Source organism: Bacillus sp. CH30_1T (assembly GCF_008364765.1).
Classification (GTDB): Bacteria; Bacillota; Bacilli; order Bacillales; family Bacillaceae_B; genus Rossellomorea.
Genome location: NZ_VTUY01000007.1, coordinates 1 through 57671 on the forward strand (window position 1 = coordinate 1; position 57671 = coordinate 57671).

60 protein-coding genes, 1 pseudogene and 1 riboswitch (1 of these 62 running past the window's edge) are annotated in these 57671 nt (G+C 39.2%); of the genes and pseudogenes, 18 read left to right on the top strand and 43 right to left on the bottom strand.

The genetic code is table 11. From position 1 onward, the window contains the following. Positions 1 to 242, top strand: a 242-nt coding sequence (locus F0342_RS14975; protein ID WP_149156683.1) for an integrase core domain-containing protein, incomplete at its 5' end; no start/stop codon positions are given. 64 nt (positions 243 to 306) lie between these two features. Here F0342_RS14975 and F0342_RS14980 read toward each other — a convergent pair. The 14 genes from F0342_RS14980 to F0342_RS15045 all read right to left on the bottom strand — a co-directional run bounded on the left by F0342_RS14980 (position 307) and on the right by F0342_RS15045 (position 12917). Continuing rightward, a complete protein-coding gene (locus F0342_RS14980; RefSeq protein ID WP_149156704.1) occupies positions 307 to 1569 on the bottom strand; it encodes a glutamate-5-semialdehyde dehydrogenase in 1263 nt (420 codons plus the stop codon). Between the two features lie 72 nt (positions 1570 to 1641). Beyond that, on the bottom strand, positions 1642 to 2757 hold the full coding sequence (gene proB / locus F0342_RS14985) for a glutamate 5-kinase (RefSeq protein ID WP_149156705.1): 1116 nt from the start codon (positions 2755 to 2757) through the stop codon (positions 1642 to 1644). Positions 2758 to 2875: 118 nt separating this feature from the next. Beyond that, positions 2876 to 3721 carry a pyrroline-5-carboxylate reductase gene (proC, locus tag F0342_RS14990; RefSeq protein WP_149156706.1) on the bottom strand — a complete coding sequence of 282 codons (846 nt, stop codon included), beginning with the start codon at positions 3719 to 3721 and terminating at the stop codon, positions 2876 to 2878. A gap of 459 nt (positions 3722 to 4180) precedes the next feature. Next, a complete protein-coding gene (locus F0342_RS14995) occupies positions 4181 to 5134 on the bottom strand; it encodes an LCP family protein (protein WP_149156993.1) in 954 nt (317 codons plus the stop codon). A 170-nt stretch (positions 5135 to 5304) separates the two neighbouring features. Beyond that, positions 5305 to 6021, bottom strand: a complete 717-nt coding sequence (locus F0342_RS15000; RefSeq protein WP_149156707.1) for an ATP-binding protein — start codon at positions 6019 to 6021, stop codon at positions 5305 to 5307. Further along, complete coding sequence (locus tag F0342_RS15005) at positions 6018 to 6461, bottom strand: ECF transporter S component (RefSeq protein WP_262481755.1); 444 nt, start codon at positions 6459 to 6461, stop codon at positions 6018 to 6020. The genes F0342_RS15000 and F0342_RS15005 overlap by 4 nt, the downstream gene beginning before the upstream one ends. 31 nt (positions 6462 to 6492) lie before the next feature. Further along, positions 6493 to 7080 carry a cob(I)yrinic acid a,c-diamide adenosyltransferase gene (locus F0342_RS15010; RefSeq protein ID WP_149156709.1) on the bottom strand — a complete coding sequence of 196 codons (588 nt, stop codon included), beginning with the start codon at positions 7078 to 7080 and terminating at the stop codon, positions 6493 to 6495. Positions 7081 to 7094: 14 nt separating this feature from the next. Beyond that, entirely contained in the window at positions 7095 to 7532 is a 438-nt protein-coding gene (locus F0342_RS15015; RefSeq protein ID WP_149156710.1) for a bifunctional adenosylcobinamide kinase/adenosylcobinamide-phosphate guanylyltransferase, read from the bottom strand. Further along, positions 7484 to 8113, bottom strand: coding sequence for a histidine phosphatase family protein (locus F0342_RS15020; RefSeq protein ID WP_149156711.1), 630 nt, complete (start codon positions 8111 to 8113; stop codon positions 7484 to 7486). The genes F0342_RS15015 and F0342_RS15020 overlap by 49 nt, the downstream gene beginning before the upstream one ends. Continuing rightward, the gene (locus F0342_RS15025; protein WP_149156712.1) at positions 8071 to 8862 is read right to left on the bottom strand and encodes an adenosylcobinamide-GDP ribazoletransferase; all 792 of its coding nucleotides are present in this window, start codon (positions 8860 to 8862) and stop codon (positions 8071 to 8073) included. The genes F0342_RS15020 and F0342_RS15025 overlap by 43 nt, the downstream gene beginning before the upstream one ends. Beyond that, complete coding sequence (locus F0342_RS15030) at positions 8849 to 9430, bottom strand: bifunctional adenosylcobinamide kinase/adenosylcobinamide-phosphate guanylyltransferase (protein WP_188048569.1); 582 nt, start codon at positions 9428 to 9430, stop codon at positions 8849 to 8851. The genes F0342_RS15025 and F0342_RS15030 overlap by 14 nt, the downstream gene beginning before the upstream one ends. Positions 9431 to 9473: 43 nt before the next feature. After that, positions 9474 to 10934, bottom strand: coding sequence for an adenosylcobinamide amidohydrolase (locus F0342_RS15035; RefSeq protein ID WP_149156714.1), 1461 nt, complete (start codon positions 10932 to 10934; stop codon positions 9474 to 9476). Beyond that, the gene (locus F0342_RS15040; RefSeq protein WP_149156715.1) at positions 10931 to 11989 is read right to left on the bottom strand and encodes a FecCD family ABC transporter permease; all 1059 of its coding nucleotides are present in this window, start codon (positions 11987 to 11989) and stop codon (positions 10931 to 10933) included. The genes F0342_RS15035 and F0342_RS15040 overlap by 4 nt, the downstream gene beginning before the upstream one ends. Beyond that, the gene (locus F0342_RS15045; RefSeq protein ID WP_149156716.1) at positions 11952 to 12917 is read right to left on the bottom strand and encodes an ABC transporter substrate-binding protein; all 966 of its coding nucleotides are present in this window, start codon (positions 12915 to 12917) and stop codon (positions 11952 to 11954) included. The genes F0342_RS15040 and F0342_RS15045 overlap by 38 nt, the downstream gene beginning before the upstream one ends. A 134-nt stretch (positions 12918 to 13051) precedes the next feature. Next, a riboswitch (cobalamin riboswitch) is annotated at positions 13052 to 13249 on the bottom strand. A gap of 219 nt (positions 13250 to 13468) precedes the next feature. Here F0342_RS15045 and msrA point away from each other — a divergent pair. The 4 genes from msrA (at position 13469) to F0342_RS15060 (ending at position 15873) form a co-directional block, all read left to right on the top strand. Then, positions 13469 to 13999 carry a peptide-methionine (S)-S-oxide reductase MsrA gene (gene msrA, locus F0342_RS15050; RefSeq protein WP_149156717.1) on the top strand — a complete coding sequence of 177 codons (531 nt, stop codon included), beginning with the start codon at positions 13469 to 13471 and terminating at the stop codon, positions 13997 to 13999. 56 nt (positions 14000 to 14055) lie between these two features. Continuing rightward, positions 14056 to 14214, top strand: a complete 159-nt coding sequence (locus F0342_RS24935; RefSeq protein ID WP_188048570.1) for a hypothetical protein — start codon at positions 14056 to 14058, stop codon at positions 14212 to 14214. Positions 14215 to 14416: 202 nt separating this feature from the next. Then, positions 14417 to 15532: a glycosyltransferase family 2 protein gene (locus F0342_RS15055; protein WP_149156718.1), complete on the top strand. Its 1116-nt coding sequence runs from the start codon at positions 14417 to 14419 to the stop codon at positions 15530 to 15532. Positions 15533 to 15678: 146 nt separating this feature from the next. Continuing rightward, positions 15679 to 15873 carry a hypothetical protein gene (locus tag F0342_RS15060; RefSeq protein WP_149156719.1) on the top strand — a complete coding sequence of 65 codons (195 nt, stop codon included), beginning with the start codon at positions 15679 to 15681 and terminating at the stop codon, positions 15871 to 15873. Between the two features lie 471 nt (positions 15874 to 16344). Here F0342_RS15060 and F0342_RS15065 read toward each other — a convergent pair whose 3' ends face one another. The 3 genes from F0342_RS15065 to F0342_RS15075 all read right to left on the bottom strand — a co-directional run bounded on the left by F0342_RS15065 (position 16345) and on the right by F0342_RS15075 (position 19220). Beyond that, a complete protein-coding gene (locus tag F0342_RS15065; protein ID WP_149156720.1) occupies positions 16345 to 17202 on the bottom strand; it encodes a CvfB family protein in 858 nt (285 codons plus the stop codon). 152 nt (positions 17203 to 17354) lie between these two features. After that, on the bottom strand, positions 17355 to 18572 hold the full coding sequence (locus tag F0342_RS15070) for an MFS transporter (RefSeq protein WP_149156721.1): 1218 nt from the start codon (positions 18570 to 18572) through the stop codon (positions 17355 to 17357). A gap of 114 nt (positions 18573 to 18686) precedes the next feature. Further along, the gene (locus F0342_RS15075) at positions 18687 to 19220 is read right to left on the bottom strand and encodes a YhcN/YlaJ family sporulation lipoprotein (RefSeq protein WP_149156722.1); all 534 of its coding nucleotides are present in this window, start codon (positions 19218 to 19220) and stop codon (positions 18687 to 18689) included. A gap of 109 nt (positions 19221 to 19329) precedes the next feature. Here F0342_RS15075 and F0342_RS15080 point away from each other — a divergent pair, with 109 nt between their 5' ends. Beyond that, complete coding sequence (locus F0342_RS15080) at positions 19330 to 20085, top strand: ZIP family metal transporter (RefSeq protein ID WP_262481756.1); 756 nt, start codon at positions 19330 to 19332, stop codon at positions 20083 to 20085. Between the two features lie 73 nt (positions 20086 to 20158). On the opposite strand, the gene F0342_RS15085 is transcribed toward F0342_RS15080, so the two are convergent. The 3 genes and pseudogenes from F0342_RS15085 to F0342_RS15095 form a co-directional block, all read right to left on the bottom strand. Further along, the gene (locus tag F0342_RS15085; RefSeq protein ID WP_149156723.1) at positions 20159 to 22093 is read right to left on the bottom strand and encodes an endonuclease MutS2; all 1935 of its coding nucleotides are present in this window, start codon (positions 22091 to 22093) and stop codon (positions 20159 to 20161) included. A gap of 433 nt (positions 22094 to 22526) precedes the next feature. After that, positions 22527 to 22658: pseudogene (locus F0342_RS15090) on the bottom strand (DUF4395 family protein); the annotation flags it as partial. 117 nt (positions 22659 to 22775) lie between these two features. Further along, a complete protein-coding gene (locus F0342_RS15095; protein ID WP_316252617.1) occupies positions 22776 to 23051 on the bottom strand; it encodes a YkvA family protein in 276 nt (91 codons plus the stop codon). 273 nt (positions 23052 to 23324) lie between these two features. On the opposite strand from F0342_RS15095, the gene F0342_RS15100 reads away from it, so the two are divergent. After that, positions 23325 to 24926 (top strand): ABC-F family ATP-binding cassette domain-containing protein, encoded by a 1602-nt coding sequence (locus tag F0342_RS15100; protein WP_149156726.1) that lies wholly within the window; start codon positions 23325 to 23327, stop codon positions 24924 to 24926. Positions 24927 to 24990: 64 nt separating this feature from the next. On the opposite strand, the gene recQ is transcribed toward F0342_RS15100, so the two are convergent. From recQ to F0342_RS15115, 4 genes are all read right to left on the bottom strand, one after another. After that, the gene (gene recQ / locus F0342_RS15105; RefSeq protein ID WP_149156727.1) at positions 24991 to 27120 is read right to left on the bottom strand and encodes a DNA helicase RecQ; all 2130 of its coding nucleotides are present in this window, start codon (positions 27118 to 27120) and stop codon (positions 24991 to 24993) included. 139 nt (positions 27121 to 27259) lie between these two features. After that, positions 27260 to 27391 carry a hypothetical protein gene (locus tag F0342_RS25465; protein ID WP_262481757.1) on the bottom strand — a complete coding sequence of 44 codons (132 nt, stop codon included), beginning with the start codon at positions 27389 to 27391 and terminating at the stop codon, positions 27260 to 27262. 155 nt (positions 27392 to 27546) lie between these two features. Beyond that, the gene (locus F0342_RS15110; protein WP_034758928.1) at positions 27547 to 27762 is read right to left on the bottom strand and encodes a cold-inducible protein YdjO-related protein; all 216 of its coding nucleotides are present in this window, start codon (positions 27760 to 27762) and stop codon (positions 27547 to 27549) included. 238 nt (positions 27763 to 28000) lie between these two features. Continuing rightward, positions 28001 to 28132: a YuzL family protein gene (locus tag F0342_RS15115; RefSeq protein WP_149156728.1), complete on the bottom strand. Its 132-nt coding sequence runs from the start codon at positions 28130 to 28132 to the stop codon at positions 28001 to 28003. 154 nt (positions 28133 to 28286) lie between these two features. On the opposite strand from F0342_RS15115, the gene F0342_RS15120 reads away from it, so the two are divergent. The 3 genes from F0342_RS15120 to F0342_RS15130 are packed head-to-tail and all read left to right on the top strand — an operon-like array spanning position 28287 to position 32062. After that, positions 28287 to 29801: a spore germination protein gene (locus tag F0342_RS15120; protein WP_149156729.1), complete on the top strand. Its 1515-nt coding sequence runs from the start codon at positions 28287 to 28289 to the stop codon at positions 29799 to 29801. Positions 29802 to 29813: 12 nt separating this feature from the next. Continuing rightward, entirely contained in the window at positions 29814 to 30926 is a 1113-nt protein-coding gene (locus F0342_RS15125; protein ID WP_149156730.1) for a GerAB/ArcD/ProY family transporter, read from the top strand. Beyond that, positions 30923 to 32062: a Ger(x)C family spore germination protein gene (locus F0342_RS15130; RefSeq protein ID WP_149156731.1), complete on the top strand. Its 1140-nt coding sequence runs from the start codon at positions 30923 to 30925 to the stop codon at positions 32060 to 32062. Before F0342_RS15125 ends, F0342_RS15130 begins: the two co-directional genes overlap by 4 nt. A 35-nt stretch (positions 32063 to 32097) precedes the next feature. Here the strand turns inward: F0342_RS15130 and F0342_RS15135 are convergent, their stop codons facing one another. After that, complete coding sequence (locus F0342_RS15135; RefSeq protein ID WP_149156732.1) at positions 32098 to 32448, bottom strand: DUF1033 family protein; 351 nt, start codon at positions 32446 to 32448, stop codon at positions 32098 to 32100. A gap of 170 nt (positions 32449 to 32618) precedes the next feature. Between F0342_RS15135 and F0342_RS15140 the strand changes: the two genes are divergently transcribed. Then, entirely contained in the window at positions 32619 to 33074 is a 456-nt protein-coding gene (locus F0342_RS15140; protein WP_149156733.1) for a cupredoxin domain-containing protein, read from the top strand. Positions 33075 to 33143: 69 nt separating this feature from the next. Here F0342_RS15140 and F0342_RS15145 read toward each other — a convergent pair whose 3' ends face one another. Both F0342_RS15145 and F0342_RS15150 read right to left on the bottom strand, forming a co-directional pair. Continuing rightward, positions 33144 to 33503 carry a fluoride efflux transporter FluC gene (locus F0342_RS15145; RefSeq protein ID WP_149156734.1) on the bottom strand — a complete coding sequence of 120 codons (360 nt, stop codon included), beginning with the start codon at positions 33501 to 33503 and terminating at the stop codon, positions 33144 to 33146. Beyond that, a complete protein-coding gene (locus F0342_RS15150) occupies positions 33493 to 33870 on the bottom strand; it encodes a fluoride efflux transporter FluC (protein ID WP_149156735.1) in 378 nt (125 codons plus the stop codon). The genes F0342_RS15145 and F0342_RS15150 overlap by 11 nt, the downstream gene beginning before the upstream one ends. Before the next feature lie 487 nt (positions 33871 to 34357). On the opposite strand from F0342_RS15150, the gene yidC reads away from it, so the two are divergent. Then, positions 34358 to 35119 carry a membrane protein insertase YidC gene (gene yidC / locus F0342_RS15155; protein WP_262481758.1) on the top strand — a complete coding sequence of 254 codons (762 nt, stop codon included), beginning with the start codon at positions 34358 to 34360 and terminating at the stop codon, positions 35117 to 35119. 33 nt (positions 35120 to 35152) lie between these two features. Here yidC and F0342_RS15160 read toward each other — a convergent pair whose 3' ends face one another. Then, the gene (locus tag F0342_RS15160) at positions 35153 to 36349 is read right to left on the bottom strand and encodes a D-alanyl-D-alanine carboxypeptidase family protein (RefSeq protein ID WP_149156996.1); all 1197 of its coding nucleotides are present in this window, start codon (positions 36347 to 36349) and stop codon (positions 35153 to 35155) included. A 254-nt stretch (positions 36350 to 36603) separates the two neighbouring features. On the opposite strand from F0342_RS15160, the gene F0342_RS15165 reads away from it, so the two are divergent. Together F0342_RS15165 and F0342_RS15170 are read left to right on the top strand one after the other, a co-directional pair. Then, positions 36604 to 37233 carry a 5-bromo-4-chloroindolyl phosphate hydrolysis family protein gene (locus F0342_RS15165; protein ID WP_149156736.1) on the top strand — a complete coding sequence of 210 codons (630 nt, stop codon included), beginning with the start codon at positions 36604 to 36606 and terminating at the stop codon, positions 37231 to 37233. Between the two features lie 17 nt (positions 37234 to 37250). Beyond that, positions 37251 to 38390, top strand: coding sequence for a toxic anion resistance protein (locus tag F0342_RS15170; RefSeq protein ID WP_395940692.1), 1140 nt, complete (start codon positions 37251 to 37253; stop codon positions 38388 to 38390). A 27-nt stretch (positions 38391 to 38417) separates the two neighbouring features. On the opposite strand, the gene F0342_RS15175 is transcribed toward F0342_RS15170, so the two are convergent. From F0342_RS15175 to F0342_RS15190, 6 genes are all read right to left on the bottom strand, one after another. Further along, entirely contained in the window at positions 38418 to 39992 is a 1575-nt protein-coding gene (locus F0342_RS15175) for a cation:proton antiporter (RefSeq protein WP_149156738.1), read from the bottom strand. Positions 39993 to 40194: 202 nt separating this feature from the next. Further along, positions 40195 to 40332 (bottom strand): hypothetical protein, encoded by a 138-nt coding sequence (locus F0342_RS24940; RefSeq protein ID WP_188048572.1) that lies wholly within the window; start codon positions 40330 to 40332, stop codon positions 40195 to 40197. A gap of 162 nt (positions 40333 to 40494) precedes the next feature. After that, positions 40495 to 42414: a vWA domain-containing protein gene (locus tag F0342_RS15180; RefSeq protein WP_149156739.1), complete on the bottom strand. Its 1920-nt coding sequence runs from the start codon at positions 42412 to 42414 to the stop codon at positions 40495 to 40497. Positions 42415 to 42424: 10 nt separating this feature from the next. Continuing rightward, positions 42425 to 43306, bottom strand: coding sequence for an ATP-binding protein (locus F0342_RS15185; RefSeq protein ID WP_149156740.1), 882 nt, complete (start codon positions 43304 to 43306; stop codon positions 42425 to 42427). Between the two features lie 171 nt (positions 43307 to 43477). Next, on the bottom strand, positions 43478 to 43675 hold the full coding sequence (locus F0342_RS24945) for a GNAT family N-acetyltransferase (protein ID WP_188048573.1): 198 nt from the start codon (positions 43673 to 43675) through the stop codon (positions 43478 to 43480). 52 nt (positions 43676 to 43727) lie between these two features. Next, entirely contained in the window at positions 43728 to 43931 is a 204-nt protein-coding gene (locus F0342_RS15190) for a DUF6501 family protein (protein ID WP_149156741.1), read from the bottom strand. A gap of 160 nt (positions 43932 to 44091) precedes the next feature. Between F0342_RS15190 and F0342_RS15195 the strand changes: the two genes are divergently transcribed. Continuing rightward, positions 44092 to 44421: a hypothetical protein gene (locus F0342_RS15195; RefSeq protein WP_149156742.1), complete on the top strand. Its 330-nt coding sequence runs from the start codon at positions 44092 to 44094 to the stop codon at positions 44419 to 44421. A 37-nt stretch (positions 44422 to 44458) separates the two neighbouring features. Here the strand turns inward: F0342_RS15195 and F0342_RS15200 are convergent, their stop codons facing one another. The 4 genes from F0342_RS15200 to F0342_RS15215 all read right to left on the bottom strand — a co-directional run bounded on the left by F0342_RS15200 (position 44459) and on the right by F0342_RS15215 (position 48678). Further along, the gene (locus F0342_RS15200) at positions 44459 to 45103 is read right to left on the bottom strand and encodes a DedA family protein (protein WP_223145723.1); all 645 of its coding nucleotides are present in this window, start codon (positions 45101 to 45103) and stop codon (positions 44459 to 44461) included. 9 nt (positions 45104 to 45112) lie between these two features. After that, positions 45113 to 45943 carry a GNAT family N-acetyltransferase gene (locus F0342_RS15205; protein ID WP_149156744.1) on the bottom strand — a complete coding sequence of 277 codons (831 nt, stop codon included), beginning with the start codon at positions 45941 to 45943 and terminating at the stop codon, positions 45113 to 45115. Positions 45944 to 45973: 30 nt separating this feature from the next. Then, a complete protein-coding gene (locus tag F0342_RS15210) occupies positions 45974 to 46852 on the bottom strand; it encodes a gamma-glutamylcyclotransferase family protein (protein WP_149156745.1) in 879 nt (292 codons plus the stop codon). Between the two features lie 188 nt (positions 46853 to 47040). Continuing rightward, positions 47041 to 48678 carry an AMP-binding protein gene (locus tag F0342_RS15215; protein WP_149156997.1) on the bottom strand — a complete coding sequence of 546 codons (1638 nt, stop codon included), beginning with the start codon at positions 48676 to 48678 and terminating at the stop codon, positions 47041 to 47043. A gap of 403 nt (positions 48679 to 49081) precedes the next feature. On the opposite strand from F0342_RS15215, the gene sda reads away from it, so the two are divergent. Next, positions 49082 to 49216 (top strand): sporulation histidine kinase inhibitor Sda, encoded by a 135-nt coding sequence (gene sda, locus F0342_RS15220; RefSeq protein ID WP_044336757.1) that lies wholly within the window; start codon positions 49082 to 49084, stop codon positions 49214 to 49216. A 501-nt stretch (positions 49217 to 49717) separates the two neighbouring features. Here sda and odhB read toward each other — a convergent pair. Both odhB and F0342_RS15230 read right to left on the bottom strand, forming a co-directional pair. After that, positions 49718 to 50953, bottom strand: coding sequence for a 2-oxoglutarate dehydrogenase complex dihydrolipoyllysine-residue succinyltransferase (gene odhB / locus F0342_RS15225; protein WP_149156746.1), 1236 nt, complete (start codon positions 50951 to 50953; stop codon positions 49718 to 49720). Between the two features lie 19 nt (positions 50954 to 50972). Continuing rightward, on the bottom strand, positions 50973 to 53819 hold the full coding sequence (locus F0342_RS15230; RefSeq protein WP_149156747.1) for a 2-oxoglutarate dehydrogenase E1 component: 2847 nt from the start codon (positions 53817 to 53819) through the stop codon (positions 50973 to 50975). A gap of 541 nt (positions 53820 to 54360) precedes the next feature. On the opposite strand from F0342_RS15230, the gene F0342_RS15235 reads away from it, so the two are divergent. After that, positions 54361 to 54873 carry an Hsp20/alpha crystallin family protein gene (locus tag F0342_RS15235; protein ID WP_149156748.1) on the top strand — a complete coding sequence of 171 codons (513 nt, stop codon included), beginning with the start codon at positions 54361 to 54363 and terminating at the stop codon, positions 54871 to 54873. 24 nt (positions 54874 to 54897) lie between these two features. Here the strand turns inward: F0342_RS15235 and F0342_RS15240 are convergent, their stop codons facing one another. From F0342_RS15240 to F0342_RS25470, 3 genes are read right to left on the bottom strand one after another with little or no spacing between them, the layout of a single operon-like run. After that, complete coding sequence (locus F0342_RS15240) at positions 54898 to 56307, bottom strand: HAMP domain-containing sensor histidine kinase (RefSeq protein ID WP_262481759.1); 1410 nt, start codon at positions 56305 to 56307, stop codon at positions 54898 to 54900. After that, a complete protein-coding gene (locus F0342_RS15245) occupies positions 56304 to 56984 on the bottom strand; it encodes a response regulator transcription factor (RefSeq protein ID WP_149156749.1) in 681 nt (226 codons plus the stop codon). The genes F0342_RS15240 and F0342_RS15245 overlap by 4 nt, the downstream gene beginning before the upstream one ends. 32 nt (positions 56985 to 57016) lie before the next feature. After that, entirely contained in the window at positions 57017 to 57142 is a 126-nt protein-coding gene (locus F0342_RS25470) for a hypothetical protein (protein ID WP_262481760.1), read from the bottom strand. A gap of 199 nt (positions 57143 to 57341) precedes the next feature. On the opposite strand from F0342_RS25470, the gene F0342_RS15250 reads away from it, so the two are divergent. Then, positions 57342 to 57671 carry the 5' portion of an MFS transporter gene (locus F0342_RS15250; protein ID WP_149156750.1) on the top strand. It continues 891 nt past the right edge of the window, so only the first 330 of its 1221 coding nucleotides appear in the window; it begins with the start codon at positions 57342 to 57344; its stop codon lies beyond the right edge, outside the window.

A 57671-nucleotide genomic window follows, 5' to 3' on the forward strand; every position in this document is an offset into this window, starting at 1 on the left:
CAAAAAAAAGAGGCATTATCACAAGCATGTCCCGACGAGGAAACTGCTTTGATAATGCCGTCATCGAATCCTTCCACTCCTCTTTAAAGTCAGAAGAATTCAGCCCTCTGGATCGAGGGAAACTAACCAACCATACAGTACGAAAGAAAATAGAATCGTACATGTATTATTATAATTATTGTCGTCCTTTTACAAAATTAAACTGCCAGACTCCGGTAGAATTTAGAGTCAAGGCAGCTTAGGTGTTTTATTTAGTCTTATTTGACTGTGTCACTCCAAATTTCCTCAAGCGTTTTTTCATGTTTATTATCGGGTTTGTCCAGTTCCATGCATCATATACTTAACAGTTGTTAATGCTTTGAGCCCCATTGGTCCTCTGGCATGAAGTTTCTGTGTAGAGATTCCAATTTCAGCACCAAATCCCAACGCTCCTCCATCAGTGAAACGAGTAGAAGCATTATGATAGAGAGCGGCAGCATCAACAAGCATCATGAATTTCTTCGCTGTTTCTGTGTTTTCCGTGACAATGGCTTCGGAATGCTTTGTACCATATTGTTCGATGTGATCGACTGCTTCATCCAAAGAAGGTACAATCTTCACGGCAATATCCAGACTTAGATATTCATTTGCCCAATCTTCTTCTCCAGCAGGCTTCGCATCTTCAATCGCTTCGACAACTTTTTCATCTCCGTGAATGGATACATTGTGCTCCTTAAGCTTTTCTACAAATGCACTCTTATTTTCTTTAAACCAGTCTTCATGCAGGATAACGGTTTCAGCTGCATTACATACTGCTGGACGGTCTGTTTTTGCATTGATGATGATGTTTAATGCTTTTTCCACTTGAGCTTCATTATCAACATAGATATGACAGTTTCCTACTCCAGTTTCAAGGACAGGAACAGTTGCATTATTAACGACAGCATTGATTAATGCCCCTCCACCGCGCGGAATCAACACGTCAATATGCTCTTTCATCGTGAATAACTCACTTGTTGCTTCTCGATCGGTTGTATTAACGAATTGTACTGCATCTTTAGGAATATCCGTTTTCTCAAGTGCTTCATGCATGACGTCCACAATTGCTTTGTTCGAGGTAATGGCATTTGAACCACCTTTTAGGACAATGGCATTACCGGATTTTAGTGCTAATCCGGTTGCATCAACCGTTACATTAGGACGTGCCTCATAAATCATTCCGATGACACCAAGTGGGACCGTTACCTTTTGAACTTGTAGTTGATTTTCAAGAGTCCAATCGGATACTACTTTTCCTGTGGGATCTTCCAGGTCAGCTACTTGACGGAGACCACTTGCGAAATCTTCAACACGTTCTTTAGAAAGTGATAAACGATCCATAAATGCAGCTTCGAAGCCCTTTTCTTTCCCTCTTTCAAGGTCTTTTTCATTTTGCTTTAGTATAGATTCGTAATTCGTCTCTAAATGATCGGCAAGGATGTGAAGGGCTCTATTTTTTTGATCGGTAGTCAGCATACTTAGTGTTTTAGAAGCTTTCTTTGCAAGCACCGCTTGTTTTTTTACACTAGTTTTTTCTATAGTTAAAGTCATCAAATACCTCCTGGTTTTTTGAAAAGAATTCGAACGGATTTTGCAGGGGAAGAAGGAGACAAACTCCTTCTTTTATACTCCTACTGGAATGGGTAAATCTACATGACATACTAGTTGGTCAATCTCGACTGCGATTTGATCTGCTTTGATGTCTGTAGGTTTTTTTAGTTGTCCTGAACGGAAATTGACCATCCCCAAACCAATTTCTTCATTTCGATTATCAAGGATTCGCACGACTGCACCTTTATTAAATCGGCCTTTTACAGTATAAATATCATCAATTGTTAAACTTTCTTTTTGTTCCAGAATACGTTCTTTCGCATCTGAATCAATGGTGATTTCACCTTCGGGACCTGAGTTGAACGCAATCCATTGCTTTTTGGAATCAAGGTTTACGGAATCTTCTGCAGATTCAAAGTACGTACCTTTTGCTGTATGTTGGACAGCATCGTAAATAACATTTGAGTTTCCTGATTTACCAAGAAACGCAGGAATTCCAGAAGCCATTGTGATTTTAAATGCATCTATTTTGGATCTCATTCCACCAGTTCCTACAGAACTTCCAGGCTCTCCTGCCATGTCTTCGATATCTTCAGTGATTTCCGTTACGCTTTCTAACAGCTCAGCATCTGGATTTTTACGTGGATCAGAATCATATAGTCCGTCAATGTCAGATAGAATGATGAGTTGATCAGCATCTACTAATGCCGCAACTTTGGCAGAAAGGGTATCATTGTCTCCGAATTTCAATCGGTCAATCGTCACTGTATCATTTTCATTGACAATTGGGATGATCCCTCTTTCAAGCAGGACATTGATTGTATTTCTTGCATTGTTGTATCGGTCTTCATCAGAAAAATCACTACGAGTGATCAGAATTTGAGAAGCCACATATCCGTTAGAAATTAACAGGTCAGAATACGCTTCAATCAATAGACCTTGACCAATAGCTGCTGCTGCCTGCTTCTCTGGAAGAGAGCTTGGACGTGTTAAGCATCCTAATTTACGATAACCGGCAGCAACTGCACCTGATGAAACAAGCAATACTTCATGGCCATCATCCTTTAAACGGACGACTTCATCAACAAGACGTTCCAGTTTTCTACGACTCATTTCTCCATGCAGGCTTGTTAATGAACTACTTCCAATCTTGATTACGATACGTTTCTTCTGATTATTTTGGGACATTCAATCACTCCTAGTAAAAAGGTCCGTCCCTCGCCCCTCTTTATGTGTGTAGGGACAGACTTGTATTTCTTGTTTGGTTGGTATTAGTTATTTGGGGTGTTTACGTTTCGATGTTTGTTTAGCTAGTTACTAAATGTTTGGACTGTAAGGATGAGCTTATTTCTTTCGATCGTTTTTCTGCTCCCTTGACAGCTTCTGAGATAGCCTTACCTCCGCCGAACTCTGCTAGTTTATCAAGTCCTGCAGCTGTAGTACCATTTGGGGATGTTACATTCTCTCTTAGTTGAGTTGGTGATTCTTCACGTTCAAGCATCATTTTGGCTGCACCGAAAATGGTTTGAGCTCCAATTTTACGAGCTAGTTCTGGTTCTAATCCGGCTTCGGCACCTGCCTTTTCAATGTGTTCCATTAAATAGTAAAAGTATGCCGGGCCACTGCCTGCAATTCCGGTGAAAATGTCCATCTTACTTTCATCAATCACGAACACTTCACCAATGCTTGATAATAACTCTTCTGCAATTTCCATGTCTTCCCTTGAAGTAAAGCGACCTGCACTTATGGCTGTAGCAGATTCTTTCAACATACTTGACGTATTTGGCATGACTCGGATAACAGGCTGACCTGCAGGTAATTGCTCTTCCATATGAGAAGTAGTGATTCCTGCAAGCACCGACATAATCACTGTATCGTTTCTTACCAAGTGATTAATTGAATCTAATGCTTTATCAATATCTTTCGGCTTCATAGCGAGAATAAGAATATCTATCTCATTATAGGGTAAATCATCTTTTGTGATAGCCGTTATATCGTATTTCGCTTTCATTCCCTGAAGTCTTCCTTGATTGCTTCGATTAGAAACAATAATTTGTTCTGGTGGGATCTTTCCGCTTTGTACAGTACCTGAAATCATAGCTTCCGCCATGTTTCCTGCACCTAGAAAAGCTATCGTTTTATGTTTTAACAATCGTATCCACTCCTGTTCTAATATTGTTTGTTGGGTTTTTAATCGTACATTCATTGTTTAAGTTTAGTATTAATTATGAAAGAATTGTTTGTTGTTAAATTTCCTGGTTAATGTGTATAAAAACCTTTGTTGTCGTGTGTTTGTTTACAACGTTTATAATCGTAACATGCTGGTATATGATATCAAGGGCAATAAAGGAAGTAGTTAGGAATTAGCCGAAATACGAAGTGGAAGCGCTATCATTACCATTTATGTTAGTCAGATTCCTTCTAAAGGCTATATATTGGCTCAGAGAGCGTATAATCAGAATTTTTACTTTTGCTTTACTGCTTGAATGAGCGTCGATTTTTCTAACACATACTGTCAGAGCAGTTCTTATAGCTGTATTCATTCCTACTTCCCAATCGACACAAAAAATAAGCCCGTTAAGCATTTTCCAGCTTCACGGGCTAAATAAATTCATTCAGTTGTAGCTTCGTCTGAGCTCTTTCCATTCAGGAAATCTTTCAGAGCTTGTATATTTTCTTCAAAATTAATATCAAGTACAGATCCTACACCGCTATAGCTGCCAAAACCATACGATCCTTCAACTGGAATGGTGAGCTTTTCCATATCACTGCTGTTACTCAACAGGATATCTTTAGCGATGGAAATTTGATCAAGCTTACTCATATTTGTCTGGATATAGGGTTGAATGGATCCCGCCATTTTAGGAAGCTTTGTAACTCCACCTATTGAGAGGACCTCATCTTTAAGAGCGTTTATGACTTTTTGTTGTCTTTCAACCCTTCCAAAGTCTCCCTCTGCATCAGCACGGAACCTTGCATACCCCAATAATTCTTTCCCATTTAAGTTTTGAACACCAGGCTGAAGGGAAACACCAATGTTTTCCGACATCGCCTTTTCCACTTCCATTTCAATTCCATCCGGTGCCAGTATATCAACGGATTGTTCAAATCCTTTGAAGTCGACTACCATGAAATATTGAATATCAAGATCAAAGTTGTGTTTGATGGTCTTTCTGAGCAATTCTGGTCCACCTAAATAAAATGCTGTATTCAGCTTGTAGTTTTTGTATCCAGGTATTTCTACATATATATCCCTCATAAAGGAAACGAGTCTGGTTTCATTTGTTTTGGGATTGATCTGTGCGAGCATCATCGTATCGGTTCTGGATTTCTCCTCGCCTCTGCTGTCGACTCCCAATAGAAGTACGTTGACCATACCGTTTTTATCTTTCACACCATTGAAACTATAATCTTCTTGAAGCTTATCGTCGCCAGCCATTTTGTATCCACTATAAAATTGAAAAGCTGCATAACCGAGTAAACTAAATATAATTAATAATAATACCAATATCACTTTTCTTCCGCGTTTTTTCTTTTTAGACTTGCGGTCTAATCGTGAATCCATTTCTTCACCTACTTTTATGACATTCATGAATTACTGATGATAGTAAGAAATAGTACTCTATTCGAATGAAATTGACAATCGAAGAATCTTGGATAAACTAACACATTTCTCCATACTATTTGAAAGTTTATTTTATCACAAATATCCATAAAAGTATTTATTTGTTCCTATCACTGTAAATGAAGTGAATGGAAGAAACCGTTCGTAAGGTCTTTTACATCAAGCTCCTCTGCTTTTCTGTAAGAAATGATGAATGAAGTAGAAGGCCCGCTGGATTTGTCCAAGTCTTGGATTGAAGTGACATCCTCTCTTCTTAAAGGCTTCCCTAATAAGAGAGAAAGTTCATAAAAAACGCCTTTAGAGCCGACTGGCATTATATCGATGATAGATGAGTGATGAACACAATTCATAAAAAGAGATAGTGGAGCAATGAATGTGTGTTGTTCTATCACCTCATTCCCTACCAGTGGGGTTCCGATAAGCGCATAAGCAAGATTCGAACAAGAGGTTATGGGTCTTTTCTTGTTTCTCATGCCAATACACGTAACTCCAAGGGCCGATTGATTAAGACCGATATTCGATTCAGTACTCCCCGTAATTGGAATGCCTTCCTGATTCATTTCACTTAAACCTTTCTTCACACCACTGCAATACTGATCCCATACAGCTTCACTTGTAAAGTTCAGTAATTGAATAGCTTTGAGCCTTGCTCCCACTGCCAAACATTCCATCGCTGCTACACGGAAACAGTAATACCCCACTGTCTCTGGATCGGCCAGGACTACATCTCCTTCTTTATTTCCAATCCCTCCGCTGCAATCAGTAGCCAGAATCAACTCTTCTTCATCTGAAATTGAAATGGATATAACATCTCGAGGCTTGATCATGCGTTTTCCCCCCTTTTCACTCTTGACTTAAGAGGAGGATACAAGAAGTGGGCAATCGTTAAATTGATGAAACTCGCTATTAGTAAGGAAGGTAGAATGGCATAGTAAAATGAAGAACTAAGGATAAATATAAATGGAATTCCCGCGAGTAGACCGTTTCCTATAAAAAAAAGGATGGCTGCAAGTACCCTTTTCCCATTCGAAAACACATATCCAAATAACCATACAAAGAAGGCCATTTCAGCAGCAATGAGCAAGTGAAAAGGGCCAAGAGGGAAGCCTGAGTACATGCTTGAAAGCAAGTGACCCCCACCTGCAACGATCGCCCCCCATCTCCCATTGTAAAGGGATGCAATTAATAGTGCAGGCATACTATCCAATGCAACCGTACCTATTACGGCAGGTATCTTCACCATTCCACCGATCGCAGAAAAACCCATAAACAATGAAAGTAGCAAAAGAGTCCTAAGATTACTTTTCATTTTTCTGAACTTTACTGTTTGAAAATACGTTTGCGCTGCGAATATATTCGACATCTTTAACATTACAACGATAATTGATCACACGGGCCAATGCGAAAAAGTAATCGGATAATCGATTGATATACTGCAATGTCACAACTGGAAAGTCCTCTTCCGCTTTTGAAAGCGAAACCATGATTCTCTCTGCTCTTCTTGTAACCGTTCTAGCTAAGTGGATACTTGATGAGGCTTTCACGCCACCTGGTAAAATGAACTTCTCAAGTGGAGGCGCTTCCTTCGTAAACCTATCAATCTTAACCTCCAACGCCTGGACGGATTGGGGCTGAAGCTTGATTTTTCTAAGCTTAGAAACGTTGGATAGGTCACCGCCACAATCAAATAGTTCATGCTGAATCGTCTCAAGATCCTGTAATATATCCTGAAAACGCTCGACATCCAGTTCTGAAATGGCTTGTCCAACAAAAGAATTCACTTCATCCAATGTTCCATACGCTTCGACACGAATATCATCTTTATCTACTCTTCCACCGATTAAGCTCGTTTGACCTTTATCACCAGTTCTTGTGTAAAGCTGCATACTTACCCTCTCCTTTATCCTTTTAACGATGTAGCAAGGCCGTACCAAACCAGCCATACTTCCTTAGACATTTTCGCCAGATCTTGATAAACCCATCCTGTCAAATCCCGCCATTCCCTGGACAGCTTTTCCATTGGGACAATTCCTTTCCCGACCTCTGAACCTATCCAGATCACTCTGCGATCAGGGTCTTCTTCTTCCCACTGTTTTAAGGTTTGCATCAAAATTGTAAAAGACTTTCGGACTTCGGAATCATTATTTAAAATGGTTGATCGAATGCCATACTCAAGTCCCTCTATTACGATGACAGGGTTTGAAAAGTTGATATCATCCAAATGAATCCTTTTTCCACTAAATAATGGAATCCAGGTTGTATCAGTTTCTTTAAGATTAAAATGGGTTTTCACCCATATGCTTTTCCCATTAAAGGAACCTCCCGTAACGAAGTACATGTTTGATTCCTCCAATCATTTTCTGTCTTCCATACCATTTCATACCCTTCTCCATGGTTGACCTTCCATTCCCAAAACGTTCTGTGAACATTTCTAGGAGATAAAGAAGTTAATAGATGTCGAATGACTCCACCATGAGTAACAACGGCGTACCGCTTCCCATTGTGCTCTTCTATCTGAGCTACGATCTGTGCCCAGGCTAAATCGACTCGTTTTCCAAATTCATCTATCCCTTCCCCATTTGGTGGAGAAATGGATGGGTCCAATAACCATTCTTGATAAACATCGTCATACTTTAAGCTTTCGTAGGTTAAACCTTCCCAGCCTCCAAAGTGTATCTCTCTTAAAAGGGATGAAGAGATTAATGGAGCATGAGGAAACAGTAAGTGAGCTGTTTCTAAACAGCGATTAAGATCACTCGAAAAGCATCGTTCATACTCTTCAAAAAAAGTATTTCGCCTCTTTAGTAATTCGATTCCATTTCGAGATAAACTGGAATTGGTCCAGCCGAGGTATTTCCCCTTCTCATTTTCCTCTGTTAAACCATGGCGAATGCATGCAATAACCATATAGTCATCCATAAACACAACTCCACTCCCTCTACACTGCCCCCGATTGTATCACCGGACATACCGCCAAACCATTTGATGGATCTAGAATAAACAAGCCAGAATAAAGCTAACGTCACCATGGTGAATAAAGCATAAAAATAAAAGCAATTTAAAAAGAAGCTGCCGACTCCACCCAGTAATAAACCAGAAACAATCCAAATAAGATCATAACCCGTCACATTCTTACTGAAACCATATCCCATTCCTGACGTCTGGGCTGCAGGGATAAGAATTAAACTCGCCCCCATCATCATTCGACTTAAAAAGGGAATCGACACAAGGACCATACCAATCAAAATAGTGGAATGGGTTTGAATGATGGTTTCATAAATAAATAAAAACCGTGATGAAAGCAATACCACCAGGGACAAAACGCCAAAGGCACCTACCCTCGGGTCTTTCATGATGTCTAATCGCTTCTCCCTATCTCTATAGGAAAAAAAGGCATCACTTGCATCCATATAACCATCTAAATGGATACCACCCGTTAATACGATTGGCATTACCCAGATATAGAATGATATTCCTAAAGGGCTTATGTGGGTAAAAGAATTCAGAAAAACATATCCTCCTAGAAGAAACACACCTACAAAAAAACCTAGCAGTGGAAATGTTCTGACCATCCACTTCATTTCCCTTTTGCCTACTGAAAATTCTTTACGGATCGGCAGAATCGTAAAAAACTGCAGGTTAAGGAGAAAGCTTTTAAATAGGATCATGAGGCAACCGTCCTTCCTCATTCGGACCCCTCTTTTTCACAACCGGGATTCCCGCCGTCATTTCGATTGCCACACATGCTTTTTTCACCATTCTTATATGTAATGCACCAAGTCGTTTCTGGAAAGTAAGAAGATCGTTTGAATCAATTGGAAGGTCAGAAACCAATTCATTACTAACCAGGATCAGTACATCTACTTTATTTAGCAACTGTACGATAGACTGATAGATTCTCTCTTCTATATACTGGCCTTTCACCTCTATACTACCATACGTCTCATTTGTTAAAAGAGTCGTGAGGCAATCTAACAGAACTACAGAGTGTTGAGGAATTTGGTTGATTATCCTATCAATTGAATTCGGACATTCAATCGTCGTCCATTCCACAGCATACGCTTGCCGGTCCTGCTGGTGTTTCAAGATTCTTTGCTCCATCTCCCTGTCAGTGTTCACTCCACAAGCAAGATAGACCAATGGAACGTTTGCCTTTTTCTTCTCTATTGCCCATTTTTCAGCAAAAGAGCTTTTGCCGCTTCTAACCCCTCCGGTTATAAAATATAGGGTTCCCAACCCGATTCCCCCTCTCCTCTACCACCCTGTCGTTGATATAATTCTACTCTGTTTGATCCAAATAGCGTTGAATAGCTTTTTTTGTCACCTCATATACCCCGCGCCCAATCAACTTCCCTATTGGTGTAATCGGCCCGGCAAACGGTTCCAGCTCACCCTTTTGACTTGAAGCAATCAGAATACTGTCGGTCGGTGTCCCGGTTGCAAGCTGACCTGTTCTTCTGTCCCTCACATTCATATCGTAAAGGGCCCTCACTTTCGCTTCTGTTGAGGTTACAAGGGCTTCTATATATGCTTCATCTGATAGATTCCCATTTATGAACACCCACGTATTAATCGTGCCTGGCCTTAAATCAATATCATATTGATAACTTGTTGAGACATCAATCGCATTCCCGACACCTGCTGTCACCACAACGAAAACGGAATGCCCCTGAACTTCGAAACGATCGCATACCATATTATTTAAAGGAAGAGCCGTCATCATGCCTACAGAAAATGAGGGATCCAGTCCTTTATGAACAAGAAACTCCCTCATATCCTCTTGATAATCTGAGCAGTCATAATCTGCAGGGACTCTTCGATTGATAAAGTGCCTGTACCACCCGATTCCTGCACCAATAATCCCTGAGGACATGCATTTTAATGGATAAGGGGCAGAGAAATGTATGTATTCTTCCCTCACGTTTAGGTAGCTTTCATCTAACACAAAGCTCTCGGTCGCACTCTCCTCAGGAACAATTACCATTTGAGGTTTTGCCACTAAAGGATGAGCTTGTTTCTGAACCTTTGTATGATACACCTCTTCAATATGTTTCTCTTTCAGAACCTCTTCCGGGTGGTGGAGAAGTTTGGTTTTTCCTTTGTCTAAGAGAAGTAAGCGATCACAGTATAAACTTGCTAAATTTAAGTCATGAAAGATCGCGATGACCGTTAAATTTTCGTGTACCGTTTGATTTTTAATTAAATCCAACAATGATTTCTGATACGAAAGATCAAGATGATTAGTTGGTTCATCAAGCAACAGGACCTGTGGCTCCTGAGCGAGAGCCTGGGCAAGGAATACCCTCTGCCGTTCTCCCCCGGACAACTCATGAAGGAAGCGGTGCTGAAAGGGCGTAATGCCCGTTTGATCCATTACCTTTTCTACGATTTCGGTATCCCGTTCAGTCGTTCCTTTAAAGAAACCTTTTTGGTGAGAATATCTCCCTAGCATAACCGTCTCCCTCACTTCATAGGAAAAGGATTCTGTCGATATCTGAGGAAGTACCGCTACCTGTCTGGCTAAATCCCTTGAAGAAAAATGATGCAGTTTTTTTCCTTTTAACGTGATGTTTCCACTCATTAATGGAAGCAGACCCGTCATGGCTTTTAACAGCGTCGTCTTTCCACTTCCGTTAGGTCCAAGAACCCCAAAGAATTCTCCTTTATCTATATGAAAATTCATGTCTTCCACGGTTATTTTATCGTTATATCCCACGGTCACACCGTTTACATCTATCATGATGAAAGCCCTCTTTTCTTCAGGAGAATATAAGCAAACATCGGGGCACCAATAAGAGCTGTTATCACTCCAATCGGAAGCTCGGTTGGTGCAATGATGGTTCTTGAGATGAGATCAGCCAACACGAGAAAGCCTCCGCCTACAAGGATGGACAAAGGAAGTAAGTGTCTATGGTCATGCCCTACTATCCTTCTTAGAAAATGAGGGATTACAAGTCCCACAAATCCAATTGTACCTGAAACGGCGACAGCCGCTCCCGTCAGGATACTTCCTGCAATTAAAATAAGGAGTTTTCTTCTTTGTACGGATATTCCGATATGATGGGCTTGTTCTTCACCAAAGCTCATGCCATTCAGTTCCTTGCCGTTGAGAAACAAAACTATCACTCCAATTAAGAAAAAGGGGAATATTATCGTAATGTAATCCCACCCTCTCATGGACACGCTTCCAAGAAGCCAACCGATGATCTGTCTTAATTCCTCTCCCGTCAGGGCGATCATTAAGGATATGAAGGAACCTAAAAAAGAGCTGAAAATGATTCCTGTTAATATGATGGTTTCTACCTTCATGGTTCTTTCAACCTTCTGTGCAAACCATAATACGAGAAACACGGTTATAATCGAACAAAGAATACTGAGAAAGGGAAGCGTAAACTTCCCAATGAAAGGAATGCTCCAATTAAAGAACAACGTAATAACAGCGCCGACCGATGCTCCCGAAGACACACCCAATGTATATGGATCAGCCAGCGGGTTGCGCAATAGTCCTTGAAAAGAAGCTCCTGCAATTGCTAGGGAGCTTCCAACCAATAATGCCAGTAATACTCTGGGCAATCTTATTGAGTACACTATATTTGCAAACATTGGATCAATTTCTTCAGGTATAGGGAATCCAAACCATTTAGCTCCAACGATGAACAGAATATCCATCGGTGGCACAGAGACGGTTCCTATCGAAATACCGGCAAAGAGAGCGAAAAGTAAAAACATCACAGCCAACCCGTATGTTATCCATATTTTATTCTGCAAATAACTCCGGATAGATCGACTTTGCAATTTCCTCTACTCCTTCAACTAATCTCGGACCCGTACGTGTGACCAGATCTGAATGTACGTCATGGACATCTTCATTTTTTATAGCGGTTACATCTTTCCAACCTTCTCGGCCCATCACTTGTTCTTTAGGATTTTCACTATAAAAACCATAGGTAGTAATGATGACGTCCGGATTGGAAGAGATGACTGCTTCTTGGTTAACTTGGATCCATCCCTCCTGATCACTCATCACATTTTCGGCATTTACAAGTGAAAGCATTTGATCAATAAAAGTATTTTTCCCTGTCGAATATATGTCAGGAGAAGGTGAAACCTCTACATACACTTTTTTATTTTCAGATACACCACTGACTTTTTCCTTAATGGATTCTAGATCCGCTTTCATCTCAGAAATGACGGATTCAGCTTCGTCTTTTTTCCCGACCAATGTGCCGATGTTTTTCATCGTGGTGTACACTTCCTCAAAGCTGTTGGCATCACGTACGATATATATCTTTACCCCTGCATTGCGAAGCTGTTCTAATCCTTCTTCTGCCGACACAGCAGTGGACTCATGAGCAAGAACCAAATCCGGATTCAGACTGATGATCTTCTCAACGTTAAATTCCATTCCACCTATTTTTTCTTTGTCCGCCGCTTCTTTTGGGTAATTATCAAAATCTGAAACCCCTACAATTTCATTATTCAACCCTAACTCGAATAAGATTTCTGTGTTACTTGGAATCAATGAAACAATATGCTTAGGTTGCTCATCCAGCGTGACTTTATTATTCAGGGCGTCGTTTACTGACAAAGGAAAAGCAGATTGTCCCTGACTGACTTCCCCGCTATTTTCATTTTTTTCTACACTTTCTCCGTCAGTACCGCAAGCTGAAAGGAGTCCTAGAGATAATATTAATACAATAGTGATTTTGAATATGTGTTTCATACGTTTTCCTCCTGTAAATAAACTTATTCCCAGACAAAAAAACATCTCCAGTGGGACTAGAGATGCTATGTAAGATGCATAAAAGGCTTTAAACCGTTAAACATGCACATTACACCTTTCTATCCGCGTAGTTTGGGTGCGATAGAAATCAGGCAGGTCTCCTGGCTCATGGTCATTGCTTGCTGCACCTTCCCATGCACATTAGCACAGTGGTTTTTATACAGTTCACTTCCATTTACAGTGGCGGGACCGCGTTGGAATTACACCAACTTCCCTATTATGAAGCGAAGAAGTATCGTCACTTCCGCTTCACCTGATCTCATGTCGTATGTAATTATTCCGTTCAACAGAATTATACACAAGATTCTATGGATAGTGAATGGAATTTGATAAACTTTGCTGAAAATAGCAGGAATACTTCTTTTCGAAACATTTACCGGTGCAACCTTGCGAGCTAATAGATTGTCCCCTCCATTCTTTCGTGTTAAAATCTGTTTCAAGTAATCGCTTTACTGCTTTAGAGGAGCACATATGGTACAGGAGGTTCAGCAATGAATGAAAAAAAAGAAATCGCTACCTTTGCTGGTGGTTGTTTTTGGTGTATGGTAAAGCCATTTGATGAATTACCGGGCATTATTGATGTTGTGTCAGGTTATTCAGGGGGACACCTTGAAAACCCAACATATCAAGATATAAAAGCAGGAAAAAGTGGACATTATGAAGCTGTTCAAATCACGTATAATCCTGATTTGTTCCCTTATGAAAGATTATTAGAGCTATACTGGCCTCAGATTGATCCAACGGATGATGGCGGACAATTCCATGACCGCGGGGATCAGTACCGCACAGCTATTTTCTATCATAATGAACACCAAAAACAATTAGCTGAAAAGACGAAGAACGAAATAGTAGACAGTGGACGATTCAAGAAGCCAATCGTCACAAACATTCTTCCTGCCTCCACTTTCTATCCGGCAGAAGAATACCATCAAAAATTCTACAAGAAAAATCCAGATGAATATAAACAAGACCGTACAAAATCAGGTCGCGATGAATTTATAGATAATCATTGGAAGAATTAAATAGTGGGATGAAAAAAACTCCTTTCGCCAAACTAATGGCAGGAAGGAGTTTTTGTATGAAGAAATATGAGAAAAATACAGAAGACAAAGAGCAGGTTATCGGGTTTGAAGGACCAGGGAAAGTCGTCAATTTCTTTGACCCCTATCCGGATGAAGATGAAGAGAATGTAAATAACTTGGATACGGTAGATAATCATTCTTCAGAAAAACAGTAAAAACATAAAAGGTGAAGATTATATAAATTTAACCTTCACCTTTTCATATTAACCAATGCCATTGTGCCCATTTTGTATGACTTCAAACAAATTTGACATGATTTCATACGCACCAAACATCCAATCCTGATGAAAAAGGTATCACCTTTAACGAAAATGGTTAAAATGTCGGTAAAAAGCCAAAAGATCAGAAGGTGAAAAAATGTATATTTGGTTAGGGTCTGTTATTCTTACGGTTTTCCTGTTTACTAGAATCCCTACAGTCAAAAAGTCCATTCATGTAAGGAATAGTTTTCTCGTAAAAAAATGCTCCATCATCATTCCAGCCAGAAATGAAGAACAGTCGATTGGAAATCTATTATCGAGTATTCAGAAGCAATTTATTCAGCCGTTTGAAGTGATCGTTGTAAATGATGGATCTAAGGATCGAACGAAGGCAATAGCTGAAGGGTTCGGTGCAACTGTCGTGGATACTCCCCCTCTTCCACATGGATGGAATGGGAAATCTTGGGCTTGTTGGAACGGGGCGGAAGCATCAAAAGGTGAATTCTTACTGTTTGTTGACTCAGATACATGGTTCGAGCAAGCAGGACTTCTTAGAATATGTGAGACTTATCAAGAACAGCAATGTCAGGGAATTCTGAGCATTCATCCCTATCATAGGATGAATAGTGGATATGAAACTTTATCCATGATGTTTCATTTAATGGTATTCGCCGCAACAAGTGTAACCCATCTCCTTTCCGGGTTGGTCAGACCTTCGGGTGGGTTTGGTCAGTGTTTCCTGTGTACAAGAGATGTATATCAGCGAATCGGTGGGCACCAAGCAATCAAAGGAGATATGGTGGAGCATTTTGCTTTAAGTCGACGTGCAAAAAAATGTGGAGAATTAGTAGAAGCAGTCAGCGGACGCAATGCCATATCCATGAGAATGTACGGGAAAGGGTTGAGTGAGTTATTCCACGGGTGGTCGAAGAGTTTCGCTTCCGGGGCAAAATCGACAAACATCATCCTTTTGGGACTATCTTCTTTGTGGATTACCTCTCTCACTTCTTTTGTCATACATTCGCCGGTAATGGTATGGACAGACCCATATATTTATATGATTCAGTACTTGTTTTTAAGTGTTTATTTTTATTTCATTCTTAGCAGGATTGGAAATTTCACCATTTTTGAGACGCTCTTATTTCCAGTCCATATTCTATTTTTCGTTATGACCTTTTCCCACTCGGTGTTTACAACATTTTCGAGGAAAAACACAAAGTGGAAGGATCGATACATTTATTTAGAGAAAGGGAAGGATGAAAAGATGAAATGATCATCCTTATAAATATTTTCGCATGGGTAAGTATTCATTTCGTTATTCCCTTTTTGACATCCAGATTGACCACCAAACAACTCCAAAGGATGTCCCCCCTCTTTCAGCCTCTTTAAATGGAAGCCAGGGGTGGTATGTTTCTGTTTTTGAAGATTAAGAAATATATACCTGATGCAGGGGGAGGGTTTCGTGGTGGCTTATATAAGAATGAAATCGGCCTCTCTTCTCAACAGGGGCGGATTACGTTCCTTCACGAATTGAATCGTGCCGAAGTATCCCACTGGCTACAAATGATACTGGCACCTTTCTTTTACATTCTAAATAGTGGAGTCGAGTCCTGAGTAATGTTTCTATACGGAATATTATTTAACCTGCCCCATATTCTCTTGCAGCGCTACAATCGAATGAGGGTCTAAAGATAATAGTTCAATATTCCCCGTTAAAATCTCGGAATCTAAGTCCCCAAATTTCTAACCATTTTACAAATAGTGAATAAATTAATAAAAGTTGGACCATTTTAATGATAAGAACCGAGGAAGTCCTCCACTTCAATAGCCATACATCACCCGATTTGCTCGGTTCCCTCTTCTAGCCCCTCCTTCTTCCGGGACAAATAGTACAACTCTATGGACTCCTTCACAAGGGAGAATCCTTTTTCTCAAATTAAAAGTGGTCTGCGCGTGATTCGTCAAGCACCGGAGCTTTTGCTGATGTATATAAAAGAGTGCTGACAGTTAGTCAGCACTCTTTTATATATGTTCAAGAAAATCAGGATAGGCCACACTCTCTGGGTGAGCCTCCCATTATTGTTTTTACTTTTTTAAGTAGGTCCAGCCTTCTTCTTGATAAACCCGGTCTTCCTTCATGAGTTTTCCAAGGGCTCGTTTGAAGGAAGCTTTGCTCATATTAAAGCGATCTTTGATATCATCCGGCTGGCTCTTATCCCAAAAAGGAATAGCTCCATTTCTTTCTTCCAGATACTCGAGAATGACTTCTGCATCATCCAGCATTTTGTCCTGCTTTAACGGTAAAAATGAAACATTTAAGTTCCCGTCATCCTTAACGTCGATGACTCTCCCTTCAACCAGCTCTCCCAGTCTTGGCTCCGCCTTGCGTTCATTCTCGTGAACAAAGCATCGATATCCTTGTTCGGATAGGAAGAAGGTTCCGACTCTAAGCAGTCGATACACTCGTCCCTGGACTTTTGCGTTCATCATTTCTGTAGATGCTCTTCTAGATACCTGTTCAATGATATTTTCAGTGGCTAATCGTCCGTATAAGCGGTCCTGCTTATCACGATTCAATGTTAAAAACAACTGATCGCCCGGGTTTGGCCAAAGTTCCAGGAATTTAGGAAGATCGTCTGCTGACACTAAAATATCCTTAGGAAGGCCAATGTTAACGAAAACACCTAAATCCTCACGTTTATCCACTACCTCAGCCCATCCGTAAGCACCGACTTGTACTTTAGGGATACGCATTGTGGCCGTAAGGCGAACATCCTTATCATGATAAAGAAATACTTTCACAGTATCTCCTTCTTGAATTTCTTCTGTTATTTCAGAATGGTGCAATAGCACACGATCTATTTCATTCGTTAAAAAGAAACCATAGGGTACTTCATGATCAACGAATAAATCCACTACCGTACCTGGTTTTAAAGAAGACATTATTCTATTTCCTCCTATTTCAATTAAGTATTAACTTAGTCATCTCTCTACTCAAGTTTTGTATTCACTAAATATAGCTTTTTTCAATGATTATGTATAGTACATGAGGCGATTTTTATAATAAACCATCAATTTAGAAAATAAAGAATTCGTTAACATTTATGGAAACCTCTTACCGTTTCATCTGATGGTAGCAAGAATGTCAACATACCTAACAAAGGGAGAAAGCTGCAAAGGATCATGACGAAACGAATGGTGAATAGATCGGCGAGTCCCCCGAAGATGACTGCACCTACAGCTCCCATTCCAAAGGCAAGTCCAACGGTTAGTCCTGATACCATTCCAATTTTGTGTGGCAATAGCTCTTGTGCATACACAACGATTACACTAAAGCTTGACGACAAAATAAACCCGATGCAAAAGATAAATGGATAGACGATACTTAAAGATAAGTAAGGTAAAGCAAGGGTTAACGGGGCAGCACCTAACATTGAAAAGAAAATGATATTCCTTTTTCCAAAACGGTCTGCCAGAGGCCCTCCCAAGAAGGTTCCCAGTACTCCCGCAAACATAAATACAAAAATGTATGCTTGCGCTTCTTTAATTGAAAGACCATAATCCTCAATTAAATAAAACTGGTAGTAATTGGATAACCCAGCTCCATACCACGAACGGGCAAACACTAAAAACACCACCAACACCATTGCCCATTTAATTCTTCTATGAATCGGGTTTTTCTTCACGTTTGTCTTGTTATGTCGGTTCATCTTTTCATTAGAACGTAATTGTTCAGAGTACCAATTGGATACATGAAATAAAACAATGACCCCTAAGATTGCTACAAAGGAAAACCACAAAGCCCCTTTTTGGCCAAATGGAACAAATATAAATGCCGTAATCAATGGTGCAAGTGACTGCCCGGTATTCCCACCTACCTGGTAAATAGATTGAGCAAGGCCTCTGCGGTTTCCTGCTGCCATATATGCTACCCTGGAACCTTCGGGGTGAAAGATGGCAGAGCCGAAGCCGATGAATAACACAGACAAAATGATCCATAAAAAATGGCCGGATAATGCAAATCCTACCAAACCAATTAAGCTTGATAGCATTCCTAAAGGAAGTAAATAAGGTTTCGAACGTATATCCGCATAATAACCGAATACTGGCTGCAGCAAAGAAGATGTCATATTGAGGGCAAATGCGATCCAGCCAATTTGGGTATAACTCAGCTGCAAAGATTTCTCAATGATTGGAAACATGGCTGGAACAACTGCCTGTAAAGTATCATTTATAAAATGACCAGAGCTAATGGCTAATAGAATACCGTAAATAGTAGGATTCTGCAGGGGTTTCACAGCTGTTTGAGCCAAAAATGTCACTCCTCCCTTTTATTTCGTTATTCTAAATAGTATACTGAATTCCCTGTCCATTTCCTACAGATAAATAAAAAAAGCCGAAGCAATGTTCGACTTTTTCCCATATTATTATTCTCTGTCGGGGAATACTCTTCTTAGCATATCAGCCATCTCTTCGCCAAGTCCTTCTATCGGTTTTCCGTTCTCTGCTTTATCTGCATAATCTCTCATACTATCTGTGAAATCAGGGTTTGTTGAAATATATACATTATTTAAATTCCCGTTTACACTCTTCACTTGATCCGAGATTTTCTTCTCCAAGTCTTTTGAGACATTATCATTCATATTATCTTCAAGTTTTACCGCTACATAAGCATTTTGATTTGTTGTTAATACATAAGCACTTTCAACCTCATTTAGACTAGCCACTTTATTTGCTTCTTTATCGGCAAGAGAATAATTTTCTCTCATCATGCCGTCATTTACGTACTCACGATTATTCACATAATCACGATTTGCCTGGTTATTTTTATAGTTCACTTTTTCCAAATTCCTATTATTCATTTCTTGTCCTTCTTCGTTCATGTTATTCCCCATACCACATCCCGCTGATATGCTCATGAACATTATTCCCAAAAGGGAAATCAATAAATATTTTTTCATTTTGACTACCTCCTAAATATTATTCAAACTTACTATCCCCACAGTTCATTAAAACTATTCAACGACTGATATAGTGTTTAATTCATCACACAATAAGGGAAAACTTGATATGAAGAATGTTTATGGGGGTGAAAAAATGTTCCAGGCTGCTTTTTGGGGAGGAATTACAAGTTTATCCCTACTAATCGGTGCTGTTATGGGGATTTATTTGCACATATCAAAACGAATTGTCGCTTATATCATGGCATTGGGAACGGGGTTGATCATAGGTTCTGCAACCTTTGATTTACTAAGTGAGGCAGAAGGGAAAGCGAACCTGCTCTATCTCACATCTATGTTCTTACTAGGGGCGCTCATATTCACTCTTTTCGAAATCTTCATTTCAAAAAAAGGTGGAAGTGAAAGAAAGAGGTCAAAGAAGAATCCCCATGGACACTCAGGATTAGCTATATATGTAGGAACCATAATGGATGCAATACCTGAATCCATCATTATTGGAGTCAGCTTTATAGGAGACCAACCAATACAATGGGTGTTTATCATCGCCATTTTCATCAGTAACTTACCTGAATCATTATCAAGCAGTATTGGCTTCAAGCTTGATCAATATAGTACAAGTAAAATTCTTACCCTTTGGGGAAGCGTAGTCGTCCTCTCATCCCTTAGCTCATTGCTCGGGTATACACTCTTACAGGATGCCTCGGAAAGCATATCTTACATAATTGGAGCGTTCGGGGCAGGGGGATTATTAGCTATGGTATCCTCTACGATGCTGCCAGAGGCGTTTGAAGAAGGCGGACCCATTGTCGGATTTTTATCTTCTTTAGGAATCATACTTTCTTATATACTGACAAACCTGTCGTAAACCATTTCCTTTTAATCCCTTTTGGCATCGTAAAAAACGCCCTGAAGCATTCGCTTAAGGACGTTTTTTACGTTTATTCGTCATGATTTATGGTTAAACCCTCAACAAATCGTTTTCCCATCAGCTTAGCTTTTTTCCTGTTTTCTTTACTGTTAAAGATAATATCAAAATCATAATCATCGGGGTATAGCTCTTTCGCCGAAACATAAAGATCCAGACGTTTATGATTAATAATTCTTTTTTCACCCTTAATTTGCACCGTGTAATCTCCTCTATCATCTGGTCCTTCATATACAATCCCGAATTCTCCACTCGTTGAAATCTTAACATTATCACCTATACTAAATAATTGAACTCCATTCTCCCCCTTTGATGAAGATTTACTATGGTTCCTTTTTTTATATTTGTTTACGATAACCTGCTTTTCCATTTCCTTCTTCGCATGATAATCGATTTCTCCCAGGTCATAGCATTTCTTTTCTCTATACGTAATTTCATGGGCTTTTTCAATGATCTCAGGGTGCATTCCCAGCTTTAATGCAATGGCAAATGCTTGACTCTCGCCTCCTTTACCCACTACGAGCTTATACGTAGGTTGTAATGTATCAATATTAAATTCCATACTCCCGTTCACGAAGCCTTCATGCTCTTCTGCGAAATGCTTTATTTCACTGTAATGGGTAGTTGCGAGTATCGTGGCTCCCTTTTCATATAATTGATCCAGAATGGCTGTGGCCAGCCCCATTCCTTCAAGTGGATCCGTACCGGAACCAAGCTCATCTAACAGAACCAAGGTATGATCATTTGTATCCTTTAATATATCGATAATATTTTTTATATGGGAGCTGAATGTGCTTAAATTTTGCTGAAGGCTTTGACCATCCCCTATATCTAAAAGAATATCTTGATAAATACTGATTTCACTGCCCTTTTCTGCCGGAATATGAAGGCCGCATTGGGTCATGAGGGTGAGAAGGCCCACCGTTTTAATGGCGACTGTCTTACCTCCAGTATTAGGACCGGTTATGACTAATGCATGAAAATCCTCACCCATCTGAATGGATAGTGGTACTGCCTGTTTTCCAAGCAGTGGATGAACCGCATTTATTAAATGTATTTGATGATTTTCATTTACTATGGCGCTTACTCCATCAATGGAACGGCTATACTTTGCTTTTGCAAATAGGACATCGTAATGCACCATGGTCTCAATCGCCAGCTTTAATTGTGCTTCATACGTTTGAACCAGCCCTGTTAGCGCCCAGAGGATGTTCTCAACTTCACGGTCTTCCTCAAGTTTATAATATAAAAGCTGATCTTGTTGAATGCTTAATTCCTCAGGCTCAATATAGAGAGTCGATCCTGAAGCAGATGAATCCAATACGGCTCCTTTCATTTTTCCTTTATATTCTTTCTTGATGGGGAGAACATACCTGCCATTTCTCTGACTGACAATCGATTCTTGTAGGTATGATTTATATTTAGCTGACTTTACAATCGCTTGGATTTTATCCTTTAACCGATCCTCTTGAATCCCCATTTGTTTTCTAATCCTTAACAACTCTTTACTGGCGTGATCATCTACTCTTCCATTACGGATGCATCGATTGATTTCTTCTCCAATCTCAGGGATCTCTTCAATTGAATAAACATATGAAGATACCCTTGGAGCCACCCATTTTTTATCCTCCATGAATTTTTTAATTTTTTTACACGCATCTAGAAAATAATAGAGGCTTGTAAATTGATCTGGTTTCAAAGGCACCCCTTTATTCAGGTTTGCTACAATGTTTTCAACGCCATCCAAAGCGTGAATCGGTATACTTGCACTTTTTTCCAGGATACTTACAGCTTCCGTTACTTCACCTAGACGCATTTCAATTTGGCGTTTGTTGATGGATGGCATTATATTCATTAATTCCTTTTTCCCCTCTTCTGTAAGGGCATACCGTGTCAATTCTTCCTTCACTTTGTTAAATTCTAATGTTTGAAAAGTCTTTTTGTTCAATGTTTTCTCCTCCATATAAAAAAATAGACCACAACGAACAATGTCCATTGTGGTCTTACTCACTTGTATACTGACTTACCAATAATAATCGCATGTGTCTACGTATCTACGTAAAACGTGAATCGTTCATAACTTGAAGTTAGAAACGACAACACAGATTTCCCGATTCATGTACACAAAAAGAGCTGTGCACAAAGACACAGCTCTCCTATTAAAGGGTTGAGTATGCTATGACCATTGTTCTTAACTACACTTTGAAGGCAAAGCTAAATAAGCTTCTTTAATAACCTGTTTTTAAGGTTATTGCCTGCAAAATGTCCGTATTCATTTCACGGTTAGTTAAGAACGACACCTAACATAAAACATACTCCCTTTGTATACAGTAATTTAATTCATGAATAGTTTACAATGTAGTGGATTCATTGTCAATAGGCTATTTTTTCCATTGAAAACGGATAAAGCAACCGACACAGAATCCCCCAAGCGCGATGGAGGCTGCAAATAATACTATTCCTGAGAAAAGGTAGAATCCTGTGCTCCATCCAGCCAGAGCACTCATGATTGCTCCTCCTAAGAAATCACGGCAATCATGTTGTTAAACCTCTGCTGATTCCGGTTTTTATTATGATTGCTAGTTTGCCTTTATTATTTAGCAAGTTCTGCCAGTAGTGTAGTAATTCGATCATTTCTTGTATTCATAGCGATTCTTTAATTCCTCAGGAGCCATCTTAACGATAAGCTGAAGCACAAACGTAAATACAGCAATATCATCTACAATTCCAAATAAAACAAAAACATCGGGAATCAAATCAAAAGGCAGCCAGAAATAAACGGCTACAATTCCTAACGACAATACCTTCTTAAAAACCGAAACCTCTTTCGATCGAAAGAAGTCAACCAAAAACGGAACCGATTTCCGAATATTAAAAAGAAACCTTACCCGCTTCATAAACCTCATCATTCGTCTCTCATCACCAATCTTTTTTTATAACGTTAGCATAGCAAACTAAATTAGGAAAGAATTTATCGTATCTATCAGCATCTGCAAGATTTTCGGCTCATTTCCTTCAAGCGGTAGAGAACCCACATCCCCCCACCCTTTCATTCGAAATCCTTTATCCGCTTATGTAAATAGCCGGTAAATTTCTCCCTGTTCCGGCTAACACTCTATCTTTTTAGCATACTCGCGTGTTATAATCTTTTAGATTGAGTATTAGGAGGTATATCATACATGATTCAAGTATCAGATGTAAGCTTACGTTTTGGTGATAGAAAGCTATTCGAAGACGTGAATATAAAGTTTAATCCAGGGAATTGCTACGGACTTATCGGAGCAAACGGTGCTGGTAAATCAACATTTTTAAAGATTCTTTCAGGAGAAATCGAAGCGCAGACCGGCCACGTATCTATGGGTTCAGGAGAGCGACTTGCTGTATTAAAGCAGGATCACTTCGAATATGAAGAATATGAAGTGCTGAAAGTTGTCATTATGGGGCATACCCGTTTATATGAAGTCATGCAGGAAAAGGATGCCATCTACATGAAAGAAGATTTCTCTGATGAAGACGGCATGAGAGCTGCAGAACTAGAAGGTGAATTCGCCGAGCTTAACGGTTGGGAAGCTGAATCAGAAGCTGCGATCCTACTAAAAGGCTTAGGAATCAACGAAGATCTTCACTCGAAACAAATGTCCGAACTAACGGGTGGAGAAAAAGTAAAAGTATTATTAGCACAAGCACTATTCGGCAAGCCGGATGTTCTTTTACTGGATGAGCCTACCAACCACTTGGACATTCGAGCTATTCAGTGGTTAGAAGACTTTTTAATTAACTTTGAGAACACAGTCATCGTCGTATCACATGATCGTCACTTCTTAAACAAAGTATGTACACATATTGCTGATCTTGACTTTGGAAAGATCCAAGTTTATGTCGGGAACTATGATTTCTGGTATGAGTCCAGTCAATTAGCACTTAAAATGGCTCAAGATCAGAATAAGAAGAAGGAAGAAAAAATCAAAGAGCTTCAGGCATTCGTTGCCCGATTTAGTGCAAATGCATCTAAATCAAAACAAGCTACTTCACGAAAAAAATCGTTGGAAAAAATTTCATTGGACGATATCAAGCCAAGCTCACGTCGTTATCCTTATGTACAATTCAAGCCTGAGCGTGAAATTGGAAACGATGTTCTACGTGTAGAAGGTCTTACAAAAACGATTGATGGAGTAAAGGTTTTAAACAACGTTTCCTTTATCCTGAATAAAGAAGACAAAATCGCTCTTGTCGGAGCAAACGAAATTGCCAAAACGACTCTTTTCAAAATCCTTGCAGGTGAAATGGAGCCGGATAGCGGCACATTCAAGTGGGGAGTGACCACATCTCAAGCTTACTTCCCGAATGAAAACTCCAAGTACTTTGAAGGAAATGAACCTTCACTTGTAGACTGGTTACGTCAATACTCACCGGAAGATGAGAGTGAAACATTCCTTCGCGGATTCTTGGGTCGCATGCTTTTCTCAGGGGAAGAAGTGTTAAAGAAACCAAGTGTACTTTCAGGGGGAGAAAAAGTTCGCTGTATGTTATCCAAGATGATGTTAAGTGGATCAAATGTTCTGTTATTAGATGAACCAACAAACCATTTAGATTTGGAGTCTATTACTGCATTGAATAATGGATTGATTAACTTTAAAGGTGCAATGATCTTCGCTTCTCATGACCATCAGTTCATCCAAACCATCGCAAATCGCATTATTGAAATCACCGAAGATGGTGTCATTGATAAAGAAACGACTTATGATGAATTTCTTGAGATGAAAGCTTCTATGAAAGCTTAATGTGAACCAGAAAAAGCAGGCAGCCGGATGGCACCTGCTTTTTTTCATTCCTCGCTACAAACGGTCAATCATATTGACCATGTTTAACCAAGTAGCCTTTTATCTGAAAATAGCCTATTTTTTTCGGTAATTCTTCTTTAATGGGCTTTAAGAGGTCCGTCCCTACTTTCTGGACTGCGTCTTCGATAAGTGTTTCTTCTTCTTCTGTAAAGAGGATGGTCCAGTCATTTGTGATGCCTTCCTGATAGGCACGGATAATGTGATTTTCAATCGTTGCTGTACTCATACCCCGTTCTTTCGCAATTTTTTTTATATCCAAGTTATCTTTGAATAACTCATAGCTGATTAAATGGGACGCTGTGTCAGAGTGACTTGTCTTCCGTGATTGCGAAGGCTTGACGACCTCAACTTGATGTTCAGGATTCTCACGTAAAAAAACGGAAATTTCGTTTATGAATATTTCACCATACCGATTCAGCTTGTTTTCACCGACTCCGCTAACCTGCAGGAATTCCTCTGATGTTTTCGGCATCTTAACACACATGTCCTGAAGCGACTTATCGGAGAAAATAACGAAAGGTGGAACTCCTTCTGAATCTGCAATCGATTTACGGAGTGTTCGCAAGGTCTGGAACAAGCCATCTTCTTTAGGGATGATCGCCGAAACAGTAGGCTGGACCTTCCTCGTTACGCTTCTTTCCCCCATTAACACCTCTTTGCCTTTTGATGAAACTTTCAGGATAGGAAAGCTCCCCCCCTCGACTTGTATCACCCCCTCTGAAATCAAGTAATCGATGAATAGACCGACATCCTTCTGAGATTGCTCCTTCATTAATCCATATGTGGAAAGCCGATCGAATCCCCATTCCAGGATCTTTTTGTTCTTTGACCCCGTTAGTACACCGCTGATGAGTGAGGTTCCAAATCTTTCATTCATTCGCATCATACAGGATAATACCATTTGTGCCTCTCTCGTTACATCCTCAGATTCCCTATCATCCAAGCAATTGCTGCAATGACCGCATGCTTCCTCTACATGTTCACCAAAATACGCCAAAATGTAGTTCTGCAGGCATGCTTCTGTATGGACAAAGTCGACCATTTCGCGTAATTTCTGCATCTCATTATCATGTAATTCCTGATTAACGATATTCTGGTCAATGATATACCGCTGTGTCTGGATATCCTGAGGTGAAAATAATAAGACACATTCGCTGTCCACTCCATCACGACCCGCCCTGCCAGCCTCTTGATAGTATCCCTCCATATTCTTCGGAATTTGATAATGAATCACAAAGCGTACATTTGATTTATTTATCCCCATCCCAAATGCATTGGTCGCAATCATGATTGTAATGGAATCATTCAGGAAGGCTTCCTGCTGTTCCTGCCTTACTGTGTCAGACAGCCCGCCATGATATTTCCCGACGGATAATCCCTTTTTCTCAAGATACATATAAAGGTTTTCAACTTCCTTCCGTGTAGCACAGTAAATGATACCGGAATGCTGATGATTCTTTTGTACATACCTTTCTACCCAACGCTTACGATCTTCACCTTTTACAACCTGGAAGAACAAATTCGTCCGTTGAAAACCAGTTAATACTTTATATTGATCTGGAATGTGTAAATGATGAAGGATATCAGCTTGTACTTGTGGAGTTGCAGTTGCGGTCAATGCAAGAATGGTGGGCTTTGATTGTAGTTGATTAACAGCGTTATAAATCCCTAAATAGCTTGGCCTGAAATCATGACCCCATTGGGATAAACAATGCGCTTCGTCAACAGCTACTAGGGGGATGGGTAAAGAATTGAGGAATCGAATAAACCCAAATGATTCCAATCTCTCAGGAGCAATATAAACGAGTTTGTATTCACCTAAGGAAATATCTTCCATCCTGGTCTCTACTTCACTATTCGATAGCGTACTATTAATGTAGGTTGCTGGAATCCCTTGATGAAGTAACGAATCCACCTGGTCTTTCATTAAAGATATGAGTGGAGAAATAACAAGTGTAACTCCATCAAGCATTAGAGCAGGAATTTGGTAACAGAGCGATTTCCCTCCTCCTGTCGGCATGATCCCTACTGTGTTTTTCCCATCAAGTATGTATTCAATAATACTCGCTTGTCCATCTCTGAATTCGTCGTATCCAAAGTACTGCTTTAATACTTGTTTTGCTTCTTCAATCACATTTTCCCCTCCCAATAAATCTAACTATTCCTTTATTGTATTCCAGAACGGGGAACGTGCCAATAGGTGGATCCCTTTTTTTCAAACAAAAGGCTGTACATTCGTATTCATACACGTAATGTACAACCTTATCATTACATTAAAACCACTTGACTGTTTTTTCTTCTTTATTTACTTCAACAGGCTTCGACAGCTTCCAAAAGCTATCCCATACAGTATCTTTACTCTCAGTTGAAGAACTTTTAACTTCTTTCTCTTTCTTGTTAGACATGGTGCTACCTCCTTTAATACATAAATACATTACATCCTATTCAAATGTAAAAAAAGAGTTTAATAATTTTTTTAAAAACACCTAAGAATATGAGGCTCGTTCGGCATCGACACGAAAAAAGAACCAATCAGAATTGATTGGTTCTCTACAATCCATTAGGATGATTTCATTGTAGGATGTGGATTGTCTACAACTTGTAATACCTTTGTAGATGTCACCATATCTTCTTTACAAAGCGGACACTTAGGAGTATCTTCACTTTTGAAGTTATCTCTCATCCAGCCTTTACAATCTTCAGCGGAACAAGCCCAAATCTTTGTTTCCTCTGTTTTAATTTCTTCCTCAACTTGATTTCTACGACCAAAAGCCATTGAACGTCCTCCTTTAAGGTAAGTAGGATTTCCTTGCTATGCTTTCTAACAGGAAAATAATGATTGTGGTAATTTATGCTGCAGATAGTATGTGGTCAGTTATGTGTAGCTAGTGTAATCGAACAATTTCTGCGATTGTTTCCATTATACCATACTTGACTCCAATTTAATATATGAACTCCTAAGTAAAGGTAACAAACGCACCATATGTAATGAAGGATGAAAAAAAGATCCTTCATCATTTTTTCTTTCTGTTTCTGGAAGAAGGAGCCTTTACTCCACCTGATAATTCCTGGTCGGTCGTACCTTGTCCTTCCACTTGAGAAGAACCCAGCACAGCTTTTGATGGATCTTTTTTCTTGTTGCTCATCTGCATCACCTCCACTCCTACCTTGCCCAAAACCTATACAGAATATGTATGATCTAACCACCTTTCTCTTTAATGAAAAAATGCAACCTTGTGTTTAAGAAAAGGAATCATGGGAAGTCTAATCTATAAATTAAGGTTTAGGGTGTTGAATTCTATGTTTAGACGTAGAGAAGTGAAGAAAGATATTGAAAACGGGTCCCCCCATAGCTTTGATATAGATACATTTCATAAAGAAATACTTTCATTGGTAAGTAATAGTGAAGATTTGGTATTCAGAATCATTACAATAGGCGAACAAAAGCTTGCAGTAGTATATTTTGATGACTTAATCAATATTACATCGATGCAGGACAGCATCATCAGGCCTCTTGAGGAATCCGCAGGTGAGCTGAATTATCAAATCATCCAGGATAAGATTAATATTGGGAAACTTACACAAACGAATCAGATTAATGACGTTGTAGATAACATCCTCAATGGAACGGCTTATATTTTCAAGCAGGGTGATACCCATGGGATATTAGCGGAAGTTTCTGATAAAGGCACAAGGGGTTTGGAGAAAGCTGAAACAGAATCCCTTGTGTTTGGGCCTAAAATTTCATTCACAGAATCCATCACGAAAAATTTAAACCTAATACGGTCTAATTTAACCGATCCTAAACTATGCGTTGAAACGTTTGTGATTGGATCAAGAGCGAAGAAAAAAGTTCAATTGGTTTACATAAAAGACATTGCTGAAGAAGAGAATGTTAATACGTTTAGGCAGCGCATAACGGAGATTGAAGTTGATAGTATAGTTGATTCCACAGTACTCGCTCAGATGATCGAAGATAATTCATTTACATTCTTCCCGCAATTTATTACGACTGAACTGCCTGACCGATGTACCATCTCACTCCTGCATGGAAAGATCTGTTTACTTGTCGATCGCAGTCCTACAGCGATCATCGGACCATCTACGTTTATGAATTTCTTTGAATCGACAGAAGACATTTATATGAGATGGAATATGGGGACATTCCTGAGACTAATCCGTTTCGTCGCAATCTTTTTCTCCATCCTTTTGACACCTGCTTATGTGGCGGTCTTGACCTTTCATTATGAGGTCATTCCCTCTGCTCTCCTTGTCTCTCTGGGACAATCAAGATCTAACGTACCATTCCCTCCCGTGTTCGAGGCGATTCTTTTGGAGTTCATCATCGAGCTCCTAAGAGAGGCGGGAGCAAGATTACCAACAAAGGTTGGGCAAACGATGGGGATCGTAGGTGGTATCGTCATCGGGCAAGCGTCGGTTCAAGCCGGGTTCACTAGCAACATATTAATTATTATAATCGCGATATCTGCCTTAGGCTCCTTCACTGCTCCAAGCTATGCAATCGGAACAGCCGTGAGAATCATCCGTTTCCCCATCATCATCATGGCCGGGTTATACGGGGGTGTGGGAATCATGTTTTGCCTATGTTTCATTCTCATTCATTTACTGAAAGTAACAACATTGGGCAGACCTTATCTATCACCAATCTACCCATTTAGGTTTGCAGACTTCAAGTACAGTCTATTCCGCTTACCCTATCAATATTTAGTCCAACGTCCAATTTCCAATCATCCCATAGATCAGGGACGAATCCCAGAGAAGAAAGCAAAAGAGAAGAAAGACGTTGATGAGTAAAGGATGAAATGTATGAATGTTAATGTGAATCCAAAGGAAGGGTTAATGTTTAATGCCTTTTTGATAATGTTTATCTTACACACAGCCCAAACCGGCGTCGGGATTGCAGGGCTGCCGAGAATCATTTACATGGAGGCGAACAGGGACGCATGGATTTCAGTCATATTAGCTGGAATTCTTGTATCTATTGTTCTATTTATCATGGTAAAAACGCTTGAAACATACGATAGTACCGATCTGTACGGTATTCACTTGGACATTTATGGGAAATGGTTTAGCAAAGGTTTTAACGTCCTTTATATTGGCTATTATCTCAGTGTCACCTACGTGATCTTAATGAATTATATTGAGATGGTCCAGGCGTGGATTTTCCCTAAAATGCCCACATGGCTCTTGATGGGGTTATTGATTTTTTTAATGGTTTATTGTGTGTTGGGGGGAGTCCGGGTTGTGGTTGGTATTGCTTTTTTAGGACTCATCCTTGCCTTCTGGTTAGTATTTATGATCTATACCCCACTCAAATATATGGACTTCAATCACCTACAACCTGTCTTAACATCTTCCCCGAAGGAGATTATGATGGGGATTTACAAATCAAGCTTTACTCTCATTGGCTTTGAATTAATGTTATTTGTGTACCCTTACATCAAGGATAAGAAAAAAGCACTTAAATTTGGGCTGATCGGTGTAGGATATTCATGCTTTCTCTTTACGGTTGTGACCGTTGTCAGTATCGGTTTTTTCTCAGAAGATGCCCTTTTAAAGACCATCTGGCCCGTCCTGTCCATGTTCAAGATATTGAGGATTCCAAACTTGGAGCGATTTGAATTCATTGCCGTTTCTTTTTGGATGCTGGTCATTCTTCCAAATATCTGTCTCTATTTCTGGGCAGCTTCAAGAGGAATGAAAAGAGTGTTTAATGTTTCTCAAAAAAAATCCATTTACCTCTTCGCCATCCTGCTTTGGATATTATCCCTATGTGTGCAGGATCGTATCACGATGAATACCATTACAGACAAAGTTGGGACGTCCAGTTTTGTTCTTTCGTTCGTGTACCCCTGCTTCCTATTCATACTGGTTAAATTGAAACACATCTCTAAGAAGGATAAGGGTGTGGATGTATGATTAGGACCATCATGCTCCTTCTGCTTTGTCTTTGTACATGTTTCTTAAGCAGCTGTGTGGAGACAAAATATTTAGAAAAGCTCGGTTTGATTACAGCGGTTGGATATGATCAGGCTGAAGACGAGAAAATAACCGGTACAATAGTGCTCTATCAGTTTAACCCAGCCATGGAGGATGTGGAAAAGATACTTATAAGTAAATCAAAGACCAGTAAAGGCATTCGTCTGTCACAGAATTTAGAAACCGACCATAGGCTTGTTTCCGGTCAGTTAAGGATTACTGTTTACGGAAGGGAGCTTGCAGAAAAAGGTATTTCTCACTTGGTTGATACACTGGAGCGGGACTCTTCCATTGGGAATATGGTGTACTTAACAATTGCTGATACGACTGCCGAACAAATCCTGAATTATCAAATGACGGAAAGAACATCGAATATGGGGACTTACTTATATAATTTGGTCAAGCAAAATGTTGAATCAGAGCTGCTTGTTTCTCCAACACTACAAGAATTCATCACCGATTACGGCAGTGTCGGCAAAGACCCACTACTGCCATTGCTAAAGGCATCAGACGGGAAGGTTGGAGTGGCTGGGTTCGCATTGTTTACAAGGGATAAATTCATTAAAGAGATAAAAAAAGACAAGATTTTTTATATTCGATCTCTTATGGAAGATTACAATGCCGGCAGCGTCGAAGTGGAACTACCATTAGAAAAGGTCAAACCTTACTTATCAAATCCTCATCTTGGTCAAGAAAACGATAAGGTTTATATTATGATCGATAGTATCAAATCATCTCATATGATAAAAACAGAGAAAAAATCAACACCATCCTTTAATGTGAAATTGAAAATCGAATCACGTATACTTGAAATGTCTGAAGAAATGAAGTTGTCAGATCCAAAAGCGTTAAGCTTACTCGAAGATGAGATCAGCGATTATATCGAAAAGAACATTAAAGAAATGATTTTGATGCTTCAAGACGAGGGCACGGATCCAATTGGATTTGGCATGGAATATAAGAGTATAAGGGGAAACGAAGATTTATCGAGGGAAAAATGGGATAAACTGTACAAAGATGCTTCTTTTCATGTGAAAGTAGAGAATAAGATCATTCGGACAGGAGTGATTGATTAAATCTAAGGGTCCATCCAGTAAAGATGGACCTATTTTTATTTTTGTTGAATTCGATCTGTGATTTCATTGATGACGGACTCATCCTTGATTTCCATCGGTCGGTCATTTTCAAAAATGATCAATCCGTAATAGACCTGCAGATCATCGTCACACGCTTCGCAAAAAAACACTTCACCTGGGTCCCAAAACGCAATAGAGTGCAACTTTTTACTTTTTGACTTACTATAGCTTTCACTCAGTCTTCTCATTTCTTCAAGAAACCTTCCGAATGCATCATCCCTGTTATTAAACGTCCACTCTTGAACAATATCCTTTTCCCAGCCTTCAAAAAACCACCAAGGCTCTGCATCACTTTTTGTTGTCATGACTCTCCATGTATTATTCAATGCTTCACCCTCCTTTTTTCCATGTCCAAATTGTACATAAAATACGAACGAAAGAAAAATATTTAAATTATACTACTCTAAATTATTGACAAGTTCCCTCCAGTACAAGCATAGGTTTATTAGAAAAGACCTATGTTGTTCAAAGTTAGAATAAAAGGGAGGAAAAACATTTGAATTTTATTGTTTTGAAGAAAGGTTCTATCATCGCCATATTAGTTACCATTATGATCATTACTGTCGGCACGATATGGGCATTATCTTCTAAAAACTCCTATCCTACCGTTTCATTATCAGATAAATCGGGAGAGAAACAAGTCATTCAGCTTGTCACAGGGGAATTCAAATCAGAAACACCTGCGGGAAAAGAAATAGAAGCCTATCGATGGGATCCGGGTACGATTGTAGTTGAAAAAGATAACCCTGTGGAATTGCGCATTTATGGTGTTAACGGCATGGAACATCCGTTCTATATCGAGGGGACCGATATTAAAGGTACAGTGAAAAAAGGGGAAGAAACCGTTGTAAATGTGTCGTTTTCAAAAGAGGGTACGTATAGACTGATTTGCGAAACACATGAAACCATTGATCGTAACGGTCCTATGATTGCGTATATAGTAGTTGATTAATGATTGAATTGTGGGATCTAACGGGTAACTAGCCACTTGAGGATCTTTATAAATGGGTATGACATCATATTAAAATGCCATGCCCACTGCATACCCTGCCGCTCCAAATACGATTCCAGCGAAATAACTTCCGAAGAAATAAAATAGACCCATCTTTATATTTTCCTGGAGAAGCCTCAATACCTCCCAGTTTAAGGTTGAAAAGGTAGTAAATGCTCCACACACTCCGATCCCGAAAAAAAACATAACAGTCTCCTCAGCACCAACTCCAATCAGAATCCCCAATAGTAATGAGCCAAAACCATTAACCAACAGGGTCGCTTTCGGAAAACGCGAACTACTGAATCGCTTAACGACGTTCGCAACTAAAAACCGTCCGATTGCCCCAACACTCCCCCCTAATGCAATTAACAATATGCTAACTCCCATGACCGATCTCCCTCCCTTTCCTTCCAGAGACAAAGCCCAACCATGCAAAAAGCATCCCACCAAAAGAAGTTATGGTAATATACAAGAAAAGCATGCCCCATTGTTTCTGCAATAAAAAGGTAACCAACTCGATACTAACTGTCGAAAAAGTTGTAAAAGAGCCCAGGAACCCTGTTGCAATAAGTAAATACGACTTTTCATATTTAGAAGACCATCGACTATAGAAATAGGCTAATAAAAAACTTCCTAGGAGATTTGCCGTTAGTGTCGCGAACGGCAACCCATTTTGAATTGTCCAGAGATAACTGATTCCCCACCTGCAAAAACTACCCAACGCTCCACCGATCCCGACTAATAGATATTTCATTCTGTATAACATCCCTATTTAATAAGATTATATTTTTGTGAAACCATTGGTTCACATATTCGTATGTACAATTACCATAGTTTCTTTTTCCATTTAGCAGTATACTTTAACTGGAATAGAGTTTATGCTTTATCAATTAATTTGATCAGTAAATTGAAGGAGTCTTCTCCATTGACATATATCATTATACAAGACTTATTAGATTTTTACTTAAGTCCATTACATTTTAGTATAGTATTTCTATTTATAATAGCTTTGATTTTGAATCACTTCCCTGGCACATTTCATCTTTTCGTACGACCCTATGATAAGAGGATTGAAGGAACTAATATCATTGTAAAGTGCGTTGCAGTTAATGAGATTTTACCTATAGGGTTCAGGTTCATTGAATGCATGAAATTTCAATTCTATCATACCGATAATGATGAAGAATCCTCTTCTGTTTGCTTTTAACCAACAAGCATTTATACAGAGGAGGAATTATACATTGAGAAAAATTTCATTCATCATTCTACTGGCACTATTCACTCTATCAGGGTGTCAAAGTGCAACAACTGAAGGAGCGTTCTTTCACGACTATCTTGTTAACCCATTTTCGTTTCTCATCCATGAAATAGGTACCTTTCTAGATGGAAACTTTGGTCTTGCGATCATTGTCATTACTATTCTTATTCGTCTCGTTCTTTTTCCTTTTATGCTTAAAACGTATAAGAATCAACAGGATATGAAAGGGAAAATGGCGTTAATAAAGCCGGAGATGACGGAAATGCAAAAAAAGATAAAAGAAGCGAAAGACAAAGATGAACAGAAGAAACTGCAGCAAGAAATGATGATGCTTTACCAAAAACATGGGGTGAATCCTCTTAATATGGGATGTTTACCTTTGTTAATTCAAACACCCATATTGATTGGGTTATACTATGCGATTCGGTCATCATCTGAAATCGCAAGCCACTCCTTTCTATGGTTTAATTTGGGACAGCCCGACTATATAATGGCCATTATCGCTGGATTGGTCTATTTAGCCCAAGCTCGGGTATCTTTGATGAATATTCCTGCAGAACAGCAGGTCCAAATGAAAATAATGAGCTTTCTTTCGCCCATTATGATCTTTATTTTTTCATTTAATGCGCCGGCCGCCTTACCCCTATATTGGACAGTAGGAGGGGCATTTCTCATCTTACAAACGCTGATTGGTAAGACTCTTTATCATCATCAACCATCTTTAGAAAAACAAGAAAGTCATTGAAAAAAGGGAGCCCGCAAGCTCCCTTTTTTACATTTAAATTTTATTTTTAGGATTTTTTTTGACAGAACCTATTCGAAAAATGGAAATTCCCATAATGAAAAGCAGGATCATGTAAATAAAAAACGGATAAAAAAGGATTTGTTGTCTTAATTCCTCTCCGAAAAATAATCCTGTGCTTTCACTCGAAGCAACTGCGTTTTTATGTTTTACGGGAGATTTCATCACAGGACTGAGCTTTGTTGTAGTCATTTCTTCCTGATCTTCATTATATAGTGTTAATACTCCATTTCGATCCAGGCTCTCGGTGAACTTTCCATTCATAGGTTGAGTATATTGGAAATCCTGATTAAGCTCAAAAGAAGTATCCTCATATTGAAAGACCGTATCCTTTGGAATGTGGCTTCTAGTGAAACCGTTCAAGCCGTAATCCAGTAGTTTTCTGGTATCTGAATAAGTAGCTCTCTTCGACTGAGCCTTCATGGTAACAATGACCAGAGAAAGATTTTTATTTTCAGCGGAAGTCACAAGCGTATGTTTGGATTCATCTATGAACCCATTCTTCCCTCCGGTCACTTCCGGATAAGGAAGTTCTCCTTTCACCATTTTATGATGATTATAAAGAGTAGTCTTCCATCCCTCAGTCGACCAATCAATTGATTTCAAACTAAAAAGCTCTTGAAATTGTTTGTTCTCTAAAGCATAGCTAGTAATCAATGCCATATCATAAGCCGTTGTATAGTGATTTTTACCGAACAGTCCATGAGGGTTTTCAAAATTAGTTTTCTCTACGCCAATTTCGTTTTTTAGAAAGACGTTTAATTTTTCAACGAATTGCTGAACGGAACCCTCGGTGTGTTCAGCAATGGCAACTGCTGCATCATTACCGGAGTTGACCATCAGCCCTTGAAGTAACTGCTCCAAAGAAATCCTTTCTCCGGCTTCCAAATAAACGGTGGAGCCTTCTGTATTACTTGCTTTCTCACTAATTACCACCTTGTCATCCAGGTTGGCATGCTCGATCGCATAAATAGCTGTAGCAATTTTTGTAATGCTTGCAGGGTTCATCCGTTTAGTCGAATTTTTTGAATACAATATACTCTTTGTTTTAGAATCTATAATGATAGCCGAATCACTTATAATATTTTTAGGTTTTTTTACATTATTTTCTTGAGCTGTTACGATAGTGGCAGTAAAGCAGAATAAGATCAGAACAATGAACCATTTTTTCATATATCCACACACCTGTCTTGTCAATGTACTATCCCATTCTATCAAAAATGTAATTTCTTTAATCATGAATCTGAGAAATGTTAAGAAATTGAAAGAATGGTGTCAAATCCTGACAACGATTTCAGTCTGTATAATAAATGGTGTCTATATTTCCATTTCACCTTCATTTACAATAAAATAAGAGTATGAATATGAAACCTTTTTGCACATTAAATCGTATTTAACGTAAGCATCTTTAATAAGGGGTAGATGAAATGAATACATTTCTTCAATTTTTAGTAAGAACAGTCATCTCATTCAGCATAGGGACCAGTAGTTTTATCGCATACTTACTCCTGTTTGACTTAGGATTTCCTCTTACATTTTTGTCGAGTCTCGGTACGGGTATTCTCCTTTTCTTCGTCGTAAAGGGACTGCAAAAGAGATGGTGGCTGAAAAAAAATGGACTTTCCTCACAGGAATTTCGATATATCAACAAGAATTTAAAAGAAGCGAAAGAAAAAGTAAAACGCCTTCAAAAACAACAATTGAGAGTAAGGTCACTTGGTGCCTTCAAGCAAATCCTTGAATTGAACAGACTAAGCAGAAGGATTTATCAACTTGTAAGGAAAGAGCCTAAAAGATTTTTTTCTGCAGAGTCATTTTTCTTCTACCATCTGGATTCAGTTGTTGAAATTACTGAAAAATATACGTTTCTTGCTGCCCAACCCGGTAAAAACAAAGAAGCATTCTTATCACTTCAACAAACCCGTACAACACTTGATGACCTGACAGGTTCATTGGAAAAAGATCTGCAAAGAGTATTGGCAAATGATATGGATACACTACAGTTTGAACTGAATTTCGCCAATCAACATTTATCTAATAAAAAAGACTTAAAATAGTTATCGGAGGTTTTATGATGGAGCAACGAAATGAACAATCTGAACTGGACCTGCTGCTTTCCAACCCGTTTGGAGATGAAATGCCTGCTGTAAGTGAACAGGCAAAATCTCCTTTGCTACTCGACCGCTTACCAAAAGAACAGCAGGAAAAGGCAATACAATTGGCCGCGCAGATCGACTATAAGGACTATGAAGCGATTTTAAAATATGGAACTGCCGCTCAGACCCAGCTTTCTACTTTCTCCCACTCCATGCTCGATCATGTACAAAAAAGGGACATCGGTCCAATTGGCGATGTGTTAGGAGATTTAATGAAAAAGCTCGAGCAAATGAATCCGGATGAACTTAACACCAAGCAAAAAGGTGTTTTCAAAAAGCTATTCCGTAAAGTCTCTTCCTCCCTGCAGGAAGTCCTTTCCAAATACCAAAAGATTGGTTCACAAATCGATCGCATTTCAGTCAGACTCGAACATTCAAAAAAGACCCTGCTTGATGATAATCGACTATTGGAAACTTTGTATGAAAAAAATAAAGACTATTTTCAAGCTCTGAATATGTACATTGCAGCAGCTGAAATTAAACGTGAAGAGATTCAACATACACTGCTTCCTTCATTACGAAAGAAGGCGGAAGAAACGGATGACGAGCTAATTTACCAGGAAATCAATGATACGATGCAGTTTCTAGATCGATTGGATAAACGTATTCATGATTTAAAGCTAAGTAGACAAATGACCATTCAGTCTGCCCCTCAAATACGCCTAATTCAAAATACGAACCAGGCACTGGCAGAAAAAATACAGGCATCAGTACTCACAGCCATTCCTCTTTGGAAGAATCAAATTGCCATTGCGCTGACTCTTCTGAATCAGCAAAAGGCTGTAGCCGCTCAGAAACAGGTTTCGCGCACCACCAATGAGCTCCTTCTGAAAAATTCAGAGATGCTTAAAACAAATAGTATTGAAACTGCGAAAGAAAATGAACGTGGAATCATTGATATTGAAACTTTGAAGAAAACTCAAGAAAATCTTATTTCCACCATTGAAGAAACATTGGCCATACAAGCAGAAGGACGCCAGAAACGTCAGCAGGCAGAACAGGAAATGGTCACGATGGAAAACGACTTAAAACAAAAACTCATTGAAATCAGAAAGTAAAGAGGAGCCGATTCGGCCCCTCTTTTGCTATTTTTCTTCATTGTGAACAAGGCTATCTGTTATAGCATCATATTCCTTTTCAGCGATAGAGCTTGTGATGATTTCTTCCTTTTCCAGTTTTGCAACGGCCTCATATTCTGCGTATAATGCGTGTTTTCTCAGTGTCGTAAGCTGGTCTGATTTGATAACTGGATTTCTTTTGAATAAATCATCCAATTGAGCTTTTAACATATCAATTCTTTTTGTATACGTATCGATAAGCTCATTTGATACAGGGTCTGTAATATAGAGCTTTTGTTTTACCCGATGGATTTCACTAATGGCTCTTTCATATCTGTGGAGTTGACTGAGCAATTTTTCAAATTCTGCATGTCCTTCCTCCTTTGGTTTAATCCCTAATAAATTGATCAGTGGTTTGATCGTTAATCCTTGAATGACAAGGCTGAATAATACCACACTAAATCCAAGAATCAGGACGTCTTCTCTACCTGGAAAGTCTCTTGGCAAGCTAAGTACCAAGGCAATGGATAACGACCCTTTCAAACCTCCCCAATTCAAAATATGCTTCCATTTATGAGGAAAGTTCCCAATGAGAGATAAACTTGTATAGACGGCAATACTTCGTGCCAAGAGTACCAAGACAATGGCTGCGAAAATATACGGCCATTTTTCAACTAGGTCAATCCTTGTTATTTCAAGGCCGACCATTAAGAAAACGAGGGAATTGGCCAGTAATGCAGCTACGTCCCAAAAGCTATTAATGTTCAATTTTGTCGTAGGACTCATACCAATTTTCCCGCCATAGTTTCCGAATATAAGAGCCGCAATGACGACTGCGATTACACCTGAAGCATGGACACTCTCGGCTAGAAGGAATGAACCATAGAACAAAATCACGCTAAAAATAATTTCCAACGGATAGTCATCGAAGTACTTCGTTAAAACGGAAAATGCATAACCGAGGGAACTTCCAATAATGACTCCAAGGGATACTACCCGGATGAACTCCCAAATCCCACTTCCAAGTCCGGCCCAGCCTGCATCGATATAGGATAGTAAATAGTAAGCGGAAATATTGAACAATACCACGGCTAAACCGTCATTAAATAAGCTTTCTCCTTCAATGACAACAGCCAATCTCTTCTTTACGCCTACACTTTTAAATATGGATAATACACTTACAGGGTCAGTCGCACTCATCAATGCCCCAAAAACAAATGCTGCTGGAATGGGAAAGTCAAAGAAGTAATACGATGAAAATCCTATTATCAAGAAAGAAATGAATGTTCCACCAAAAGCCAAGGCTATAATCGGCTCCTTGTTAGCACGCAAATGGGTAAAAGGAAGCTTCAAAGCTGCTTCTCCCAAAAGCGCTGGTAAAAATAATGTGATAATGACAAAATTAAATACTTCCCCTTCTGTTATAAAATCCTTGAGAGGCTCAAGGACTGGTATATTGAATAACCCGATAAGGGCACCTACAATGACAAGGGCAATTGGATATGGCTGTTTGAATTTCTTGGCAATCGCCGTTATGCCTGCTGCGATCATCACTAAAATAAGTCCCAGTTCAAAAATATGGTGCATATCTAACTCATGCATAATCACCGTGACCTCCCTTTCTTAATAAATTTTTCCTCATCTTATTATTTATTAACCTTCCCTTCGTCATGGATACGACTCGCATTTATATGATTGATTTTTCACCATACAAAAAAGAATGACCTCCTACGATAAATTGAGAATAGTCATTCTTTTATTATACATTTTTTTCCTCTTGTTTTGAACTTAACGAATTCTCCACTTACAGATTTTTACCAAACCATGGAGAGAAATATTGTTTCTTAATGGTTCTCTCTTGCCTCCACCCTTTTAGATTCAAGATGTGATTAATTCTGTGATATTCATGAATCGCGGCATTCATATCAGAAATATTGTTCATCCTATCCATCCCCTTTAATTTTATTACTTTCAGTATATTGCAGGTAAAGGGGATCCGAATGAGATGGATGATTGATTTTGTTTCAGCCTAAGGACTGATATGAATTCCTCCCCCTAAAAAAGACGACTACATGTTTCCCATGTAATCGTCTTGGTTCTTCATCTATATGCTTTTGTACAGAAGCTTCCGTAATAAAGGGAACAAAACCTCAGGGAGTTCTTCTACATCTGAAACAAGAATGCTGTAATTCCCATATATATTCTGAATGGTTTTTCTTTGCCCCTCATCTATTTCGCCGTTCGCTAAAAAGACGTTGATGACTTCTATCCCTTGTTTTCTTGCGTCTAATACAGCCTCATGAGTATCAACAATCCCGTTTTGCTCATAATCCATGGCTGCTGGCTCACCATCTGAAAAGACAAGAAGAAATTTCTGTTTTTCGTTCCGTCTAAGAATCCGTTCTGTCATTAACCGAATGGCAAAGCCGTCCCGATTATCTTCTTCAGGCTGGAGCTGCATGATTTCTGAACCACTGTTAGGTTTTAAGGAAGAATAGAAGTCCAGTACAGGATTCATGTAATTTGGTTGACTGGTCTTTGTCGCCCGGTTCGTATCTTCCCAGAAGCCGACAACCTCATGTGGCACCCGAACGGACTTTAACGATTCATGAAATAACGTAATTCCCAGCTTGGTTTGATCCATTTTATCATACATCGAACCTGAACAGTCTACCAATAATGAGAAAACAGCATCTATTTCAGATGAAGGGTTTTGCTTTTTATAGAAAAGTCTTGGGTTATCGTCTGTGATAAAGCGCAATAACTTTTTGTTCAACCTGCCGAAGTGCAAATCACTTCTAGGCTGGATTCGCTTATGCTCCAATGTTTTCTCGATCATTTTCTGAAGTTTCTTTTGATAAGGAGCAATTAACGCTTTGTTAAGGTTATACAAGTGCTTGTCTTCTGAAGTAGGGATGGTTGGCGAAATAAAGTGAGGTACAGCAAAGCGATTGTCCTTTCCATACTCACCTTCCCCTCCACCAAGTTCAACCCTTTCTTGCTCTTGCGCCCTTACATTTTGGTACTGCTCCTGCTCAGTTTCTTTAGCTGAGCCCTGTACCATAGCCATTGCCTGATCCCCATCATCTCCTTCACGGACACCTTCGCCCATAAGATCGGATTGAGACCCTTGATCTAAGTCAAACTGAAGGAATGACTCCCCTTTGTCACTCGTTTCCCGGTGCCAAGTACGGAATTCTTCATCTAAGACTTCTTCCTCCCCTGTGCTCTCTTCTTCCAACACATCCTGATTTGCAAGGGGATCTTTTCTCTTTAAATCGTCAAATGTTTCTGTAACCATTTCCTCCGTGTTATACACATCTTCAGGTAAATGGAAGTATTCATTTAACATATCTTTTCTAACAATCTCATCTATTACTTCTACCATTTCCAAGCATATTCTTACCACATCTTTTGTGTTTCGGGTTTCAAAGAAGCGGGTGATTTGCCGATGCAAAAAGGGCATTGCTAAATCAATCTCCTCATTTACCCGAACGGGTTCTTCTAATGGAGATTGTGCATGGAGCAGAAGGAATATTGAATTAAATAATGCATCTGTAAAAACACTTTTCGTTATGTTTACTTTAAGTTGTGCTTCGAAGTGCTGGCGATATAATTTTCTTCTCGTTTCAAATGACTTCTTTGTTCCGGGACGCTTGGATTTACAAATTTCCTCTAAGCGAGCTTCTTCACCAATGACAAATAGCTGCTTGGCAAATCGGGGAACAGACGTTGCTTTCACCTTCTCAATATAATTGAGAACATCATCGTTCTTGGTTTCATGAAGATTACCGATCGTCCTTAAATAAATATCACTTTTTAATCCATGTATTTCTTCTTCTTTTTTTCGGTGATCCCAAAAGTGACTGACATAAACCGTTCCTTCTTTATAATCGAGATAAGAAAACGGTCCGTATTTCAAGTTAATATCGGCATTTTTGGAAAGTGTTTTCGTCAAATCAGCCATTTCCATCACTAAAAAAGAGTCTATGGTTTCATCATTAAATTGTATAAATCGATGCATTACATGTCCCTCATTCAAATAAGGTTTCAGCTATATTTTGAATAGCCGCTTTTTCTCGTTCGTCTTCCAGTTTATCAACGATTCCTCGTTGTATAGCCCTTTTTGCCGGCAAGTACACGGCTAAATCACAGGCATCCAATAGGGCGCGTATGGAAGCCGCTTCCTCTGAAATTTGGCCATTTTTCACTTGAACCAATAAATCCGAAGACAGGGCTACAAATTGAGTAATAAGTTTAGAATCGGACAGCTTGCTTTGACTTTCAATCACACTTTTTAACGTTTCCCCTTCGATATACGGTACATCGATTACAACAAAACGATTTTTTAACGCTTCATTTAACGGAACTGTGCCAACATATCCTTCATTAATTGCCGCTATTACACCGAATGTAGGGGCGGCTTTGACTATTTCACCTGTAAATGGATTAGTTATACTTCTGCGGTAGTCCAACACACCATTTAAGATCGGCAGCGTTTCAGGCTTAGCCATATTGATTTCATCAATATAAAGGAGATGCCCATTTTTCATCGCTTGAATAACAGGTCCCTCGATGAATTCAATGGTGTTTTTACCTTCTCTTTCGCTGATTGTTTTATAACCCAGTAAGGCTTCTGCATCTAGGTCAACCGAGCAATTTATACTGTGCATCGGTTGAGAGAAGATGGATGACAAGGTATCAGATAGCTTCGTTTTCCCGGAACCAGTTGGCCCCTTAAGAAGAAGATTTTTGCCTAATGACAGAGAGATGATACTATCTTCAATAATATAGTCTTCACTTGCGGTATACCCCCCTTCTCCAATTAATGAAGAATGCTCAGGAGTAGAGAATAATTGTTTTCTCTCGTTTATTATATAAGTAACCGATTCTGGTAATAACCGTTCAACATTCATTTAATGACATCCTTTCCATTTCACATACTAGACATTCTACATGTAATAACGCTTTCACTGCAAAGGCTCTGCCTAATTTTGTTTCAAAGCATTTATTTTAGTTCTGGATTAGCAACCAATTAATATACCAAAATGTAAAAAAACACCCTTGATTGGATGTTTTTTTAGCTTCTAAAATTCTAAATCATATCGAGTGAACCCTCGATGTACGTACATTCCAGCTTTTTGATAAACAATGGTTGCGTCTGTATAGCTATCACTGTCGACTGAAAGAACTGCTGCAGTCATTCCTTTCTCTTTCAATTTTGAAAAAGAATGAGAGAGCAAATAATGGGCAAGCCCATTGCGACGCCACTTTTTAGTAGCCATCAAAAAAAGCCGGATTCTCCACAATAGGAGAATCCAGCCAGAAAGGGGTGGCTTACACCTCTTCAAAATACTCTTTGTAGAAGCCTCCCATTTTCCCGCTTTCATCTATGACGAAGTAATACTCTTCAGATTCGTTTTTTACTTCGTATTCTTTTCCAATGGTTAAAACATTTTCTACTGTATATTTCTTCGCATCCGTATGTACGCATTTCACCTTTTTTCCGGTATTGTTTTCCGTCCAAGTTTTGTGAATCAATTCAATAACCTCCTATATGAATGTACTCTGCTAATAGTATATTCTTACAGAGCTATAAGTTCAACTACTATCTCATTTGTCAGTTTTTTGTGAAACTATCACTTTCAAAAAGAATATATGGTATATTATAGGAGGAATTTGCAGGAGAGGTTCGATTATCGTGAGAAACGGATTAAAAAGAATAGGTATGTTCACTTTGGTTTTGATAGTTTTTTACATGAGCACCCACAGACCTAATGAAGAACAATTTTATTTATGGCTTTTAGATGAATACAATATTGAATGCCATGAATCCATAACATGTACGAAGAAACTTGAAGGAAATTCTTATTCAACCCTGATTGAAACAGGCTCAAATGTTAAAAACGGCTACTTGTTATTTAACACTATCGGTAAAATATATGAGGATGAAAATGGCTCAAGAACCACAATTAAAGCATTGGGTGTATTCGGGAAGTATTTTACTATTATTAAGGATGAACAAGATTGACTGATTAAATGAGAAGGCATCTTTGATCAGTCTTTTCTTATTTTCGATAACGTACCTTTTTCCATTTCGAGGTATTAGGTTTTTTTTTCAAGGTAAAGACAATACTGTACACGATAACCCCGATGAATAAAATGTAGAAAATGATTCCTGCCTTCACGCTCACTTCTTTCAGTAATCCCTGAAAACTCTTTGGAAAATACCTCCCAATCTGAAAATACACAAATCCCCAAACGAAAGCAGACGGAAGAGCAAATAAGAGAAATTTCATGAAAGAAATCCCTTTTGACGTACCTGCAATATAAGGCATGAATAATCGGATGCCTGGTATAAAATAGCTAAACGAAATGGCAAATGGACCATACTTGTTTATCCATTTTTCACCATTATCAATGAGTTTCCTTGATTTATTTCCCTTCATAAATAGGGAAATTAATTTTGTCCCGAAATATCGGCCATTTAAAAAGGCGAAGATTCCATAAGAGATTAATCCACTATACATAAAGAAAAAGGAGGTATACGGGTTGAAATTTCTCCATTCAGATAAATATCCCGATAGTGCAGCAGCGAGTTCGTTAGGTACCGGTAATCCTAAAAAAACAATCCAGCTAAAAAGAAACATGGCGATATATCCAAATTGATCGACCAATTGTAGTAAAACATCCATCGCATCACCCCATTTCACACAAAGCGACTATTTTTTCGTGCTTTTCAAACCTGCCTGCGCTTTTCTATTCACTACCCAATATTGATAGGTTGAAAACGCTCGGAAGCCCAATCTCTTGAGAATCGGTGCAGAGTGCCCGACTCTGGCCTGACAGGTTACAAACCGACATTGCGCTCCTTGTGCCATTTCCAATCGATGGGCCACTATTGAAGAATATACTCCTCCATGCCTTGCTTCTTGGAGCACCCCTCCTCCATTGAGGTAAAGGACTTCATGATCACGGCTAAACCGATAATTTCCGTATCCAACGGGATCACCCTCTTTATTGTAAGCTAGTGTGAACCCACCATCCGGTCCCCATTTCCTCATAAACTCTCTTCTTTGATTAAAGATGACCGGCTTATCTTCCTCCCGATATCCCCATATGGAAGAACTGATTTCTACAAGATCATGGATGTGAAGGTCACTTTCAACTGTAATGACTCTATGAACGGGTGAAGGGATGAAATGAATCTGGTTTAGATCAAAAACCAGCCCCTCATAACGCTCTTCCAGAATACCATCATGTGATTGGAGGAATTCCTCTCCCTGATCGATAAGTGGCTCCCTGATCCACATACTAAAGGATTCCTTTCCATAGAATCCTTCAACCACCTTCCATTTTTCATGCAGTTCATTCATATTGTTCACAATGAATTTAGGTACCTTATTAGCAAATACGTTTTTCAACTGTTTATTTTTAATTGCAACGATTCCATCACTGTGTAAACTATCCACTTCACTCGGAATCAATCGACCTGGATAGTCCCAGTGATGTGATTCTATTGCAGTAAATAATTGATCATCACTTATCTTCATGACTTCACCTCCCGGATCTCATTCGTACATCTATTCTTCTTCGTTAAGAAGATCCTGCACCTGATCTTCTGTCATCCCTATTCCAACTAATTGTCGCTGTAGCTTTTCATGATAGGACTTGCTTACATGTGGCCGACTACCACGTAGAATCTCTTTTGCATAATGATCTGGGGGACAGGTTTCCTGACACTTCCCTTTCACAATAAAGGTTAATACGTCCTTGTAAAGCTTGCCGCCAATCTGTATGTCGATGAAAGCTGCTCTATACCATCCGGGGGCTACCCCTTCTCTTGTGAACAAGTATTCTACTGCTTGTTGAGGGAGATCATATACTACTCCTTCCATTGTCCCTCCATCCTCAATGATGTCTCCCCTGCCACCATCATGTACTTTAAAGAGATACTTCATAGAATATCCTTCTAGAACTCCTGCACCAAGACAGTTTTTGAAATGGTGATCTACTTGCGCTAATTTAAAACGCTCATCATCCATGCACGAACCATACGCAAAATAAAGTATTCTATCAGGCTTATCATGTAGAAACTGATGTACTTTCCAATCTCCTGAAAGAATTTCTTCTTGGAACAATTCTTCGTTTTCAGAATAATACACAAAAGCTTCCTGCGGTCCATTATCTGTGTTGACCAGTTTAAGCTTTCGTATATAAAGGTTGTCTTCACGTTCTTCGATGAAATCCTCCAACTCATCTAACGGTGATAATATACCGGAGTTGATTTTATATAATTCGCCATAAGTGGTCCCATTGCCTTCTTTTAGTGCGGGATATCCTCTTTTTGTATCGTAAAGAACACCTTCCACCCAAGCTTGTTCCCTCATCAATATGGCTTCCTTTAATAAAAAATGATTGCTTTCGTGTTTTCTTAACGTCCCATAAACAAAAACGTACACAGATAATCCCCTTTCTGTTGTTTACATAATTAAATTATAGTTAATAATTTAATAAGGCTTTCCTTTATTTTAGCAAATAGTCTCTGAAATTTCAGTTATCTAATATTCTATTATACTCTTATATCCTTATGAAAAGGACATTCCCGATGAATTGGGAATGTCCTTTTCAAGGAAGCGTTTTCAATTTGTTAATTACTTTTAGGCAGGGCTGCTTCTTTCGCCTGCTCTCTTAAACGAAACTTTTGAATTTTCCCTGAGGCTGTCATTGGGTAAGAATCAGTAAACTCGATATACCTTGGAATCTTATGACGAGATATCTTCCCTGTGCAATATTCTCTAATCTCTTCTGGTGTTGCGGTTAGACCTTCCTTCAAAATAATCCAGGCCATAACTTCTTCACCATAAACTTCATCAGGAATTCCAATGACTTGAACATCTAATACCTTTGGATGGGAATAAAGAAATTCTTCGATTTCTCTCGGATAAATATTCTCACCGCCTCGAATGATCATGTCTTTTAATCTTCCTGTAATCCTACAATAGCCATGTTCATCCATGACCGCTAAGTCACCAGTAAGCAGCCAACCTTCATGATCTATGGCTAACCTGGTAGCCTCTTCATTCTTGTAGTACCCTTTCATGACGTGATACCCACGAGTACACAACTCTCCCTGTACCCCATGGGGAACTTCCCGGTTCGATCCAGGCTCCACAATCTTTACCTCTACATTTGGCAAGGCTTTTCCAACCGTTTCCACCTTTAATTCTATCGGGTCATGGGTACGTGTCTGCGTAATGACAGGGGAAGATTCTGTCTGACCATAGGCAATGGTTATCTCATCTGCTCCCATTTTGTCCATGACGCCCTTCATTACTTCAATCGGACAGTTACTTCCGGCCATAATTCCAGTACGCAAATGGGAAAGATTGTATTGATCAAAGTCTGGAAGGTTTAACTCGGAAATAAACATGGTCGGCACCCCATGAAGTCCGGTACATTTTTCATCCTGCACCGTTTGGAGAACCTGTTTAGGATCGAATTCCTGTAATGGAACCATAGTAGCCCCAACAGATACACATGCAAGTGTTCCCAATACACATCCGAAGCAATGGAAGAATGGAACAGGAATACATAAACGGTCTTCGTTCGTCAATCTCATGCACCCGGCAATATTATAACCATTGTTTACGATATTCGAGTGGGTAAGCATGACTCCTTTAGGAAATCCTGTCGTTCCTGACGTGTATTGCATATTGATGGCATCATGGGGGGAAAGGCTCGAAAGTCTTTCATCCAGCTCACCTTCCTCAACATCATCCCCTCTATCCATAATATCCTGCCAGCTATATGTACCTGGATATGCCTTCTCCCCTAAGACAATTACATTTTTTAAATAAGGAAGTTTTGAACTATCCAATTCTCCTGGCTTAGACGTTATCAATTCAGGACAAATTTCATACAACATGTCTATATAGGAAGCTCCTCTGAACTCTTCCATCAAAATAATCGTTTTACTGTCAGATTGCTTTAATAAATATTCTAATTCAGCAGTACGATAATTAGTATTTACGGTTACCAGTACAGCTCCCATTTTGCCCGTCGAAAACTGACTAACTAACCACTCAGGAGTGTTAGAAGCCCATATGGCGATATGGTCCCCTTTATTGATCCCGAGATTCATAAACCCCTTTGCAGCTTGCCTGCACTGTTGATTAAATTCTTGATAAGACCACCTTAAACCTCTGTCTGCGTAAACGACCGCTTCAACCTCAGGCTGTATACGAGCTTTTTCTTCGAGTAATTCACCTACAGTTGCATGTAAAATCTCCGACAAATGAACATCCCCCTTTACCTGTATTTATGTTAAGCCTGGAACCTTTCAGTTTATGTAGTCCAAGAGGTTAAAATTTCAGTTCCTTATGCGTGTAATATTATCACAAAAATTTAAATTTTCAAACTAATTAATAAGAACTTTCTCTTGTCTTTTATTTCTCTATGGTTAAGAGCTATTGACAGGAGTTAGATGGCAAGTTTCTACATGAACCCGATGATTCTAACTTTTTTATATAGACAAAAAACGTCTTCTCTAAACCTTTTTCTACATAATAACTAAAAATACTACTTTAGACGTAATTTATAAAAAAACCTTTTCAAATGAGTAATTTCTATGTAGAATATATAGAAAATATAGAAAATTCTATATTTTATACATTCCTGGGAGGTTGGTCATGAAAATCTTAAGTAATGAACAGTTGGTGGCAGCTTATCGTGATGCTGAGAAACAAGGGAATGATCAAGACTGGATTTTGCTTCTTAAGAAAGAAATTCGTAACCGAGGATTAAAGCCTTTTAGGAAATCTTGACAATTAAAAAAGAATACTAGCTTTTATCTCACCCCCTGAGATGAAATTTTCACGACAGACTCATTTTCACTTGAGTCTGTCTTTTTTCATTCTCACTCATTTAAACTGTGCGATTGATTTCAGCCCCATGCTCTCCAATCAAATGACCGTGAAAAATCGACAACACATGTTGAAAGCCCATTCATTTTAGACCCATGCCTTAACTGTGTTTCTTAATTTTGGATCCATGGTATTCCTCAATTTGTTTGAATTGCTCATTATCCAATATTCCCATTTTATGAAATAGATACGAATACTTAATTACTTTTTTTGAATTGAAATTCTTCATCATTAAACCTTCCCCCCTTTATCTGTCCGAGAGTTTCCTTTGGTAAACTTTATTTTAGTTATCCATATTTTATTCTCTTAGTAAAAAAACGTGAAAAAAAGGCTGATCCACAATCCACTAATGGATGTATGAATCAGCCAAACATTCATCTATTCTTATTCAATCAGGACTACTTAGCCTTCAAGTAGTAAATCTTCTGGATTCTCAAGTAAATCTTTTACCATTGCCAGGAATCCAACAGCTTCTTTCCCATCAATAATTCTATGATCATACGATAAAGCAATGTACATCATAGGGCGATTTTCCATTGTATCTTTATCAATGGCCACTGGACGAAGCTGAATTTTATGCATTCCTAAAATCCCAACTTGCGGTCCGTTTAAGATTGGAGTTGATAGTAATGAACCGAATACTCCACCATTTGTTATCGTGAATGAACCACCTTGCAGATCCCCAAGAGATAATTTGTTGTTTCTAGCCTTTGTAGCCAGTTCCATAATTTCCCCTTCGATTTCTGCAAAGTTCTTGCGTTCACAATCACGTACAACAGGTACTACCAGTCCATCATCCGTAGATACAGCTACCCCAACGTCATAGAATTTCTTAAGAACGATTTCATCCCCATCGATTTCTGCGTTCACGTACGGGAACTTCTTAAGAGCTGCTACAACTGCTTTTGTAAAGAAACTCATGAAACCAAGTCTTACATCGTGGTCATCAAAGAATTTATCCTTTTTACGTTTACGTAGCTCCATTACTTTACTCATATCAATCTCATTAAACGTTGTAAGCATGGCAGCTGTTTGCTGAACCTCTACTAAGCGTTTCGCAATCGTTTGACGACGGCGTGACATCTTCTCACGAACAACCGGCTTTCCATCATCTTTTTTGGCAGGTGCCTTCTTCTCTTGAACAGAAGGTTTAGATGGAGCTTCAGCCGGCTTATTGCTATAGGCTTCAATGTCCTGCTTACGAACACGGCCTAGAGGATCCGTTGGCACATCGGAAAGATCGATACCTTTCTCGCGTGCCAACTTACGAGCAGCAGGAGAAGCGATTGGACGATTCTTTTTGTCCTCTTTCGCTGGTGCTACTTCAGTTGCCTCTTCTTTCTTCTCTTCCTGTTTAGGGGCAGGTGCTTCTTCTTTTGTTTCAGAAGTTGCTGGAGCTTCTCCACCTGCACCGACTATGGCAATAACTTGACCGACTTCGACCGTATCGCCTTCATCAGCTTTAAGTTCTTGAATCGTACCTGCTTCTTCTGAAATCACTTCAACATTCACTTTATCTGTTTCCAGTTCAACGATGTATTCGCCCTTTTCCACATAATCCCCTGGTTGTTTCAACCATTGGGCGATTGTACCTTCTGTAATTGATTCTGCTAATTCTGGAACTTTAATTTCTGCCACTGTGATGTCCTCCTCTTTCTTATCGAGTTAACGCTTCGTTAATAATTCGTGATTGTTCCTTTTTGTGTACTGTTGGTTCACCTTCTGATGGACTGGAACGTCTGCGACGACCGACATAATGCACTTCAACACCCTCAGGTGCAATGGCACGGAGTCGTGATTCTGCAAATGTCCATGCGCCCATATTCTTAGGTTCTTCTTGAATCCATACAATTTCTTTAAGGTTTGAATATCTTTTCAGTATTCCCGATATATCACCTTTAGGGAATGGATAAATTTCTTCTACCCTAAGAATGTGTAACCAATCTTTATCATCGATATTTTGAAGGTGCTCTTCTAAATCAATCGCAATTTTCCCGCTGCACAATACAACCCGTTCAACAGCAGCCTGGTTCTCACCAAGACCCTTTTGCTCCAGAACTGAATGGAATTCTCCATGAGCTAATTCCTCAGCAGTGACAGCTGCAAATTGATTTCGCAGCAAGCTTTTCGGCGTCATGATTACAAGTGGTCTTACTTCTTCTTTTTGTAAAATGGCAGCCTGACGTCTAAGAATATGGAAGTATTGACCAGCTGTAGAACAGTTGGCAACCGTCCAGTTATATTCTCCACCCAGTTGCAGGAATCGTTCTAAGCGGGCACTTGAGTGTTCCGGCCCTTGACCTTCGTATCCATGCGGTAACAGCATAACCAGACCGGTTTTTTGACCCCATTTTGCACGGCCAGCTGAAATAAATTGATCGAACATTACCTGTGCCATATTGGAGAAATCACCAAATTGAGCTTCCCAAAGAACCAATGTCTCGGGTGCAAATACATTGTACCCATACTCATATCCAACAACAGCTGTTTCAGTAAGAGGACTATTAAGAACAACAAACGAAGCATGACTGTCCTTTAGATTGTGTAAAGGAATGTATTCTTCACCGGATTTTTCATCATGAAGAACCAGGTGGCGTTGAGCAAATGTACCACGCTCTGAATCCTGTCCTGTTAATCGAATCGGCGTACCATCCTTCAAGATAGAAGCAAACGCCAAAGTCTCAGCATGGGCCCAGTCAATTTTCCCTTTACCTTCAAACACCTGGCTGCGTCGCTTTAAAATGCGATCCAATTTCTTGAACACATTAAAGCCCTCCGGCCATTGAAGCAGTTCATTGTTTAAACCTTCAAGCTTATTAAAATCAACACTCGTATTAATTTCCGGTAAGCCATTTGCTACGTACTCAGGTGGAGCAAGCACGGTATCGGGATCATCGTCTTTAGCCGGTACTTTATCGTAAGCCGCTTTTAATTCTTCTTCGATGTCGGTATCCATTTTCTCTACATCTGATTCTGTGACGATTCCTTCTGAAATTAATTTTTCAGCATATAGTTTCTTAACATTTGGATGGTTTTGAATGACTGAGTACATTAATGGATTCGTCACCATCGGTTCATCCATTTCGTTATGACCAAAACGACGGTAGCCAATCAAATCAATGACAAAGTCTTTTCCAAAGGTTTTACGATATTCATAGGCGAGCACCGCTGCAGCAAGACAAGCTTCAGGATCATCTGCATTGACATGGACAATCGGAACTTCAAAGCCTTTGGCAGTATCAGATGCATATTTCGTAGAGCGGGAATCGCGGCTTTCAGTCGTGAAGCCGATCATATTGTTCGCAATCAGGTGAATGGATCCACCAGTGTTATATCCACGTAATTGACTCATATTTAATGTTTCAGCTACAACACCTTGTCCAGGGAAGGCAGCATCTCCGTGAATCATGATGGCATAGGAAGATTCCGGTGATTGCCCTGGATAACCCTTATCTTCCCGAACTTCTTGTGCAGCACGTGTGTAACCAGCCACAATCGGGCTCACAACCTCTAAGTGACTTGGGTTATTCGCCAGAGTGACACGCGCTCTCGCTGTTGACGACTGCAGAGGAGAGATTTCGCGATCAGCACCTAAATGATACTTAACATCACCTGTCCATCCATATGTAATCCCAATTGATCCTTCTGAAGGAATCAGATCCTTGCTTGGGGCATGTTGGAATTCAGCAAAAATCATTTCATACGGTTTACCAATGACATGGGCCAACACGTTTAAGCGCCCTCGGTGTGCCATCCCGATATTGACTGTTTTAGCACCTGATTCAACTGAATAACGAACCATTTCGTCCAGTAAAGGTACCATAGTGTCCAGTCCTTCAATGGAAAAACGCTTCTGACCAACAAATGTACGGTGAATATATTTTTCAAATCCATCCACTTCGGCAAGGCGTTTTAATAACGCCAGTTTCTTTTCCTTAGAAAGAGGAGTGAAATAGGATTCTGATTCAATCTTTTCTCTTAACCAATTCTTTTCTTCAAGCTCATGAACATGAGCATATTCAAATGCCAGTTTTTTAGTGTAGACCTGTCTTAAATGATTGATTGCCTGCAAGCCATCCTTTATGTGAGAAGGTGCATTCGGGCATAAGAAATCAACAGGAATCTGCTTTAAATCTTCTTCAGATAAATTAAACTCCGATAGTTCAATTCTTCTTGTGTCTTTATTTCGGTCATTAAGGGGATTAATATCCGCAGCCAAATGACCATATGTACGAATATTATCTGCTAATTTGACTGCAGCTACCATTTTACTTAACGCAGTCGGTTGTGCCGGCAACGTGAATGATGTATCCCCATGCTGAGCACTTGCGATTACTTGTACGTCTTCAGCTGTAGGAGGGCCCCATTGTTCGAATAATTCTTTCAATTCAGGATCTACGTCTGTTGGATCCTCCAAGAATTGCTCATAAACCTCCATTACATAGCCTAGGTTAGGTCCGTAAAACGATTGCCACGGTTCCCCTTTTGCCGATTGCTTTTTCATTGTGAAAAACCTCCAACTATTTTGCCAGTTAGTATAATTTGGGTATCATGTATTCTTACAATTCAAAAGCCTTATTTCATTATGCAAGAATAGTAATTTTAAACACATTAAAACGCTTACAAGGACATTTTATCACTGTGCTGTAGTAAGATAAAGACTTTATGACAAATTTCTCAAAATTTTGTTTTCCGTATTATGCATATGGATATTACTTATATTCCCATAATAAATTACAAGAAAACCTTTTAGTATATTCGACTATTCTGAAATAATATTTTATTAAGCGCTTTCTCTTTCACCTTCTTGTATCCCTGATATGAGGGTGCTTTTTTCATAAACCATCTTACTACTGTTACTAAAAAAAACCAAATAGTTTTTGTTATTTTTCACAAATTTTTATAGATTATAAGATTTTCAGAATGATAAATAAACCTTATGAGTTTAATTTCTTCCCTATTGCAAATGAACTCATCGCCCATGCTTTGCATACAATATAACAATCATGGCGGTTGGCCTATATAGATAAAGTGAGGTGGTTCACATGTTCCCATGGAGTTTATTCCCTTTCAGTAAAGACATGAAAGATCAAATGAATCAGATGAATCCGAATGAAATGGATTCCTATATACAAGGTATGATGAAAAAAATGTTCCCGGGCGGATGGGACGGTATGATGAATCCGAATGACATGATGAGCGGGGCGCAATCCTTTATGAATCCGATGGGCAAACAGGAGCAGAAATCTCAGCGGGGTCAGTCTTCTCCTTCATCTAATTCAATATCTGCAAATGTCTTTGAATCTTTTGAGGATATTTACATCCGGTTTCAGGTTCCTAGTGAAGAGTGGATGAAGCAATTGAAAATTTTCCATACTTCGAATCAGGCAATTATCGAGAACATCCCTGAGCAGGGGGAAAGACAGGTCATCACACTCCCATGTCTAGTGAAAAAAAAAGGTGCGGTGGCCCAATACAAAGACGGCATATTAGAGCTGAAAATACCTAAAAGTATCGACATGCAATATACAGAAATAGACGTCTCAGATAAATACTGAGACGTCTTTTCTCGTAGAATACATTTAATGAGCATACTTAAGAGAGATGCGTAAAATGGTACCTGAGGGTTCGTTTCTTAAAGCTAAGATATCACCATTGTAGTTTTGGATGAGCTTTGATGCAATGGCTAATCCCAAACCATAACCGCCTTTTTCACGACTTCTTGCCTTATCCACACGGTAGAACCGGTCAAATACCTTTGGAAGATCATCTTCTGGAATTCCGATTCCTTCGTCTTTCACCTCAATCATCACATCTTCTTCACGATTCACTAGCTTTATTACAATGTTTGAATGCTTATCAGAGTATTTAACGGCATTATCTAACAGGATGATCATAATTTGTTCTAGATGCCTTGGCATAATAATCACCATCGCTTCATAATCCAACTCATCCAAGCACAGAAACGTGTGTTCTTGATGTAGAAATTTAAAGTCTCTAATAACCTTATCAATCACTTTTTGTGGATTGGCACGAGCGGTTTGAAGATCAAATTTCTCACGATCCGCCCTGGAAAGTTCTAACAATTCACCTATAAGCCTTTTCACTCTTTCAAGTTCTTCCAATGATACCTGTAAAGATTCTTCCAGTATCGTCGGATCTTTTTTTCCCCACCTGTTCAAAAGAGCCAGGTGTCCTTCTAATACCTGTATGGGCGTTCTTAATTCATGTGATGCATCTTCAACAAATTGTTGCTGTTGCTGAAACGATTTCTCGATTTCGCTCATCATCTTATTGAAAATTTGTGATAGGTCACTGATTTCATCATGGGCCTTCACAATCTCCACTCTTTCGTGGAACCCTTTTCTTTCGATGGATCTCATTGTTTCAGAAAGCTTATTTAATGGACGCACAAAGCTTCTGGCCATGAAATAGCCGATAATTGCACTGATCAAGAGCGCGAGTACCCCGGTGATGGTCATCATCCAGAACAGGTTTTTCATGATCTTTTCATATCGGCTTAAAGGCTGGATAATTTCAAAATATCCGTTGAATTGACTCGATCTTATCGGAGATCTCCCAATAAGCATTTGTTTTCCCTCAGATTCAATGAGTGTAACTGTCTTCTCTCTAACGGGTTGAAAAGGAACGTAAAAAGCTGATTCATTTTCACCTCGTATTTCCAATACTTGATCACCCTGACGATCTAAAATACGAATAGTCTGGTCCTTTTCAGCTATTTGTTTCATCAAATCCCGGCTTTCATAAATGTCCTGGAGCTGTATATTTGGCCCTTTTTGTTTAAAAAACACCGTAATTTCATCCAGAACACGACCAAAGTTATTTTCTTCTTCATCCACCATCCACTTACTGATTGCATGATATTGAAAAAAACTAAATAAGAAAAAGGCAAGGAAAATGGCTGAACCAGCCGCTAATGCCCACTTCACTTTAAGAGAAGAGGGCTTAAAACGATTCATGAATGTATTCATGTCCTCATCACATACCCGGTACCACGTACGGTTTGGATGTAGCTATCTTCGTCAGGCGAATCAATTTTATTTCGCAAATATCTTACATAAACATCCACTACGTTCGTTTCAACCTCGGTATCATACCCCCACACTTTATTGAGAAGAACTTCACGTGTCAAAACAATATTTTTATTTTCCAATAAGGCGAGTAAAAGGTCATACTCCCTTTTCGTAACCTCGATTTCATGTTCAAGCTTAAACACTTGCCTTGACTCCTTTTGAACGGTGATATCACGGTAATGATAAGTTGTTTGAGTCGAAGCTGCTTCTTCATTTCCGGCTCGTCTAAATACGGCTCTCAATCTCGCTAACAGTTCTTCAATAGCAAAAGGCTTTACGATATAATCATCTGCTCCACTGTCCAATCCTGATACACGATCCATTACACTATCCCTTGCCGTGATCATGAGGATCGGAATAGCTTTCACTTGCCGGATTCTTCTGCAAACCTCAAGTCCGTTTAAATTCGGCAGCATAAGATCCAATAAGATTATGTCCCAATCCTCGTTTAAACTTTTCTCTAACCCCCCTCTTCCATCATAGGCAAGACCCACTTCATATCCTTCATATTTAAGTTCCAGTTCAATGAACCGGGAGAGATTTTTTTCATCTTCTATGACTAAAATTCTTTTCACATAAATCACCTGCTCTAAATGCTTAATATGTCTTATTTTATTTTACTTTTACTGAAAATAAAATCATTAAGCGCTTGAAAGATTTCAATACCTTGATACGTCATTAATGTAATGGCAGTAAAACTGAAAAATAAAATAGGAATTATTCGAATCCACATGGTTCTTACCTCCCTTTTATCATTACCGTCATTTTCCTCCACTTTCATTAAAATTGAATGAGAGAAGGGTAAGTTTTCACTTAGAGAAGAAAGAAATCTTAAGTTTACATAATGATATTATAATCAAATAATTAAATAGTATGAAATTGCTCCTGTTGAAGAAAATAATAGTTGTATAAATAAGAATGAGGTGCACGAAATGGAAAGTAAGAAAAAATTAGATTTACTTGCGTTATCCTCTATTCCTTTAGTTATGACACTCGGAAATTCGATGTTGATCCCTGTTCTTCCTCAATTAGAAAAGGAGCTTAACATTACGGGATTTCAATCAAGCTTAATCATCACCGTATACTCCATCATAGCCATACTCTGCATTCCGATTGCCGGTTACTTATCCGATCGTTTCGGGAGGAAAAAAATTTTAATACCCAGTTTAGTCATTGCAGGAATCGGAGGCCTCATTTGTGGACTTGCTTCCATATACGGGTCGAACGCCTATATTTTTGTAATTGCAGGAAGGGTTGTTCAA

What these genes read in the sequence shown, in the direction of transcription:
- F0342_RS24945 (WP_188048573.1), bottom strand. Translation starts at nt 43,675, where the DNA reads ATGGCTACTAAAAAGTGGCGTCGCAATGGGCTTGCCCATTATTTGCTC.
- F0342_RS15230 (WP_149156747.1), bottom strand. Translation starts at nt 53,819, where the DNA reads ATGAAAAAGCAATCGGCAAAAGGGGAACCGTGGCAATCGTTTTACGGA.
- F0342_RS24935 (WP_188048570.1), top strand. Translation starts at nt 14,056, where the DNA reads ATGAAGAAATATGAGAAAAATACAGAAGACAAAGAGCAGGTTATCGGG.
- F0342_RS15235 (WP_149156748.1), top strand. Translation starts at nt 54,361, where the DNA reads ATGTTCCCATGGAGTTTATTCCCTTTCAGTAAAGACATGAAAGATCAA.
- F0342_RS15145 (WP_149156734.1), bottom strand. Translation starts at nt 33,503, where the DNA reads ATGGGAGTTAGCATATTGTTAATTGCATTAGGGGGGAGTGTTGGGGCA.
- F0342_RS15080 (WP_262481756.1), top strand. Translation starts at nt 19,330, where the DNA reads ATGAAGAATGTTTATGGGGGTGAAAAAATGTTCCAGGCTGCTTTTTGG.
- F0342_RS15015 (WP_149156710.1), bottom strand. Translation starts at nt 7,532, where the DNA reads ATGTACTTCGTTACGGGAGGTTCCTTTAATGGGAAAAGCATATGGGTG.
- proB (WP_149156705.1), bottom strand. Translation starts at nt 2,757, where the DNA reads ATGTCCCAAAATAATCAGAAGAAACGTATCGTAATCAAGATTGGAAGT.
- F0342_RS15170 (WP_395940692.1), top strand. Translation starts at nt 37,251, where the DNA reads ATGGAGCAACGAAATGAACAATCTGAACTGGACCTGCTGCTTTCCAAC.
- F0342_RS15130 (WP_149156731.1), top strand. Translation starts at nt 30,923, where the DNA reads ATGATTAGGACCATCATGCTCCTTCTGCTTTGTCTTTGTACATGTTTC.
- F0342_RS15045 (WP_149156716.1), bottom strand. Translation starts at nt 12,917, where the DNA reads ATGAAACACATATTCAAAATCACTATTGTATTAATATTATCTCTAGGA.
- F0342_RS15180 (WP_149156739.1), bottom strand. Translation starts at nt 42,414, where the DNA reads ATGCATCGATTTATACAATTTAATGATGAAACCATAGACTCTTTTTTA.
- F0342_RS14995 (WP_149156993.1), bottom strand. Translation starts at nt 5,134, where the DNA reads ATGGATTCACGATTAGACCGCAAGTCTAAAAAGAAAAAACGCGGAAGA.
- F0342_RS15000 (WP_149156707.1), bottom strand. Translation starts at nt 6,021, where the DNA reads ATGATCAAGCCTCGAGATGTTATATCCATTTCAATTTCAGATGAAGAA.
- F0342_RS15175 (WP_149156738.1), bottom strand. Translation starts at nt 39,992, where the DNA reads ATGCATGAGTTAGATATGCACCATATTTTTGAACTGGGACTTATTTTA.
- F0342_RS25470 (WP_262481760.1), bottom strand. Translation starts at nt 57,142, where the DNA reads ATGTGGATTCGAATAATTCCTATTTTATTTTTCAGTTTTACTGCCATT.
- F0342_RS15125 (WP_149156730.1), top strand. Translation starts at nt 29,814, where the DNA reads ATGAATGTTAATGTGAATCCAAAGGAAGGGTTAATGTTTAATGCCTTT.
- F0342_RS15005 (WP_262481755.1), bottom strand. Translation starts at nt 6,461, where the DNA reads ATGGGTTTTTCTGCGATCGGTGGAATGGTGAAGATACCTGCCGTAATA.
- sda (WP_044336757.1), top strand. Translation starts at nt 49,082, where the DNA reads ATGAAAATCTTAAGTAATGAACAGTTGGTGGCAGCTTATCGTGATGCT.
- F0342_RS15110 (WP_034758928.1), bottom strand. Translation starts at nt 27,762, where the DNA reads ATGGCTTTTGGTCGTAGAAATCAAGTTGAGGAAGAAATTAAAACAGAG.
- F0342_RS15055 (WP_149156718.1), top strand. Translation starts at nt 14,417, where the DNA reads ATGTATATTTGGTTAGGGTCTGTTATTCTTACGGTTTTCCTGTTTACT.
- F0342_RS15115 (WP_149156728.1), bottom strand. Translation starts at nt 28,132, where the DNA reads ATGAGCAACAAGAAAAAAGATCCATCAAAAGCTGTGCTGGGTTCTTCT.
- F0342_RS15185 (WP_149156740.1), bottom strand. Translation starts at nt 43,306, where the DNA reads ATGAATGTTGAACGGTTATTACCAGAATCGGTTACTTATATAATAAAC.
- msrA (WP_149156717.1), top strand. Translation starts at nt 13,469, where the DNA reads ATGAATGAAAAAAAAGAAATCGCTACCTTTGCTGGTGGTTGTTTTTGG.
- F0342_RS25465 (WP_262481757.1), bottom strand. Translation starts at nt 27,391, where the DNA reads ATGTCTAACAAGAAAGAGAAAGAAGTTAAAAGTTCTTCAACTGAGAGT.
- F0342_RS15240 (WP_262481759.1), bottom strand. Translation starts at nt 56,307, where the DNA reads ATGAATACATTCATGAATCGTTTTAAGCCCTCTTCTCTTAAAGTGAAG.
- F0342_RS15035 (WP_149156714.1), bottom strand. Translation starts at nt 10,934, where the DNA reads ATGATAGATGTAAACGGTGTGACCGTGGGATATAACGATAAAATAACC.
- F0342_RS15095 (WP_316252617.1), bottom strand. Translation starts at nt 23,051, where the DNA reads ATGAGGTTTATGAAGCGGGTAAGGTTTCTTTTTAATATTCGGAAATCG.
- F0342_RS15065 (WP_149156720.1), bottom strand. Translation starts at nt 17,202, where the DNA reads ATGTCTTCTTTAAAACCAGGTACGGTAGTGGATTTATTCGTTGATCAT.
- F0342_RS15100 (WP_149156726.1), top strand. Translation starts at nt 23,325, where the DNA reads ATGATTCAAGTATCAGATGTAAGCTTACGTTTTGGTGATAGAAAGCTA.
- F0342_RS15020 (WP_149156711.1), bottom strand. Translation starts at nt 8,113, where the DNA reads ATGGATGACTATATGGTTATTGCATGCATTCGCCATGGTTTAACAGAG.
- F0342_RS15150 (WP_149156735.1), bottom strand. Translation starts at nt 33,870, where the DNA reads ATGAAATATCTATTAGTCGGGATCGGTGGAGCGTTGGGTAGTTTTTGC.
- F0342_RS15165 (WP_149156736.1), top strand. Translation starts at nt 36,604, where the DNA reads ATGAATACATTTCTTCAATTTTTAGTAAGAACAGTCATCTCATTCAGC.
- F0342_RS15160 (WP_149156996.1), bottom strand. Translation starts at nt 36,349, where the DNA reads ATGAAAAAATGGTTCATTGTTCTGATCTTATTCTGCTTTACTGCCACT.
- F0342_RS15120 (WP_149156729.1), top strand. Translation starts at nt 28,287, where the DNA reads ATGTTTAGACGTAGAGAAGTGAAGAAAGATATTGAAAACGGGTCCCCC.
- F0342_RS15075 (WP_149156722.1), bottom strand. Translation starts at nt 19,220, where the DNA reads ATGAAAAAATATTTATTGATTTCCCTTTTGGGAATAATGTTCATGAGC.
- F0342_RS15010 (WP_149156709.1), bottom strand. Translation starts at nt 7,080, where the DNA reads ATGCAGCTTTACACAAGAACTGGTGATAAAGGTCAAACGAGCTTAATC.
- F0342_RS14980 (WP_149156704.1), bottom strand. Translation starts at nt 1,569, where the DNA reads ATGACTTTAACTATAGAAAAAACTAGTGTAAAAAAACAAGCGGTGCTT.
- F0342_RS15025 (WP_149156712.1), bottom strand. Translation starts at nt 8,862, where the DNA reads ATGATCCTATTTAAAAGCTTTCTCCTTAACCTGCAGTTTTTTACGATT.
- F0342_RS15205 (WP_149156744.1), bottom strand. Translation starts at nt 45,943, where the DNA reads ATGAAGATAAGTGATGATCAATTATTTACTGCAATAGAATCACATCAC.
- F0342_RS24940 (WP_188048572.1), bottom strand. Translation starts at nt 40,332, where the DNA reads ATGAACAATATTTCTGATATGAATGCCGCGATTCATGAATATCACAGA.